Consider the following 57,671-nt stretch of genomic DNA (forward strand, 5'->3'; position numbering starts at 1 on the left):
CGGCCTCCCCGGGCGGACCGTGGCCGCCCGGGGGCTTCGCAACCGCCCGGGGCTCAGCGGCCGTCGAGGCCGGCGCCGCCGAGCCGGGTCAACAGCCCCGACAGCAGGGCGACGTCCTCGCCGCTCCATGCCCGGGCGCCGAAGACCTCGGCGGCGGTCTCCTCGGCCGTGGTACGCATCTCCGACAGCCGTCTGCGCCCCGTCGGGGTCAGCGACGCGTAGGCCACGCGCGCGTCGCGGGCGTCCGGCTCACGGGTCACCAGCCCGATGCGCTCCAGCGGGGCCAGCCCGCGCGTGACCCCGGAAGCGGTCAGGCCGAGGGCCTCGGCGAGATCGACCCGGCGCATGCGTCCGCCGGGCGCCTGTCCCAGCCGCAGCAACAGGGTGAAGTCGGCGAGGCTGACCCCGTGCAGCCCGCTCAGCCGGGAGTCGAAGCGCCGTACGAGCGCCGCCTGCGCCCTGACCAGGCGCAGGGTCGCGTCGAGGGTGTCACTCATCGCCGCCCCGCTCTCTCCGGAAGCCACTGCCGAGCTCTCCGGAATCCATTGCAGGATCCTTGAGTACTCAAGCTCATGCTCCGCCGTATCGCGCCGCGCGCCGCTGCCGCTTGCCCATCGGGGCCTGGGAGAGGTCCTCGGCGCTGGAGCGCAGGTTCTTGAAGCCGTAGCCGCGCTCGGTCAGCCAGTTCTGCGCCGCCTCCTCGGCCCGCTCGGTCGCCTCCAGGATGTCCTCCTCTTCCTCGCCGGTGCCGGAGAAGCGGAAGACGAAGGCGGGGCGGGCGGCGATGTCGTAGGTGAGACTGCCCTCGGGTGTGAACGCGGCGCGCAGCACATCGTGTGCGGCGGCGTCGGCCAGCAGGGCGGCCCGCTGAGCGTCGCTGAGGCCGTCGAAGGCACCGCGGACGGTGATCCGGAACGTACGTGTACTCATTCCGCGACCCTAGGCACAAGGCCCACGCCCCCTCCACCCGGTTTCCGCAGCGGCCGACCCGACCGCCGGCGCCACGCACCCGCAGGACCCGGAGAACCATCGGCCCGCTGGATCCCCGCACCCCGTCGGCCCGCCGATCCCCGTCACCCCGAGCAGCGCCTACCCTTGACCCATGACCAGCAGCAGCGACCGGAGCCGGGCAGTGGACGTGCAGGGACCCAAGACCTACGAAGTGCGTACCTACGGGTGCCAGATGAACGTCCACGATTCCGAGCGATTGTCCGGGCTGCTGGAGGAGGCCGGGTACGTGCGGGCGCCGGAGGGCTCGGACGGCGATGCCGACGTCGTGGTCTTCAACACGTGCGCCGTCCGCGAGAACGCCGACAACCGGCTGTACGGCAACCTCGGCCGGCTCGCGCCGCGCAAGGCCTCGCGGCCCGGCATGCAGATCGCGGTCGGCGGCTGCCTCGCGCAGAAGGACCAGGACACCATCGTGCAGAAGGCACCCTGGGTGGACGTCGTCTTCGGCACGCACAACATCGGCAAGCTCCCGGTCCTGCTGGAACGCGCGCGCGTGCAGCAGGAGGCGCAGGTCGAGATCGCCGAGTCGCTGGAGGCGTTCCCCTCCACCCTGCCGACCCGGCGCGAGAGCGCGTACGCGGCCTGGGTGTCGATCTCCGTCGGCTGCAACAACACCTGCACCTTCTGTATCGTCCCGGCCCTGCGCGGCAAGGAGAAGGACCGCCGTACCGGCGACATCCTCGCCGAGATCGAGGCCTTGGTCGCCGAGGGCGTCTCGGAGATCACGCTGCTCGGCCAGAACGTCAACGCGTACGGGTCCGACATCGGCGACCGCGAGGCCTTCAGCAAACTGCTGCGCGCCTGCGGCACGATCGAGGGCCTGGAGCGCGTCCGGTTCACGTCGCCGCATCCGCGCGACTTCACCGACGACGTGATCGCGGCCATGGCCGAGACCCCGAACGTGATGCCGCAGCTGCACATGCCGCTCCAGTCCGGCTCGGACACGGTCCTCAAGGCGATGCGCCGGTCGTACCGCCAGGAGCGCTACCTCGGGATCATCGAGAAGGTGCGGGCCGCCATTCCGCACGCGGCGATCACGACCGACATCATCGTGGGCTTCCCCGGCGAGACCGAGGAGGACTTCGAGGAGACCATGCGCGTCGTGCGCGAGGCCCGGTTCGCGCAGGCCTTCACCTTCCAGTACTCCAAGCGGCCCGGCACCCCCGCCGCGACCATGGACGGCCAGATCCCCAAGGAGGTCGTCCAGGCGCGCTACGAGCGGCTCGTCGCCCTCCAGGAGGAGATCTCCTGGGACGAGAACAAGAAGCAGGTCGGCCGCACGCTGGAGCTGATGGTCGCCGAGGGCGAAGGCCGCAAGGACGGCGCCACGCACCGCCTGTCCGGCCGCGCCCCCGACAACCGGCTGGTCCACTTCACCAAGCCGGACCAGGAGGTCCGCCCCGGCGACGTCGTCACGGTCGAGATCACCTACGCCGCCCCGCACCACCTCCTCGCCGAGGGCCCCGTCCTCTCCGTGCGCCGCACGCGCGCGGGTGACGCCTGGGAGAAGCGCAACGCCGCCGAGGCCGCCAAGCCCGCGGGCGTCATGCTGGGCCTGCCGAAGATCGGCGTCCCGGAGCCGCTGCCGGCCGCGGCGGGAAGCGGCTGCGGCTGCGACTGAGGGCCTGCCGCGAAGAGGGGCGGTACGGGGCCGGGGCGTCCGCGTGGTCAGGTCGATGCCCGTCGCGGACTGACACGGCCGTCGGCGGTCGTGCGGCGTACGCTGCCGGTCATGCTTGTAGCCGCCGCAGCCTGTCCCTGCCCACCGCTGCTCGTACCCGAGGTCGCCGCGGGCGCCGCGCCCGAGCTGGACGCCGCCCGTGCGGCCTGCGCCGACGCGCTGGGCGTGCTCGTCGCCGCCCGCCCGGACCTCCTGGTGGTCGTCGGACCCGCCGAGCGGAGCGGGCGCGGACCGTTCGCGCAGGGCACCCCGGGCTCCTTCCGCGGCTTCGGGGTCGACGCCGCCGTACGCCTGGGCCGGGCCACGGACGCCGTCCCCGGGCGGGAGCTGCCGCCGTCGCTCGCCGTCGGAGCCTGGCTGCTGGAGCGGACCGGCTGGGCGGACGCCCCGATCGCGGGACTCGGCGTGGGGGAGCCGCTGGCCCCCGAACGGTGTCTCGCGACCGGGCGGGAGATCGGCGCCCGGGCCGGGCGGGTGGCGCTGCTGGTGATGGGAGACGCCAGCGCCTGCCGCACGCTGAAGGCGCCGGGATACCTGGACGAGCGGGCGGCCCCGTTCGACGCCGGGGTCGCGCGGGCGCTGGGCACGGCGGACCTGGCGGCCGTCCGGGCACTGGACCCCGAGCTGGCCCACGAGCTGAAGGCCTCCGGCCGGGCCCCCTGGCAGGTCCTGGCCGGTGCCGCCGAGGGCGCGGACCTGGCCGGCGCGCTGCTGTACGAGGACGCGCCGTACGGCGTCGGATACGTCGTCGCCACCTGGTCCTAGGGCATCCGATGCGGTCCCGGGACCGCCCGCCCCGTCCCCGGAGAAGCCTGCCGCACCCATGAGGCCGCGCCCATGAGACGGCGGACGGCCGGGAGCTGCTGGCGCTGCTCCGCGACCGTCCGCCGATACCCGTGCCCCGTGCCGCAAGGGCGCCGTCCGAGGCTCAGGAAGCCGTGGGCGGCTCCTGCGGCCGGGTGGGCGCCGCCGGGTCGGTCCCGTCCGTCTCGGGGCCGGTGCCCTCCTTGTGCGCGAGGCGGTCGACCGCCTCCTTGGCCTTGCCCGTGCCCGCGTGGATCTTGTCGCTGTACTTGCCCTTGGTCCGCTCGTCGACGGCCTTCGCGGCCTTGTCGATGCCGTGCGTGACCTTGTCCCCGTGCTGTCGCGCGAGGTCCGACACCTTGTCCCTGGCCGGGCCGAGCTTGGCCTTCATGTTGTCCAACAGACCCATGGTCCACCTTCCCTCGCGGGACAGTTACCTGCGGGCGCCCTCGCTGGTCGCGCTGTCGGCGGCCTCCTCGGCGGACTGCTGCTTGGGGATACCGGAGCCGTCGGACGTCTCGTCCGCACCGGTGCCGACACCGGACTGCGCCGTGGCGTCCTCACGCCCGTCGCACTCGTCCTCGGTCGTACCCTTCGCCTCCGCCGAAGCAGTCTCCTCCACAGCTGCCGACTCCACCTCCTCCGCCTCGGCTCCGTCCGGCTCCACACCGGTCTGCGCCACGGCGTCCGGCGTCTCCGGAGTCGCCTTCGACTTGCCGAAGAACCGAGCAAACACGCCCATATTCACTCCATACGGTACTCGTGCGGGCGAATTCCCGCGTCACCCGGTGCGTACGGTTGCGCCGCCGGGGTCACCGCCTCCCTGATTCGGAGGCGGTATCTCGCCACGGGCAACGACGCAAAAGCCCATGCGTCACGTAACTCGTTCGAGAGCCCACCCGGAGGTTTGCGAAACTGGTGCGGTGAGCAGTGCACCCCCCACCCCCCGCGTCATCGCCGTCGTCGGACCCACCGCGGCCGGAAAGTCCGATCTCGGCGTCTTTCTGGCCCAGCAGCTCGGCGGCGAGGTCGTCAACGCCGACTCCATGCAGCTGTACCGGGGGATGGACATCGGTACCGCCAAACTGACGCCCGAAGAGCGCGGCGGCATACCGCACCACCTGCTCGACATCTGGGACGTGACGGTCACCGCCTCCGTCGCCGAGTACCAGAAGCTCGCCCGCGCCCGGATCGATGCCCTGCTCGCCGAGGGCCGCTGGCCGATCCTCGTCGGCGGCTCCGGCCTGTACGTCCGCGGGGCCGTGGACAACCTGGAGTTCCCCGGCACCGACCCCGAGGTCCGCGCCCGGCTGGAGGAGGAGCTGGTGCTGCGCGGCCCGGGCGCCCTGCACGCCCGGCTGGCCGCCGCCGACCCGGAGGCGGCCCGCGCGATCCTGCCCAGCAACGGCCGCAGGATCGTCCGGGCGCTGGAGGTGATCGAGATCACCGGCCGGCCCTTCACCGCGAACCTGCCCGGACACGACTCGGTCTACGACACCGTTCAGATCGGTGTCGACGTCGAGCGTCCGGAGCTGGACGAGCGCATCGCGCGCCGCGTCGACCTGATGTGGGAGGCCGGTCTGGTGGACGAGGTGCGCGCGCTGGAGGCGCAGGGCCTGCGCGAGGGGCGCACGGCGTCGCGCGCGCTCGGCTACCAGCAGGTGCTCGCGGCGCTCGCCGGGGAATGCACCGACGCGGAGGCCAGGGCCGAGACCGTGCGTGCGACCAAGCGCTTCGCGCGCCGGCAGGATTCGTGGTTCAGGCGCGACCCGAGGGTGCACTGGTTGAGTGGGGCCGCGGCCGCCCGGGAGGAACTTCCGCACCGGGCCCTCGCGTTGGTCGAACGACCGGTTACAGCCTGATCACGTGATGGCATCGGGATGCGCCGCCGGTCATCGGGGCCTTCGGCGCCGTGCCATCATCGAGCTTCGATCGACCAAGTGGAACCTAGTGGGGAGGGCGCGTGGCGATGGAGGCCGGCCCTCGCGACACCGCACCAGGTGCCGAGCACGTCACCACGGCGGGTGACGAACCGGACCCGGCCGGGGCGGCCCGTGCGACGGAGTGCGGACCGGCCGGGCACCGTGCGGCCGGCGACCCGACGGCCGGGGACCGCCTGGACGGCGACCGCCTGGGCGACGAGCAGCTCACCCGCGACCTGCCCGGCGACGGGCTGGACGAGCACCGGCCGGCCGAGGAGCGCCTCCTCGGTGACCCGCTGTCCGACGACGGCCCCGACGAGTCCCCGGACGGCGTGACCGCCGACGGGCCGGCGCCCGAGGAGATGTACGAGAGCGGGCCCGAGGTCGAGGTCGAGCTGCGCCCGCAGCGCCGGCTGCGCATCTGGCAGCTCGCGCCCATCGTGGGGCTGTCCGCCGTCGGCTCGCTGATGTTCGCCTTCCCGCTCGCCTTCGACTTCGGTGACAGCGGTGCCGTCATCGCGATGCTCGGCCTGCTGATCTGCTGCTGTGCCGCGGGCTGGGGCATGACGGCCGCCCGGCGCGTGGGCTACACCTGGCCCGGCCTGCCCCCGCGCGGCTCCGGCCGCCGGGTCGACTGGCGGGTCGTCCTCGCGTACATGCTGCTGGTCGCCGTGGTGGCCGTCCTCGCGGTGTGGCGCGTGGCCCGCCTGCGCGGCTAGCTCGCCGCGCCGCGGAGTGTCGTACCCACCCCGTACGATCGAGGCATGAGCACGCGCACGCGCATCCCCTTCCTCAAGGGCCACGGCACCGAGAACGACTTCGTGATCGTCCCGGACCCCGAGAACGCCCTCGACCTGACCCCGGCCGCCGTCGCCGCCCTGTGCGACCGCCGGGCCGGTCTCGGCGGTGACGGGGTGCTGCATGTCGTGCGGTCCGCCGCGCACCCGGAGGCGAAGGCGATGGCGGACGAGGCCGAGTGGTTCATGGACTACCGCAACGCCGACGGCTCGGTGGCCGAGATGTGCGGCAACGGCGTCCGTGTGTTCGCCCGCTATCTCCACGACGCCGGACATGTGGCCGAAGGTGACTTCACGATCGCCACGCGCGCGGGCGTGCGCTCCGTCCACCTCGCGAAGGACGGGGACGTCACCGTGGGCATGGGCCGGGCCCGCCTCCCCGAGGGCGAGGTCACGGTGACCGTAGGCGAGCGCAGCTGGCCCGCGCGGAACGTGAACATGGGCAACCCGCACGCGGTCGCCTTCGTCGACGACCTCGCGCACGCGGGCCGGCTGCTCGACGCGCCCCCGGTCAGCCCGGCGCAGGCCTACCCGGACGGGGTCAACGTCGAGTTCGTGGTCGACCGCGGCCCCCGCCACGTCGCCATGCGCGTGCACGAGCGCGGCTCCGGCGAGACCCGTTCCTGCGGCACGGGCACGTGTGCCGTCGCCGTGGCCGCCGCGCGGCGCGACGGCGTCGACCCGGCCGTCACCGGCACCCCGGCGACGTACACCGTGGACGTGCCCGGTGGGCGCCTGGTCATCACCGAGCGGCCCGACGGCGAGATCGAGATGACCGGACCGGCCGTGATCGTCGCCGAAGGCGAGATCGACGGCGAATGGCTGGAAAACGCCGTCCGCTGACCGGGCGTCACCACGACGGCAGCCGCCCCGGCCGCCAGGAACAGCGGTTTCCGGTGCCCTGAGGGGAGCGCGCCCCGGGTGAACCGCGGGCGCGCCGTGAGCGCGTGGCGCAAAACCTAAACCTTCTTCTCATCGCTCGAATGGGTGATCCGTTTCACGCTCGGCCAGAGGCGGTCAGGAGCACGTGGTGGGCTCGATAGCATCAAGCACCGGCACGGACGGGGGAGAACGTCGCCATCCCTGAGCCGCGTGCGCCCTGGAGCCCCGTCCGCCGGTCCACGAGCCGGAGGTGCCCATGAGTGCGGAGGCCACGAACCCTGCGACCCCTGGCCCGGTAGCGCCCACAGCGACCGCGGCGGCCACCACCCCCGCGGTGCCCCGGGCGGACCGCAGGAAGTCCCGGCCCCGGATCGACCTGCGCAGGCTCGGCCGGGCCGCGCTGCTCGGCCCGGCCGTCCGCGGCAAACTCCCCGACGCCATCAGCCATGTCGTGGAGGCGCACCGCGCCCATCACCCCGACGCGGACCTCGACCCGCTGCGCCGCGCCTACGTCCTCGCCGAGTCCTCGCACCGCGGCCAGATGCGCAAGAGCGGCGAGCCGTACATCACACACCCCCTCGCCGTGACCCTGATCCTCGCCGAACTCGGCGCCGAGACCACGACGTTGACCGCCTCCCTGCTCCACGACACCGTCGAGGACACCGATGTGACCCTCGATCAGGTCCGGGAACAGTTCGGCGAGGAGGTTCGTTATCTGGTCGACGGCGTCACGAAACTGGAGAAGGTCGACTACGGAGCCGCCGCCGAGCCGGAGACCTTCCGCAAGATGCTCGTCGCCACCGGCAGCGACGTGCGCGTGATGTCGATCAAACTCGCCGACCGGCTGCACAACATGCGCACGCTCGGCGTGATGCGCCCCGAGAAGCAGGCGCGGATCGCCAAGGTCACCCGTGACGTACTCATCCCGCTCGCCGAACGCCTCGGCGTGCAGGCCCTGAAGACCGAGCTGGAGGACCTGGTCTTCGCCATCCTCCACCCCGACGAGTACGAGCACACCCGCGAACTCATCGCCGGCAACGCGGCCCGCCGCGGCGACCCGCTCGCAGAGGTCTCCGACGAGGTCCGCGGTGTGCTGCGCGAGGCCGACATCCAGGCCGAAGTCCTCATCCGCCCCCGCCACTTCGTCTCCGTCCACCGCGTGGCCCGCAAACGCGGCCGGCTGCGCGGCGCCGACTTCGGCCGGCTGCTCGTGCTCGTACAGGAGGACGCCGACTGTTACGGCGTCCTCGGTGAACTGCACACCTGTCTGACACCGGTCGTCTCGGAGTTCAAGGACTTCATCGCGGTACCGAAGTTCAACCTGTACCAGTCGTTGCACACCGCCGTCGCCCGGCCCGACGGCCAGGTCGTCGAAGTCCTCATCCGCACCCACCAGATGCACAAGGTCGCCGAGGCCGGCGTCGTCGCGCTCGGCAACCCGTACGCCCCCGCCTCCGACGCCTCCGCCTCCGACAGCCCCGCCACCGACGCCCCCGCCGACGGTGAGCGCGCCGACCCCACCCGGCCCGGCTGGCTCTCCCGGCTCCTCGACTGGCAGCGGGCCGCCCCCGACCCCGACACCTTCTGGTCCACCCTGCGCGAGGACCTCGCCCAGGACCGCGAGATCACCGTCTTCCGCCCCGACGGCGGCACCCTCGGCCTGCCTGAGGGCGCCTCGTGCGTCGACGCGGCCTACGCGCAGTACGGGGACGACGCCCACGCCTGTCTCGGCGCCCGTGTCAACGGCCGCCTGGCCACGCTCAGTACGGTCCTGAGGGACGGCGACACCGTCCAGCTCCTCATGGGCCAGGACCCGGCCTCCGAGCCCTCCCGCGAATGGCTGGAGCACGCCCACACCCCGGCCGCCCGCATCGCCATCCAGCGCTGGCTCGCGGCGCACCCCGACGGCGGCACCGGCTCCGGAACCGACGAGGCGACCGCTGCGCGCCCCGACCCGGCCGACGGCACCGCCACCGCCGGGAGAACAGCGCCGGAGAGCACAGCGCCGGAGGGGGCGACGGCGAAGAGTACGGCGGCGGAGGGCACGGCCCGGGAGAGCGCCGCCCGTCCCCGGAGCGCGGACGTCCTCTCCGACCGGCCCGGAGCCACCGTTCGGCTCGCCGGCTGCTGCACACCCGTACCGCCCGACGAGATCACCGGCTTCGCCGTACGCGGGGGAGTGCTGACCGTCCACCGCCTGGAATGCGCCACGGTGGTGCAGATGAAGAGCCGGGGGCGCGCGGAGATCGGTGTGCGCTGGGGCGACACGACCGAGATCCGGGTCACGCTGGTCGCTGAATCGTTCGGCCGCCCGCATCTGCTCGCCGACCTCACCGAGGCGATCTCCGCGACCGGCGCCGACATCGTCTCGGCGACCGTCGAACCCCCCACGCAGCAACGGGTCCGGCACACCTACACGCTCCAACTCCCCGACGCGGCCCGCCTCCCGGCCCTGATGCGCGCCATGCGGGACGTGCCGGGCGTGTACGACGTGGCCCGCGCCCAACACCCGGGCCCGGCCTCCTGATCGGCACCGGGCGCACTCGCTCACGACGCGTCGGATCCCGGTCGGAAGGACCTGTCAGAGGGACCTGGGCGGAACCCGTTCGGGTGGGCCGGGCGCGCGTCGTCGTCGCGAGGCGGTGGCGCACTGGTAGCGGTGGTCCATGCTGCTCACCCCCCGCTCCCGGCATACGCCCCCGAACTCCCGGCACCGCACGGCGGCCCTGCTCGCCTCCGCCGTCTCCGTCTGCCTCCTGGCCGCCGCGGCCCCGCCCGAGCCCCTGGGCATCGGCGACCGGCTCTTCCCGTACCTGGGCAACCCGGGCTACTACGTGACGTCGTACGACCTCTCCTTCAGCTACTCCGGCAGAAACGACAAGCCGCTCGAAGCCGTCACCACCATCGACGCACGGACCACCGCCGACCTGGAGCGCCTCAACCTCGACTTCACGCACGGCACCGTCCGCTCCGTGGAGGTCGACGGGCGCCGCGCGGACTTCGCCAAGGCCGGTGAGGACCTGGTCGTCACCCCGGACCATCCCCTGTCGCGGGGCAGTTGGACCCGCATCACGGTGCGGCACACCAGCGACCCCGTGGCGGCCAAGGACCAGGACGGCGGCTGGGTGCGCACCGTCGACGGCCTCGCCATGGCGAACCAGGCCGACGCCGCCCACCTGGTCTTCCCGTGCAACGATCACCCGTCCGACAAGGCGATGTTCACCTTCCACGTGACCGCCCCGAACGGCTATGCCGTCGTCGCCAACGGTCTGCCCGACGGCGTGGACCGGGGCGGGAAGACGACCACGTGGACCTACCGCACCCAGCACCCCATGGCCACCGAGCTCGCCCAGGTGTCCATCGGCCGCTCCGCCGTCGTCCGCCGCGAGGGACCGGACGGACTGCCGATGCGCGACGTCGTGCCCGCCGCCGATCGCAAGGCCCTCGAACCCTGGCTCGCGAAGACGCCGGACCAGATCGCCTGGATGGAGAGCAAGGTCGGCCGGTTCCCGTTCGAGACCTACGGCGTGCTGCTGGCGCAGGCCTCCACCGGCTTCGAGCTGGAGACACAGACCCTCTCGCTCTTCGAGAAGAACCTGTTCACCGACCCCGCCTACCCCAAGTGGTACGTCGAGTCGATCATGGTGCACGAGCTGTCCCACCAGTGGTTCGGCGACAGCGTCAGCCCGCGCACCTGGTCCGACGTATGGCTGAACGAGGGGCACGCCACCTGGTACGAGACCCTGTACGCCGACGAGACCGCGCACAAGCCGATGGACCAGCGGATGAAGGCCGCCTACAGTGCCTCCGACCGCTGGCGGGAGGCCGGCGGTCCGCCCGCCCGGCCCAAGGCGCCCGCGCCCGGCCAGAAGATCAGCATCTTCCGGCCCAACATCTACGACGGCGCCGCGCTCGTGCTCTACGCCCTGCGTCAGGAGATCGGCCGCCCCGCCTTCGAACGGCTGGAGCGGGTCTGGGTGCGCGCGCACCGGGACTCCACCGCCGGCACCGCCGACTTCGTCCAGCTGGCCTCGACGATCTCCGGCCGTGACCTGAGCGGCTTCTTCCAGGCCTGGCTGTACGGTGCGAAGACCCCGCCGATGCCCGGCCACCCGGACTGGAAACAGCAGGCTCCCGCCAAGAAGCCCTCGGCCTCCGCCGGAAAGCCCTCCGTCTCCGCCGGGAAGCCGTCGGCTCCCGCTGGAAAGCCGTCGGCCCAGGCCGGAAGGGCGTCGGATCCGGCCAGGGCCGCCAGGGCCGCCGGGGCCGCTGGATCGCGGAGCGCGGGATAACACGGTGACGAGACGCGTCGCCCCGTGCGACCATCTTCGAGTCGGCGCGAGGCGGGACGGGAATCTCCCGGGGCGCTCGTACGTTGACACGACGAGCGGTCCCGCAGGACCGCCACGGAGACGCCGCACCGGCCATCCCATCGACGTAAGGATCCAATGACCTCCTCTTCTTCCCCTTCCCAGGACACCAAGCGCCTCGCGCACGACTACCCCGAGGGCCTTCGGGCCGATGCCCTGATGGAAGAGGACGTCGCCTGGAGCCACGAGATCGACGGCGAGCGGGACGGCGACCAGTTCGACCGCTCCGAGCGTGCGGCCCTGCGGCGCGTCGCCGGCCTCTCCACGGAGCTGGAGGACGTCACCGAGGTCGAGTACCGACAGCTCCGCCTGGAGCGCGTCGTGCTCGTCGGGGTGTGGACCACCGGCACCGCCCAGGACGCCGACAACTCCCTCGCGGAGCTGGCGGCCCTCGCCGAGACGGCGGGCGCCCTCGTGCTCGACGGCGTCATCCAGCGCCGCGACAAGCCCGACGCGGCCACCTACATCGGCTCCGGCAAGGCCCTGGAGCTGCGCGACATCGTCCTTGAGACGGGCGCGGACACGGTCATCTGCGACGGTGAGCTGAGCCCCGGCCAGCTGATCCAGCTGGAGGACGTCGTCAAGGTCAAGGTCATCGACCGTACGGCCCTGATCCTGGACATCTTCGCCCAGCACGCCAAGTCCCGAGAGGGCAAGGCGCAGGTCTCGCTCGCGCAGATGCAGTACATGCTGCCGAGGCTGCGCGGCTGGGGCCAGTCGCTGTCCCGCCAGATGGGTGGCGGCAAGGGCGGCGGCCTCGCCACGCGTGGTCCCGGTGAGACCAAGATCGAGACGGACCGGCGACGGATCCGCGAGAAGATGGCGAAGATGCGCCGGGAGATCGCGGACATGAAGACCGGCCGCGAGATCAAGCGCCAGGAGCGCCGGCGCAACAAGGTGCCGTCCGTCGCCATCGCGGGCTACACCAACGCCGGCAAGTCCTCCCTGCTCAACCGCCTCACGGGCGCCGGCGTCCTGGTCGAGAACGCCCTGTTCGCGACCCTGGACCCGACCGTACGGCGCGCGGAGACCCCGAGCGGCCGCCTGTACACCCTGGCGGACACGGTCGGCTTTGTGCGCCACCTGCCGCACCACCTGGTCGAGGCGTTCCGCTCCACCATGGAGGAGGTCGGCGACTCCGACCTGATCCTGCACGTGGTGGACGGCTCGCATCCGGTGCCGGAGGAGCAGCTCGCCGCCGTGCGCGAGGTCATCCGGGACGTCGGCGCCACCCGCGTGCCCGAGATCGTCGTGATCAACAAGGCGGACGCGGCCGACCCGCTGGTCCTCCAGCGGCTGCTGCGCACCGAGAAGCACTCGATCGCCGTCTCGGCCCGCACCGGCCAGGGCATCGAGCAGTTGCTCGCCCTGATCGACGAAGAGCTGCCCCGCCCCTCGGCCGAGGTCGAGGCGCTCGTGCCGTACACCCACGGCAAGCTCGTCGCCCGCGCCCACACCGAGGGCGAGGTGATCTCCGAGGAGCACACCGCGGAGGGCACCCTGATCAAGGTCCGGGTCCACGAGGAACTGGCGGCGGACCTGGCGCCGTACACACCGGTGCCGACGGCCTGACCTACGACTGTGCGAAAGGCCCGCCCCCTGACCAGGGGGCGGGCCTTTCCTTTCAGGGGCGCCGGGAAACGCCGCCCCTACCGCTCACCGCCTACTGCCCGGCGAACTTCTTGCTGACCGACTCGTACACACCCTTGGCCACCGGACCGAAGCGCGGCCCGGCCAGCCACCCCGACGTCACCGGGCCGATCGACGTGTTGGACACGAGCGCCGGCTTGCCGTCGGTGCCGGTCTCCACCCAGCCGCCACCGGAGGAACCCGCGGTCATCGTGCAGCCGATCCGGTACATCGTCGGGTCCGACTTGCCGATGGACAGCCGGCCCGGCCTGTCCGCGCACTGGTACATCAGCTGACCGTCGAACGGCGCCGCCTCCGGGTAGCCCTTCGCGGTGATGCTGCTGACCTTCGACACCGCCGGGGCGTTGAAGTTCACCGGCAGCGCCCCGCCGACCGTCTCCTCCAGCGACTTACCGCCGCTGCCCTGCTCCGGCGTCACATGGATCACTGCGTAGTCGTACGAGGCACCGGTGCCGCCGGTCTCGCCGCCCCCGTCGATCCACTGCTGCGAGGTCTGCGCCGCGTCGGCCCACCAGACACCGTACGGCGCGATCGTGGAACGGCTGGCGTTCTGCAACTGGCCCACCGACTTGCCGGAGTTGTTGTACGACGGCACGAAGGCCATGTTGCGGTACCAGCCGCCGTTCTTGCCGGCGTGCACGCAGTGGCCCGCCGTCCAGACCAGGTTGGACTTGCCCGGGTGCGCCGGGTCCTCCACGACCGTGCCCGAGCACACCATGTGGCCCTCGGGGGAGTCGAAGAACACCTTGCCCGAGGTGGCCGCGTTGACGTGGTACGGCGTCGCCACCGCCTGTGCCTTCACCGGCTGCGGAGTCGGGTCGGTCACGCCCTGGTCACCGGAGATGTCGTTGTCGTTCACGCCCTTGTTGGGGTCGTTGGCGTGCCGCATCCGGTTCGGGTCCCACAGGCCCTTGATGATCGGGTTGATGAAGTCGTTGGCCTCGCGCAGCCACTCCTTCTTGTCCCAGTTCTTCCAGGCGCCGTTCTTCCACTTGTCGATGTCGATCCCGTGCTCCTTCAGCTTCTGCTTCAGGTCGTCCGGGATCTTGATCGCGCCGTCACCGGCCGCGGCGGCGGAGGCGGTCGGCTTGCTGTCGGCGTTGTCGTCGCCGTTGCAGGCGGTGGCGGTCATCGCCAGCGCCGAGACGAGGGCGACCGCCGCGAGCGAGGTGGAGGTGCGACGGGTGCCCCTCCCCCGCCGAACGGTGAACGACGGCCGTATGGATCGCATGCTCTTGACTCCCCGTGTGCTGAAGGAACTCCGCGCTGTCGCCGTGCCGCCGGCGTCGAACTCATGAGGAGTTCACGCCGGTCTCACGACGTTCTTGGAACGGCGACCTACACTATGCGGTCGCTGTGGGGGAGTTCCGACGGAACGGCAACGGTTCGGCTACAAGCCGTCTGACCTCGCCGATCCGCCAGGGGCGCACCGATGTGACATCCGCTCACCCCGCGCGCCTCCCGCACCGCCCGTCGTTCCGCGCTCACTTGGCAATGTTCTTCCCGTAACCCGTAACCCGCCGACCGGTCCGGGGTTGTAGCGGTGGGGGGCCAGCTGCCCGTGCCCGGTCCCCGCGGAACAACTCGCCTCTGAACAGCGGGGAGGACAGCCAGTCGTGGCCGTTACGGAGTCGGTGGCTTCAGGTGCGCACGAGGAAGCGCGTGGTGTGCACGAGGGCATCCTCAGACGCCAGTCGGCACGCGAGTCCTCGGCGCGCACGTATGCCCGCGCCCTGCCCATCGTGCCCGTCCGGGCACGCGGGCTCACCATCGAGGGCGCCGACGGCCGCCGCTACCTGGACTGCCTCTCCGGCGCCGGCACCCTCGCCCTCGGCCACAACCACCCGGTCGTGCTGGAGGCGATCCGCAAGGTCCTCGACTCCGGTGCCCCCCTGTCCGTCCTCGACCTCGCGACGCCCGTCAAGGACGCCTTCATCACCGAGCTGTTCCGCACCCTCCCGCCCGGCCTCGCCGACCGGGCCCGCGTGCAGTTCTGCGGACCGGCCGGCACCGACGCCGTCGAGGCCGCGCTGAAACTGGTCCGGGCCGCCACCGGCCGTACGGGCATCCTCGCCTTCGCCGGCGCCTATCACGGCATGACCGCCGGCGCCCTGGCCGCCTCCGGCGGCGCCCCCGACGTCCAGGTCGCCCGTCTGCCCTACCCGCAGGACTACCGCTGCCCCTTCGGCATCGGTGGCCCGCCCGGCGCCGAACTCGCCGCCCGCTGGACCGAGTCCCTCCTCGACGACCCCAAGTCCGGCGTACCGCTGCCCGCCGGCATGATCCTCGAACCCGTCCAGGGCGAGGGCGGGGTGATCCCCGGGCCGGACGCCTGGCTGCGCCGCATGCGGCAGATCACGGCGGACCGCTCCGTCCCGCTGGTCGCGGACGAGATCCAGACCGGCGTCGGCCGCACGGGCGCCTTCTGGGCCGTCGGCCACAGCGGCATCACCCCCGACGTCATGGTCCTGTCCAAGGCCATCGGCGGCAGCCTCCCGCTGGCCGTGATCGTCTACCGCGACGACCTCGACGTCTGGGAGCCCGGCGCCCACGCGGGCACCTTCCGCGGCAACCAGCTCGCCATGGCCGCGGGCACCGCCACCCTCGCCCACGTCCGCGAGAACGGCCTCGCCGCGCGAGCCGCCGATCTCGGCTCCCGCATGCTGGCCCAACTCGCGCAACTCTCCCGGCAGTTCACCTGCGTCGCAGAGGTGCGCGGACGCGGACTGATGATCGGGGTCGAGCTGGTCCACCCGGACGGTGCCGCCCCCACGCACCCCGGCCATGCCCTCGCGCCCGGCGCCCACGCCCCCACACCGGGCGACGACGCCCTGACACCCGGCGGCGCCGCCCCCACGCCGGGCGGTCCCGAGTCCGTGCCCGGCGACCCGGCACCGGTCGGTCTGGGACCGGCCCGCGTCCCCTGTCCCGCGGCCCCCGAACTCGCCGCGGCCGTGCAACGCGAGTGCCTCCAGCGCGGGCTGATCGTCGAACTCGGCGGCCGGCACTCGGCGGTGGTCCGGCTGCTGCCTCCGCTGACGATCAGCGACGAGCAGGCGGCGGCCGTACTGGACCGCCTGGCCGACGCCGTCGCCGCAGTGGCCCGCCAACACGAGGAGTACGGCCTCCACAGACCCTCCCGGCACGGCCGGCCCCCAGGCCCTGCCCGGCGTGTCGGCTGACCCCGCACCCGCACCGCCCGGCCGCTCCTCTCCCGGCGCCGCGAGTCCACGGCGCCACGAGCCCCACGCGCCTCCGAGGCGGCCGCGGGCCACCGGAGAACGGCGACCGAGCGCCCACACGAGCCCCGCACCCCGCCAGCCGGCCCCGAGGAGCCGTCATGAACGCCACCCCCACTCCCGACGGCAGCTCCGGCTCTCCCGACGACCAGGGCGACTCGGGCGGCACGCCCTCGCCCGTCCCGCTCGCCGAGTCGGTCCCGCAGCAGAAGCGGCGTATCGCGGATCTCACCCGCGTGACAGAGCCCGGCGCCGACCTGCTGGAGGATCCCGACCCGTGCACCGCGGCCCAGTGCGCCGCCACGGAGAACCTCCTGCGCTGCTGGGTGCGCGAAACCGACGTCGCGGCGCCCACCAGCGGCACCCTCCGCCTTCCACTGCCCGCCAGCGGCACCTCCCTTCTCGTACCGGTCCGCTACTGGTCCCCGACGGGCTGGCACCGTTTCGGCCCGCCCCGCTTCCTTCACGCACCCGAGTCCGCCCCTCCGGTCGACGCCGTCACCCTGGCCGCGCTGCTCACCCGGGAGACACCGACCACCCCGTCCGCGACGCCGGGTGCCCCGCGCCCCAGGACCGGCGCCCCGGTGCCCGGCGCCCCTGCTTCCATCGCGGACCGCCGGTGCGACGACGGCGACCTCGTGGCCCGAGTCGCCGACTCCCTCCGCTGCACGGCGACCTTCATCCGTGACCGACGCAAGCACCTCGCCGAGGTCCCCGACCTCTTCCTCGATGCCGAGCAGACCCTTCTCCTCGGCCACCCGATGCACCCGACCCCGAAGAGCCGGGAGGGCCTGACCGAGGCCGAAGTCCGTCTGTATTCACCGGAGTTGCACGGCTCCTTCCCGCTGCACTGGCTGGCTGTCGCCCCCTGTCTCCTCGCCACCGACTCGGCCTGGACCGAGCGCGGCCGCCCCGTCCCCGCCGGCCGCCTCACCCACCGCCTCGCCGGACCCGGACTCCCCCTGCCCGACGGGTACACCGCCCTGCCGCTGCACCCGTGGCAGGCTCGCGGGCTGCGCCACCGCGCGCCCGTCGCCGCCCTGCTCGACTCCGGACTCCTGCACGACCTCGGCCTCTTCGGCCCTTCCTGGCACCCCACCTCCTCCGTGCGCACCGTCCACCGACCCGGTGCCCCGGCAATGCTCAAGCTGTCGCTGGGCCTGCGCATCACCAACTCCCGCCGCGAGAACCTGCGCAAGGAACTCCACCGCGGAGTCGAGGTGCACCGGCTGCTGCGCACCGGCCTGGCCCTGCAGTGGCAGGCGGTCCACCCCCGCTTCGACATCGTCCGAGACCCGGCCTGGCTGGGCGTCGACGATCCGGACGGACGTCCCGTGCCCGGACTCGACGTGATGATCCGGCACAACCCGTTCGCCCCGGCCGACGACGTCGGCTGCGTCGCCGGGCTCGTCTCGCCCCGCCCCGTCGCCGAGCCCGGGGCCACCGCCCTCGCGCCGGGCACCGCCGGGCCGATGCGGTCCCGGCTGGCCCAGCTCGTGGCACGGCTCGCCGCGCGTACCGGCCGCCCCGTCGGAACCGTCGCCGCGGAGTGGTTCCTGCGGTACCTGGAGCAGGTCGTACGGCCCGTGCTCTGGCTGGACGGCGAGGCCGGCATCGCCCTTGAGGCCCACCAGCAGAACACCGTGCTCCTGCTCGACGATGACGGCTGGCCGGCCGGCGGCCGCTACCGCGACAACCAGGGCTACTACTTCCGCGAGTCCCGGCGGGCCGAACTGGAAGCCCGGCTGCCCGGTATCGGCACGCGCAGCGACACCTTCGTCGCCGACGAGGTCGTCGACGAACGCTTCGTGTACTACCTCGCCGTCAACAACGTGCTCGGTCTGATCGGGGCGTTCGGCTCCCAGCGCCTCGCCGACGAGCGCCTGCTCCTCGCCGCCTTCCGCCGTTTCCTCACCGACCTCGCCTCCGGTCCCGCCGCCGTGCGCACCTCCCTGCCCCGGCGCCTGCTCGACTCGCCCGTCCTGCGCTGCAAGGCCAACCTGCTGACCCGGCTGCACGGCCTGGACGAACTCGTCGGCCCGGTCGACACCCAGTCCGTCTACGTCACCCTGACCAACCCCCTTCGCTCCTGAGCCGGCCCGACCCGCCGACCGCGGGCGCACCGCACCGCCCGACCGCACTTCCGAGGAACATGACCCACCCCGTCTCCTGAGAGGAGCGCACCGTGCCTCCCACCGACGCGAACGCCGGCAGCAGCCCCGCCCCGGTCCATCGGGGAGCCCCCGTCCACCGGGGCCCCGACGGCCCCCGGGCGAACGGCGCGGGCGACCGGGGCGCACCGTTCGCCGGGTTCACCGTCCAGGCCGACGACGAGGACGGCGAGGACACGCTGGACCTGCAGCTGCCCGCCGACTTCCTCGCCCGCTTCGTCGGAGGGGCGGCCTGTCTTCTCGACCGACTCCCCGCGTGGGGGCCGGTCGTCACGCCCGTCGGCGCCTTCCGTCTCGTGCCCGTCCGGGTCGAGGACGACCTGCCGCTCGTGCACCGCTGGATGAACGACCCCGACATCGCCCGGTTCTGGGAGCTGGCCGGGCCTCCGAGCCGGACCGAGGAACACCTGCGAGCCCAGCTCGACGGCGACGGACGGAGCGTGCCCTGTCTCGGCGTGCTGGACGGCACGCCGATGAGCTACTGGGAGATCTACCGGGCGGACCTGGATCGACTGGCCCGCCACTACCCGGCCCGCCCGCACGACACCGGGATCCATCTCCTCGTGGGCGGGGCCGCGGATCGGGGGAAGGGGCTGGGCTCCACGCTGCTGCGCGCCGTGGCGGACCTCGTCCTCGACCGGCGCCCGGCGTGTGCCCGGGTCGTAGCGGAACCCGATCTTCACAACGCCCCCTCCGTCGCAGCGTTCCTGAGCGCCGGATTCCGGTTCGCGGCCGAGGCCGACCTGCCCGGCAAGCGGGCCGCCCTCATGATCCGGGACCGGGTCCTGCGCGATGTTCTGTAGCACTGAGTGATTGCCTGGTCACAGATGGAACGTCCGTCGGGGCCGGCGGGGTTCCCGCTCGGCCGGAGGAATTTCGAGAAAGCCGTGAAGCCCGGAAGCTCGTCGGGCCGAGCAGCCCGTCAGGCCGTGGAATCCCGGGACCCTTGTCCGATCGCCGCACCCCACCGCACCCAGGAGCCCGTCCGTGTCCCCGTCCCCCGTTCCCGCTGTGATCGCCCGTTTGTCAGTGCCGGGCCGTAGGGTGGTCGGGCTATGACGAAGCCCTCCCTCCCCGAACTCCTGCATGCCGCTGTCACCGCCGTCGGCGGCACGGAGCGCCCCGGCCAGGTGACCATGGCCGAATCGGTCGCCGAGGCGATCGACGACGGATCCCACCTGCTGGTCCAGGCCGGCACCGGCACCGGAAAGTCGCTGGGCTATCTCGTGCCCGCGCTCGCGCACGGGGATCGGGTGGTCGTCGCGACGGCCACGCTGGCGCTTCAGCGGCAGCTCGTGGAGCGCGACCTGCCGCGCACGGTCGACGCCCTGCACCCGCTGCTGCGCCGCCGCCCGGAGTTCGCGATGCTGAAGGGCCGGTCCAACTACCTGTGCCTGCACCGGCTGCACGAGGGCATGCCGCAGGACGAGGAGGACGGTCTCTTCGACCAGTTCGAGGCCGCCGCGCCCACCAGCAAGCTGGGCCAGGACCTGCTGCGGCTGCGCGACTGGGCCGACGAGACCGAGAACGGCGACCGGGACGATCTCACCCCGGGTGTCTCGGACCGCGCCTGGGCACAGGTGTCGGTGTCGTCCCGGGAGTGCCTTGGCGCCACGAAGTGCGCCTACGGCGCCGAGTGCTTCGCGGAGACGGCCCGCGAGCGCGCCAAGCTCGCCGAGGTCGTGGTCACGAACCACGCGCTGCTCGCCATCGACGCCATCGAGGGCGCCCCGGTGCTGCCCCAGCACGAGGTGCTGATCGTGGACGAGGCTCATGAACTCGTCTCCCGAGTCACCGGCGTCGCCACGGGCGAGCTCACCGCCGGCCAGGTCAACCGCGCGGTGCGCCGCGCCGCCAAGCTCGTCGACGAGAAGGCCGCAGACCAGCTCCAGACCGCCGCCGAGGGCTTCGAGCGGCTGATGGAGCTGGCCCTGCCGGGCCGCCTGGAGGAGATCCCCGAGGATCTCGGCTACGCCCTGATGGCGCTGCGGGACGCCGCCCGCACGGTCGTCTCCGCGATCGGCGCGACGCGCGACAAGTCGGTCCAGGACGAGGACGCGGTCCGAAAGCAGGCACTGGCCTCGGTGGAGACGGTGCACGACGTGGCGGAGCGCGTGCTGAACGGCTCGGAGTGGGACGTCGTCTGGTACGAGCGGCACGACCGCTTCGGCGCATCCCTGCGGATCGCCCCCATGTCCGTCTCGGGCCTGCTCCGGGAGAAGCTCTTCGCGGACCGCTCCGTCGTCCTCACCTCGGCGACCCTCAAGCTGGGCGGGGACTTCAACGGCGTCGGCGCCTCCCTGGGCCTCGGCCCCGAGGGCACGGAGGGCGAAGACCTGCCGAAGTGGAAGGGCGTCGACGTCGGCTCCCCCTTCGACTACCCCAAGCAGGGCATCCTCTACGTCGCCAAGCATCTGTCGCGCCCGGCGCGCGACGGCGAGCGCTCCGACATGCTCGACGAGCTGACCGAACTCATCCAGGCGGCCGGCGGCCGCACCCTCGGCCTGTTCTCGTCCATGCGAGCCGCCCAGCTCGCCGCCGAGGAGCTGCGCTCGCGGATTCCGGAGTTCCCGATTCTGCTCCAGGGCGAGGAGACCCTCGGCGAGCTGATCAAGAACTTCGCGGCCGACCCGAAGACATGCCTCTTCGGCACGCTGTCGCTCTGGCAGGGCGTCGATGTCCCGGGCCCCAGCTGCCAGCTGGTCGTCATGGACAAGATCCCCTTCCCCCGCCCGGACGACCCTCTGATGAGCGCCCGGCAGAAGGCGGTCGAGGACGCGGGCGGCAACGGCTTCATGGCGGTGGCCGCCACTCACGCGGCCCTGCTCATGGCCCAGGGAGCGGGCCGGCTCGTCCGCGCCTCGGGGGACCGGGGCGTGGTGGCCGTGCTGGACCAGCGACTGGCCACCGCGCGCTACGGCGGCTATATCAAGGCGTCGCTGCCGGACTTCTGGTACACCACGGACCGGAACCAGGCGCGCAAGTCCCTCGCAGCGATCGACGCGGCGGCGAACCGGATGGAGACGGCGCAGGCGGAGTCGGCCGAGGCGTCGTAGGAGCCGTGAGAGGGGAGTGCGTCGCGGGGGTGGGCTGACCGGCGCCGGTCAGCCCACCCCCGCGACGCCGTGGCGCCGGAGTCGTCCTCCGGGGTCACGCGGACACAGCGGGGCCCCGGAACCGGCGCAGGGGTTCCGGGGCCCGGTCAGGGAGCGAACCGGCCGAGCGGCCTGTCCGCCGCAGACGTCACACGCGCCGCAGCACCGCGACGACCTTGCCCAGGATGGTCGCGTCGTCGCCGGGGATCGGCTCGTAGGCCGCGTTGTGCGGGAGGAGCCAGACGTGGCCGTCCTCGCGCTTGAAGCGCTTGACGGTGGCCTCGCCGTCGAGCATGGCCGCCACGATGTCGCCGTTCTCGGCGACGGGCTGGCGGCGCACCGTGACCCAGTCGCCGTCACAGATCGCGGCCTCGATCATGGAGTCGCCGACGACCTTGAGGACGAACAGCTCACCGTCACCGACGAGCTGGCGGGGGAGAGGGAAGACGTCCTCGACGGACTCCTCCGCGAGGATGGGGCCACCGGCGGCGATACGGCCGACCAGCGGGACGTACGACGCGGCGGGCTTGCCGGCGGTGTCCGTGGGCTGCACGGTCATGGCCTGGTCGGAGCCGCGGACCTCGTACGCGCGCGGACGGTGGGGGTCGCGGCGCAGGAAGCCCTTGCGCTCGAGCGCCATCAGCTGATGGGCGACGGACGAGGTGCTGGAGAGGCCGACGGCCTGACCGATCTCGCGCATGGACGGCGGGTAGCCGCGGCGCTGCACGGAATCCCGGATGACTTCGATCACGCGGCGTTGCCGGTCGGTGAGCCCGGAACTGTCCGCCCGGATGCCTGGAGGTCGGCCTGGCAGGGAGCGCTTGTGCTCGGGATTCGTGGCTTCGTTCATGGCGTGTACTGGCTCGACTCGGCCCTGGGAGCGGTCCTGGGCGGTGATGATGGCGCTGTCTGCGGTGGTGGTCACGGCGGCCCCTCTCGATGGTCTCCCTGCTGGACAACGGTAGTTGCTTTCGAAAGGTTGCGCCAAACACACGTTCGAGTGAAAAAGTGCGATTCGCCTGACGTGATCATGTGTCTGGGTGTATCGCTGACGCGCCACCTGTCGGGCAAAAGCGCCCATTGTTGTACTCTTCACCGCCGGGGCCGCCGACCTCGTGGATCGTGTCCTCAGTCTGCCATCCGGAACTCGGCCGCCCGGGTTCCGGGCCCCTTCTGCTCCGGAGTCCCACGCGTCCTCCGTGCGGCGCCCACGGTATCTCCGTAAGTGCCACGACGGGGGTGGTTGCGCGTGCGCGTGTCCCCGGGCGTGCCGCCGATGCCGGTGTGACCGGCCGTTGCGCCGCGACACGCGTATCTGCCTCGATGAATGAGCCGATCCCCACATCTAGTGGTTGGATGGCTACAGCAGCCCACAAGTTGTGGTCCCCCGGGTCCGGGACAGTTCTGCGATCGCCTATGCTTAGGGCTGCTTCGCGGGGCCCATGAGGTTCGGCGAGGTTGTTGAGTCTGCTGTGAGGAGGGTTGGAGATCATGCACTGCCCCTTCTGCAGGCACCCCGACAGCCGTGTGGTCGACAGTCGTACGACCGACGACGGCACGTCGATCCGCAGGCGCCGCCAGTGCCCCGACTGCTCCCGTCGTTTCACGACCGTGGAGACGTGCTCGCTCATGGTGGTCAAGCGGTCCGGAGTCACCGAGCCTTTCAGTCGTACCAAGGTCATCAACGGTGTGCGCAAGGCATGCCAGGGACGGCCTGTCACCGAGGACGCGCTCGCCCAGCTCGGCCAACGGGTCGAGGAAGCGGTGCGGGCGACCGGAAGCGCCGAGCTGACCACCCATGACGTGGGTCTGGCCATACTCGGCCCGTTGCAGGAGCTCGACCTCGTCGCCTATCTGCGATTCGCCTCCGTCTACCGGGCGTTCGACTCGCTCGAGGACTTCGAGGCCGCCATCGCGGAGCTGAGGGAGGTGCCGCGAGGCGCTGCCGTGGGCGACGGCGACGCGGGAGCGGGGAGCCAGGAAGACGAATGCGGGCCCGGCGGGACCACTCGGGTCCCCGAGCCCGCCCACGTCGCCGACTGACCGGCGGGCCGGAAACCGGGAGGAGACCCGGATTCCGGCCGGGAGGCGGCGATCCAAGACCTGTTGCGGGTGGCAGCTGAGGGTGCCCGCAACACAAGACAGAACACCGTGCCACGGGAACAAACGGGGCACTTCAGGGCGTTTTTGCCCGTACAGGGAGGCGGCATGACAGAGACGGCGAGCGGTCCGGCACGAGGTTCCCGAGCCAAGGGCGGCAAGGCGGGAGCCAAGGGACTGCACATCGAGCGCATCCACACCACCCCCGGAGTGCACCCGTACGACGAGGTGGAGTGGGTGAGCCGTGACGTCGTCATGACCAACTGGCGCGACGGCTCGGTCAATTTCGAGCAGCGTGGCGTCGAGTTCCCCGACTTCTGGTCGGTGAACGCGGTCAACATCGTCACCAGCAAGTACTTCCGCGGTGCCGTCGGCACCCCGCAGCGCGAGGTCAGCCTGAAGCAGCTGATCGACCGCATCGTGAAGACGTACCGGAAGGCCGGCGAGGACCACAAGTACTTCGCCTCGCCCGCCGACGCCGAGATCTTCGAGCACGAGCTGGCGTACGCCCTCCTGCACCAGATCTTCAGCTTCAACAGCCCCGTCTGGTTCAACGTGGGCACCCCGCAGCCCCAGCAGGTCTCCGCCTGCTTCATCCTGTCCGTCGACGACTCCATGGAGTCGATCCTCGACTGGTACAAGGAAGAGGGCATGATCTTCAAGGGCGGCTCCGGCGCCGGCCTGAACCTCTCCCGCATCCGCTCCTCCAAGGAGCTGCTCTCCTCCGGCGGCAACGCCTCCGGTCCGGTCTCCTTCATGCGCGGCGCCGACGCCTCCGCCGGCACCATCAAGTCCGGTGGCGCCACCCGTCGCGCCGCCAAGATGGTCGTGCTCGACGTCGACCACCCCGACATCGAGGACTTCATCGAGACCAAGGTCAAGGAAGAGGAGAAGATCCGCGTCCTGCGCGACGCGGGCTTCGACATGGACCTGGGCGGCGACGACATCGCCTCCGTCCAGTACCAGAACGCCAACAACTCGGTCCGTGTGAACGACGAGTTCATGCAGGCGGTCGAGGGCGGCGGGAACTTCGGCCTGCGCGCCCGGATGACCGGCGAGGTGATCGAGGAGGTCGACGCCAAGGCGCTCTTCCGCAAGATCGCCGAGGCCGCCTGGGCCTGCGCCGACCCCGGCATCCAGTACGACGACACCATCAACACCTGGCACACCTGCCCCGAGTCCGGCCGGATCACCGCGTCGAACCCGTGCAGCGAGTACATGCACCTGGACAACACGTCCTGCAACCTCGCCTCGCTGAACCTGATGAAGTTCCTGAAGGACGACGGCAAGGGCGCGCAGTCCTTCGACGTCGAGCGCTTCGCCAAGGTCGTCGAGCTGGTCATCACCGCGATGGACATCTCGATCTGCTTCGCGGACTTCCCGACCCAGAAGATCGGCGAGAACACGCGCGCGTTCCGCCAGCTGGGCATCGGCTACGCCAACCTCGGCGCCCTGCTGATGGCCACCGGCCACGCCTACGACTCCGACGGCGGCCGCGCCCTGGCCGGCGCGATCACCTCGCTGATGACGGGTACGGCCTACCGCCGCTCCGCCGAGCTGGCCGCGGTCGTGGGTCCGTACGACGGCTACGCCCGCAACGCCGACGCCCACAAGCGCGTCATGGCGCAGCACGCCGACGCCAACACCAAGGCCGTCCGGATGGACGACCTGGACACCCCGGTGTGGGCCGCGGCCACGGAGGCGTGGCAGGACGTGGTGCGTCTCGGCGAGAAGAACGGTTTCCGTAACTCCCAGGCGTCCGTGCTCGCCCCGACCGGCACCATCGGTCTCGCGATGTCCTGCGACACCACCGGCGTCGAGCCCGACCTCGCCCTGGTCAAGTTCAAGAAGCTCGTCGGCGGCGGCTCGATGCAGATCGTCAACGGCACCGTCCCGCAGGCCCTGCGCCGCCTGGGCTACCAGGAGGAGCAGATCGAGGCGATCGTCGCCCACATCGCCGAGAACGGCAACGTGATCGACGCTCCCGGTCTGAAGCAGCAGCACTACGAGGTCTTCGACTGCGCCATGGGCGAGCGCGCCATCTCCCCGATGGGCCACGTCCGCATGATGGCCGCGATCCAGCCGTGGATCTCCGGTGCCATCTCCAAGACGGTCAACATGCCGGAGACGGCGACCGTCGAAGAGGTCGAGGAGATCTACTACGAGGCCTGGAAGCTGGGGGTCAAGGCGCTCGCGATCTACCGCGACAACTGCAAGGTCGGCCAGCCGCTCTCCGCCAAGACGAAGGACGTCAAGGACGCCGAGAAGGCGGAGATCACCGAGAAGGCCGAGGACACGATCCGTGCCGCGGTCGAGAAGGTGGTCGAGTACCGCCCGGTCCGCAAGCGCCTCCCCAAGGGCCGTCCCGGCATCACCACGTCCTTCACCGTCGGCGGTGCCGAGGGCTACATGACCGCCAACTCCTACCCGGACGACGGTCTCGGCGAGGTCTTCCTGAAGATGTCGAAGCAGGGCTCGACCCTCGCGGGCATGATGGACGCCTTCTCCATCGCGGTCTCCGTCGGCCTCCAGTACGGCGTGCCGCTGGAGACGTACGTCTCGAAGTTCACCAACATGCGCTTCGAGCCGGCCGGCATGACCGACGACCCGGACGTGCGGATGGCGCAGTCGATCGTCGACTACATCTTCCGCCGCCTGGCGCTCGACTTCCTGCCCTTCGAGACCCGCTCCGCGCTCGGCATCCACTCCGCCGAGGAGCGCCAGCGGCACCTGGAGACCGGTTCCTACGAGCAGTCCATCGAGGACGACGAGGTCGACGTCGAGGGCCTGGCCCAGTCGGCGCCGCGCGCCCAGGAGCTGAAGGCCGTGGCCGCGCCGCGTGCCGAGGTCGAGGCGGCCGAGCCCGCCCCGAAGCAGGCGCACACCAGCGCCGAGCTGGTGGAGATGCAGCTGGGCATCCAGGCCGACGCCCCGCTCTGCTTCTCCTGCGGCACGAAGATGCAGCGGGCCGGCTCCTGCTACATCTGCGAGGGCTGCGGCTCGACCAGCGGCTGCAGCTGACGCCATGCGGTAAGTGAGTAAGGGGCGCGGTCCATGGGACGGCGCCCCTTACCCGTGGCGGTGCGTCAGGGCTGGTGCGCCCTGCCCATGACGCGGGTGAACGTCGCCGGGTCCTCCTCGAATCCGTGCACGCCGGGGCGGAAGGTCCAGTCCCCGGAGCCGTCCCGCACGAACTCCGCGACCGTGGCCGCCGTGGCCCCGAGGACCGCGCCGAAGCCGTCCTGGGCGAGCACGGTGTAGCCCTCCCGTACGCGCATGGCCGGATTGAGCACGTCGACGAACGTCTTGCGCCCCGGCCGCTGTTGGATGACCACGCCGACCACCACGCGCGCGTACCGGTCCGCCAGCCGGTCCAGTTCGAGCGTCATGACCTCGTCCCAGCCGAAGCCCTTGCCGTCGGTGCTGTCCCGGTTGAGGAAGATCGTGCCGTCCGGTGAACGGCTGTCGAAGTGCACCAGATAGGCCGGTTCGCCGTACGCGGCGTCCGCGGTGAACGTCGCGGCGACGATGTCGAGATCAGTGGGCGGCTGACCCGCCGGACTCGGGTCCCACTGGAGCGCGACCTCGACCTTGCGGATTCCCTTGCTGAAGCCGGACAACAGGCTTCCCCTTCCCCCGGTGACTGCTCCGGTCCCCAACTCACCAGGAGCCAGGGCTCTTTGCCCATCGTGCCACGCGCGCGGAGCATATGCGCGAGCGATCTGCGCCGGAGCGTGACCGGCGCCACGTCCGCTGGCCTTACGATGGCGCGGTGCTGGTCAAGTGGATTCGCTGCACCGTGGTGGACCGCCGCGGGTTCGAGCGGGGGCAGCGGAAATGGGCGGGGCTTCCGGGGGAGCCGGGATTTCGGGGACAGGGCGGCGGCTGGAGCCGGCACCGGCCGGGTGTGGCGCACCTCTTCGCCTTCTGGGAGAGCCGCGCCTTCTACGACTCCTTCATGGCCCGCTCGCACGACCGCCTGGCCTCCGCCCAGGCCGGCACGTTCAAGGACGCCCAGGTCAAGCTCTTCGAGTACCGCTTCGACGTGAAGACGGGCTTCGAGCCGCGTTTCACCGACGCCGATCTGATCCGGGTGGCCCTGTGCCAGGTCCACGAGGAGCGGGTGGAGCACTTCACCCTCATGCAGGAGAAGGTCTGGAACCCCGCCATGGCCGGTTCGCCCGGCATGATCCGCGGCATGTTCGGCGCGGCGCCCGAGCAGGAATTCCTGGTCCTGTCGATGTGGCGGTCCGCGGCCGAGCACGGCAAGTACCGCACCGAGCGCGTCGAGCGCCTCGCCCTGCGTGCCCAGACCGAGGCGGACATCGCGGCGCTCTCCGGCGACATCGTGGAGCTGGAACCGAGCTGGACCGTTTGAATATCAAACTCTCGATTCGTGTGACCTACGCCGTATGGAGCCCGTCCGAGTCCTCGACTCGCGCTCACTCGATCTAGGGTTTCGGCATGGTACGACCACGGCGCATCGTCCTTGTCCGGCACGGCGAGTCAACGGGCAACGTCGACGACTCCGTGTACGAGCGTGAGCCCGACCACGCGCTCGCTCTGACCGAGCGCGGCGAGCGACAGGCCGAGAAGACCGGAGAGGAGCTGCGGGAGCTCTTCGGCCGGGAACGCGTGAGCGTGTACGTCTCGCCGTACCGCCGCACGCACGAGACGCTCCGCGCCTTCCACCTCGACCCGGACCTCATACGCGTGCGGGAGGAGCCGCGGTTGCGCGAACAAGACTGGGGCAACTGGCAGGACCGCGACGACGTACGCCTCCAGAAGGCCTACCGGGACGCCTACGGCCACTTCTTCTTCCGGTTCCCGCAGGGGGAGTCCGGCGCCGACGTGTACGACCGGGTCGGCGGTTTCCTGGAGAGCCTGTACCGCAGCTTCGAGGACCCCGACCATCCGCCGAACGTGCTCCTCGTGACGCACGGGCTCGCGATGAGGCTCTTCTGTATGCGCTGGTTCCACTGGACCGTGGCGGAATTCGAGTCGCTGTCGAACCCCGGGAACGCGGAGGTGCGGATGCTCGTTCTGGGAGACGACGGCAAGTACGCGCTCGACCGGCCCTTCGAGCGCTGGCGCAAGCCGCTGCCGTACTGGGTGAACGGATAGAGTGGCAGAGCGATGACCGCTGACTCCTCTTCCTCCGGGCGACTGGAGCGCGCCCTGGCGAGCCTGCGCGGACTGGCCGTGGGAGACGCCCTGGGCTCCCAGTTCTTCGTCCCCGCGCACTATCCGCTGCTGAAGCGGCGCGAGCTGCCGCCCGGTCGCTGGCAGTGGACCGACGACACCGAGATGGCCTGCTCCGTGGTCGCCGTCCTCGGCGCCCACCGGCGCATCGACCAGGACGCGCTGGCCCGCTCCTTCGCCGAGCACCACGACTTCGACCGGGGCTACGGCCCCGCGGTCAACCGGCTGCTGCGCCTCGTCCGGGAGGGCGGGGACTGGCGTGAACTGGCGGCCGGGCTCTTCGACGGACGGGGCTCCTGGGGCAACGGCGCCGCGATGCGGATCGCCCCGCTGGGCGCCTGGTACGCGGACGACCCGGAGCAGGCGACCCACCAGGCGGAGATCTCCGCCTACCCCACCCACCAGCACCGCGAGGCCGTGGTCGGCGCCATGGCCGTGGCCGCCGCGGCCGCGCTGGCCGGCTCGCCGGACGGCCCCCCGAGCCCCGAGGCGCTGCTCGACGGCGTCGTCGCCCTGGTGCCGAAGAGCGCCGTCGGCCAGGGCCTGCGGCGCGCCCGGGACATGCTCGACTACGCCGACGCGGGCACCGTCGCGGCCGTGCTGGGCTGCGGACGCCGTACGTCGGCCCACGACACCGTCCCCTTCGCGCTCTGGTCCGCGGCGCGCTGCCTCGGGGACTACGGGACGGCCTTCTGGACGACCGCCCAGGCCGGCGGCGACGTGGACACGACCTGCGCGATCGTGGGCGGCGTGCTCGCCTCCGGCACGGCGGGGACACCGCCGGCCGCGTGGGCGGAGCGGGTCGAGGCGCTGCCGGACTGGGTGCCGACGGGGCTCTGACGGTCGCGAGGGCCGCCGCCCCGAAGGGGGCCCGCGCACGCGCGCGCAGGCCACGGAATGAGGTTCCGCCGGGCCACGGTGGGACCCGGCTGCTGCACCTGGAAGTACGCCCGCGACAGTACGCGCTGCCGCACCGTACGGTTGCGGTCCATCACCTGGTACAGCGACCGCCGGAACACACCCCCGAGCCGCCCGTACAGCGCGAACAGGCGCTCCTGGCGCAGCTGGAGGGCACGGGAACGGCGTACCGACTCCTCGCGCTGTCCCTGGAACGCCTCCCCGGCCCGCTGCAGCCGCTCCGGGCCGCCCCCGGCGGCCGGCGCCTCGTCCACCAGCGGCGCCAGGGTGACCGCGTCGATGATCGCGTGGCTGACGCCCTGACCGAGGATCGGAGTCAGCGTGTGCGCGGCGTCCCCCGTGAGGATCAGACCGGGTGTCGACCAGCGCGGCACCGGCGTGGTGAAGATGTCCAGCATCGAGGTGTCCGGCCAGGCGCGCACGGTGTCGCGCACCGCGTCCGACAGTTCGGGTGCGAGCCGGTCCAGCCGCTCGTGGAGCGCGCTCAGCCCCTGCGCCCGCAGCGCCTTCAACCCGCCCTTGGGGATGTCGAGGCCCGCCCGGACACTGTCCGGACGGGTGGGGATGAACAGCCCGTGCTCGCCGGCCCGGATGCGGATGCGGCAGGTGTGGCCGTCCCACTGCCCGGGGAACGGCAGCCGCGGCCAGATGACGTCCCGGTCCAACGGCAGCTTCTCGTAAGGCAGTCCGGACAGCTCCCGCACCTTGCTGAACCGGCCGTCGGCCGCCACCGTCACCGGGCGGCCCGTACGGTGACCTCACCGTCGGGGGGCGGACGCGCACCCCGGTCACCGGGCCGTCCTCGCCCCGCGAGCACAGCAGGCCCACGGCGGTGGCGGGCTGGACGAGCGTGAAACCGGGGTGTTCCCGCCCCGCGTCGGCGAGGGCGGACAGCAGGGCAGGCTGGAGGAGTCCGACGGGGTAGGGGCGCGGATAGGGGAACTCGGAAAGGTCGGCACGCAGTACGACGCCGCAACCGCCGACGATCTCCATGGGGCGCATCTGGACGTACGTCCCCTCAAGCCGGTCCAGCAGCCCGAGCCGGTCCAGCATCCACACCGAGTCCGTAGACACCGACTCGCCCCGGAACGAACGGTTGAAGTGCCCGCTCTGCTCCAGGACCACCACCGAAACGGAACGCTTGGCGAGCTCCACGGCGAGCGTGAGCCCGGCGGGCCCCCTCCCACCACGCACACCTGTGCGGCCAGCTCTGCTGTCATCGTCATGCTGCCTCTCCAGCGGAGTCATGGTCGGTCGATCGTGTGACCGCGCCCTAAAGCTCCTCATACAGCCGACGCGCCCCGGACGCCGTACGCCCGCCCCGATGTTCAGTCCCGCGGCCGCACCGGGACGGAGGCCGACTCGACCCGCTCCCGCAGGGCGTCGGTCAGTGCCTGGAACCCCTTCTCCGAGGGGGTGATGACCGCACCGGAGAACGGCACCAGCAGACCGCTGAAGCGCTCGCTCTGCAGCACGTGCGTGCCGCCGTCCCGGGGCGTGGGCTCGAAGCCGTGCACCCCGTCGAAGACGCCGGGCACGCCGAAATGGCCCCGCCAGCGCAGGCGCCGGGCGGGCTCGCTCTCCAGCGCCGTGGGCGTGAAGACCATCTACCGGCCGCCGCCGGGCAGCCGGAACCGCAGGGTCAGCCGGGTGCCCGGCACGGCCTGCCCGGCGGCCTCGACGAGGAAGGGGTTCCACTCGTGGTACCGCGCGAAGTCGGTCAGGACCGCCCACACCTGCTCGGCGGACGCGGAGATGTGCACTGCGGACGAGATCCGACGCATACGAGGTCCTTCCAGAGGCCCGGCGGGACCGAGGTGAGACGTCCGCGCGGGCGGGGCGGGATGTGCCGTGCTCCGGCGAGCGCTGTCCGACGCATCGCGCTACTGAACCGCACCGTACGACCGCACCCGCCGGACCGGCCCGCACAAGCGGCGCCGTAGCGCCCCGCGCGGCAGCGCCGTCCGGGGTCGGGAGGGGAGGGCGTGCTCGACCCCCGTTTGTTCCCCGCGGGCGGTGGCGAGGATGAGGTCCTGATGCTGCGGTGCGGTGCCCCCTCCCCTGAACCCCCGCTTCCCCCTCGGACGTTGGAGAGACACAGATGGTCACCTCGCGCTGGACGGCCGATCCGGCCCGGACGGCTTCCCCCCGGCGGCGCGGCGTGGTGCTGGAGCGCGCGATCATGGATGCCGCTCTGGAACAGCTCGGCACGGTCGGCTGGAAGGGTCTGACCATGGAGGGCGTCGCGGCCGGAGCCCGGACCGGCAAGGCCGCCGTGTACCGCCGCTGGCCCTCCAAGGAGGACCTCGTCGCGGACGCACTGGTGGCCGGACTGCCCCGGGTGGAGACCGCGCCGGACCTCGGGAGCGTGCGCGAGGACCTTCTTGCCCTGTGCCGGGAGGTGCGGGAGATCATGTACTCGCCCCCTGGTGTGGCCCTGCGTGCGGTGATTCACGAGTGCGACGATGTCCGGGCGGAGCGCTTCCAGGACGTGATCGTCGGCGGGGTCATCGGGCCGACTGTCACCTTGCTCCGTGAAGTCGTCACCCGTGGAATAGAGCGGGGAGAAGTCCGCTCAGATGCGGCCAACAGTCATGTCCTCGACGTCATCCCGGCCATGATGATGTACCGGTCGAAGGTGTGCGGAAGCGAATGGAGCGACCAGGATCTCAAGGAGATGATCGACCGGCTGATGCTCCCGCTGCTGCGGCCGCACCGGGTCTGACCCCGCGCCCCGGTGAGCTTTGCGGCGCTCGGGCGACCAGGGTGTCGCACGACGATCGGGTCGGCGTAGGCTAGGGCCGCCATGCCGTACGAACCACCCACTCACACTGTCGAGCGCTCCCTGCGCGCCACGACCGGAGCGAAGGTCATCGCCGGCGTCGACGAGGTGGGGCGCGGAGCCTGGGCCGGACCGGTCACCGTCTGCGCGGCGGTCACCGGACTGCGTCGCCCGCCCGAGGGCCTGACCGACTCCAAGCTGCTGAGCGTCAAGCGCCGTACGGAATTGGCCGAGGTCTTGCGGACATGGGTGACGGCCTATGCCCTGGGGCATGCTTCCCCCGAGGAGATCGACGCCCTGGGGATGACGGCCGCGCTGCGGCTCGCCGCGGTCCGCGCCCTGGACGCTCTGCCGGTCCACCCCGACGCCGTCATCCTCGACGGGAAGCACGACTACCTCGGCGCCCCGTGGCAGGTGCGTACGGTGATCAAGGGCGATCGCTCGTGCGTGGCCGTCGCCGCGGCGTCGGTGATCGCCAAGGTTCAGCGCGACAAAATGATGGCCGAACTGGGCATCGACCATGCAGACTTCGGATTTGCGGACAACGCCGGGTATCCGTCGCCCGTGCACAAGGCCGCACTGGAGGAGCGGGGGCCCACCCCGCACCACCGCTTGTCGTGGGCGTATCTTGATGCGTTGCCTCAGTGGCGGCACCTCAAGAAGGTCCGCAGCTGGGCGGACGGAAGCGTTCCGGAAATCGAGGGTCAGCTCGGCTTCGATTTCTGACGGTTCCGATCGCACTGATGTGCCACCCGGTCACCCGCACCGCACCAACGTTTGATAAATATCAGCTCATGCCTCTCATTCCCGAGGAGCCTCAGATTCACGAGAGTGCCCAGGGTCCCCGCGCTACTCCGGCCAGCGGCCGTACCGCGCCGACCCCTCGCCCCGTACCCGGCCCCCGTCCCGCGGCTCCGTCCCGCCCCGGTCGTCCCGGCCCTCCGCGGCCCGCGCCGCCGGTGCAGCGCACGCCGCGTGATGTGGCTCCGGCCAAGCCGAGCCCGTCCGGCCCGGCCGCTCCCGCCGCTTCGGCGGCCACCCCGCAGATCCAGCTGATCCCGGCCTCGGTCGAGGGCGCGCTCGACGCCGCCGACGAGGCGGTGGACCTGCTCCTGGACTCGGGCCGTGCCCCCGGCGACGTGCTCGTGATCACCACCGGTGCCCAGCACCCGTGGGCGGAGCACGAGCTGTCCTTCGGCGAAGCCGCCTACTGGGCGCAGCACGACGCCGGTGACGACGTCTTCTACACGGACGTCACCATCGCCGACCGTGCCGCGTCCCGCCCCGTGGTGGTCGTGGCCGTCAACGGAGGTCCCGCCTCCGCCGCGGCCTCCGTCCTTCCGCTGGCCCACGCGCGGGCCGGTGCCCTGCTGATCGTCTGCGGCGACCCGCAGCAGATCAACGCGGTGCTGGGCGCCGGCGTCTGAGCCACGCCCGGCGCCTCGGGGCACCGGAGCGACGCTGGAGCCGCTCCGGCGGAGTCCGCACGGAGTGGCTTTTGGCATGCCCGCACGCCGGGCGGCCACCGCGCCCGCGAGCAAGGCCTCCCGGCCGGACCCCGGCGGCGGAGCGGTGACCGCCGGGCGCCGTTGGGGTGCGCGGCCGCCGAGCCGTCGGTTCCCGCAGGTCTTCCGCACCCCGGGTACACCGGGACGCCGTACCGCCGCCGGGTTCGTCCCGGACGGCACAGGGCGGCCATCGCGTCGCATGGTGCGGTTTGTGGATGGCCTGTCCTCTGTGTCCCTTGTTGCTTGTGTGGCCCGGCTGTTGGCGGGGCGCTGCCCCGGGCTTGGCCTGCTGTCTCCGCGGTCCGGGCGTTCGGCGTGGGCGCGGGGCAGTCGGCTGGTGCATCCGGTCGGGGCGTGCGGCTCGCTGACGGTCCGGTGCTCGGACCGTCAGCGGGCGGCTGCGCGGCGCAGGACCTCGGAGACCGGACCGCCGGTGCGCGGCGCGAGCGGCGGGGCCTCCGACAGGGCGAAGGGCTCCGGCGCCGAGTCGGCGTTGGGTCGGCGACCGCCACGCCCCTCGCCGAGCACCTGCCAGCCGTCGTGGGTCAGCGTGATGTACGCCCCACAGCGCAGGCCGTGCAGTGTGCAGGCGTCGCGCAGGCCCCACATCCAGGCGCCGTCCTCCTCCGTCCAGCGCGCGTCTCCCTCACGGCAGTAGAGCAGTACGGCCGTGCGCACCGGGGTGCGGCGTCTCAGGTCGTGCGGAATGACCCGGCGCAACTGGGCGAGCAGCGCGTTGCGGAACATCCAGCCGTCGGCCGGGGCCGGACGGCGCGTGAACGATGCGCTGGCGCACAGCCGCTCCTCCGGATCCAGCACCGCCACGACCGCCATGGACGGTGTCGGGCGGTGGCGGGCATGCAGCCCGCTGACGACCTCACGGGGGTCGCGCAGCAGAGGAATTCCGGCGGAAGCCCATTCGGCCGGTTCGAGCAGGCGACTGGCGGAAGCGGCGGACGCGGACGTCGACAACGAGGCCGCCGAGGACGAGGCGAATCCGAAGGTCACGTTCTTCCCTTCGGCTACGCGCCCATACTGCGGGCGAGGTCGGATTCGGGAGCGCGCACCGCAGCAGGGCCCAACCGGAACACGGGCGAACCGTGCGGGGAGCGGACCTCAATTCTTCCTGTCGAACTGGGATGCGGCAACGAGCAATTGGGGCCACCGACGCTTATCTGCGGGTGTGTGGCTTATATCCTTACCCAAAGGTCCGTCGGGGCACGCCTGAGGCGGCTGACCGGAGCACCGGCGGCCGCCACAGCCGGACGCGGGCTCAGCCCTGGACGGCCAGGACCAGCGGCAACACCCCCCGCGCACCGCACTGTCCGAGCAGTCGGGCCGCGACCGCCAGGGTCCATCCCGTCTCGGTGAAGTCGTCGACCAGCAGAACCGGACCACCGGCCCCGGCGAGCGCCGAAGCGAGAGCGGGCGGCACCGTCAGTGAGCCGTCGAGCGCCTTGAGCCGCTGCGCGCTGTTGCTGCGCGGCACCCGCGGCGCATCCTCGGCGTACTCCACGGAGCCGAGCAGGGGAAGCCGGCCGACCTCGGCGATCCGGGCGCCCAGGGAGTGGACCAGCCGGGGCCGGGTCCGCGAGGCCACGGTGACGACACCCACCGGCCTCGGCTGGGCGTCGGAGGCCGCGGAGGCCCAGCCGCCGGGGCCCTTCGCCCAGTCCGTCAGGACGTCCACCACGGCTCGCGCCACATCGTCCGGCACAGCGGCGTCCGGCGTCTGCGGAGCGAGCAGCGGCCGCAGTCGATTGCCCCAGCCGATGTCCGACAACCGGCCCAGCGCGCGTCCCGGTGAGGCCTGTTCAGCGGCCGGAATACGTCCCTTGAGCGCGATGCCGATGGCCGGCAGGCCGGTCGGCCACATACGACGAGGTTCCACCTCGACCCCGGCACGGCCGAGATCGCTCCGGGCGGCGTCCACCGCCGCGGTGGACGTGTCGGCGGTGAAGCGCGGCCCCGCGCAGTTGTCGCAGCGGTCGCAGGGCCTCGCGTCCGCGTCGTCCAGCTGGCGCTGCAAGAACTCCATCCGGCATGCGGTGGTGGACGCGTAGGCCCGCATCGCCTCCTGCTCGGCCGAGCGCTGCCGGGCCACCCAGGCGTACCGCTCGGTGTCGTACGACCAGGGCTGCCCGGTCGCGACCCAGCCGCCCTTGACGCGGTGGACCGCCCCGTCCACGTCGAGGACCTTCAGCATGGTCTCCAGCCGGGAGCGGCGCAGCTCCACCAGCGGTTCCAGGGCGGGCAGGGACAGCGGTCCGTCGGCCCGGGCGAGGACGTCCAGGGTGCGCCGGACCAGCTCCTCGGAAGGAAAGGCGAGCGAGGCGAAGTACTGCCAGATCGCCTCGTCCTCCTTGCCCGGCAGCAGCAGCACCTCGGCGTGCTCGACGCCACGGCCGGCCCGGCCGACCTGCTGGTAATAGGCGATGGGGGAGGAGGGGGAGCCGAGGTGGACCACGAAGCCGAGGTCCGGCTTGTCGAAGCCCATGCCGAGTGCGGAGGTCGCGACGAGCGCCTTGACCCGGTTGGCGAGCAGATCGTCCTCGGCCTGCTGCCGTTCGGCGTTCTCCGTCTTTCCCGTGTACGAGGCGACGGCGTGCCCGCGCTGGCGCAGGAAGGCGCTGACCTCCTCCGCCGCCGCGACCGTGAGCGTGTAGACGATGCCGGAGCCCGGCAGGTCGTCGAGATGGTCGGCGAGCCAGGCCATCCGGTGCGCGGCGTCCGGCAGCCGCAGCACTCCGAGGCTGAGACTCTCCCGGTCCAGCGGGCCGCGCAGCACCAGGGCGTCCGACGTGCCGCCCGTGCCGAGCTGGTCGGCGACATCCGCGGTCACCCGCGCGTTGGCCGTGGCGGTGGTGGCCAGCACGGGTACGCCGGGCGGCAGTTCGCCCAGCATGGTGCGCAGCCGACGGTAGTCGGGACGGAAGTCGTGACCCCAGTCGGAGATGCAGTGGGCCTCGTCCACGACCAGCAGGCCCGTCGCCGCGGACAGCTTGGGCAGGACCTGGTCACGGAAGTCCGGGTTGTTCAGCCGCTCCGGGCTGACGAGCAGGACATCTACCTCGCCGGCCGCGATCTCGGCCTGGACGGCGTCCCACTCCTCGGTGTTCGCGGAGTTGATGGTCCGGGCGTGGATACCGGCCCGGGCCGCGGCCTCCACCTGATTGCGCATGAGCGCGAGCAGGGGCGAGACGATCACCGTGGGCCCGCTGCCTCTGGCCCGCAGCAGCGAGGTCGCCACGAAATACACCGCGGACTTGCCCCATCCCGTGCGCTGCACGACCAGGGCCCGGCGCCGGTCGGCGACCAGCGCCTCGATCGCCCGCCACTGGTCCTCGCGCAGCCGTGCCCCGCCCGTGGCATCCCCGACGAGCCGGGCGAGGACGGCGTCCGCCTCTGCCCGGAGATCCGCGTTGCTCGTGTGCTCCATGGGCTCCATACAACAGGACGGGGCCGACAATCGGGCGGGCCCGGGGCGGGCCTGTGGACAACCGTCCCGAGCTTGTCGTGTCCCTGATTCGACTTATCCACAGGTGCGAGCGGGATCTCGGGATCCGCGAGATCGTCTCCGCATGACGAACCACGGCGAAACCACGGGACCGTTCGAAAACAATGACATCTCCGGACACGACCCGCTCTCCGGGCTGTCCGCGCCCGACACGCACATCACTCTGCGCACCCCCGCCGAGCTGGCCGACGCCCTGCCCTACCTGCTCGGATACCGCCCCGAGGACAGCATGGTGCTGGTCGCCCTACACGACCACGAAAGCGGCGGCCGGTTCGGCGGCCGGGCCCGGCTCGGCATTCCCGCGAACGAGGAGGACTGGGAGGCGGCCGCCCGGCAGCTGGCCCAGGGCCTGGTCAAGGGCAGCGAGCGGCGGGGCTCCCGCCCGGCTCAGATGGTGGCCTACGTCTGCCAGGAGCCGGCTCCGGGTGAGTCCGGCCGGGACGTCAGGCGCCGGCTCGAGCGGCTGGCCCAGTTGCTGCGCACCCAGTGCGGCGACCTGGACGTGCCGGTCGTCGAGGCCCTGTGCATCGCGGACGGCCGCTACTGGTCGTACTGCTGCCCGGTGGAGGGCTGCTGCCCCGAGGGCGGCTCGCCGATGGGCCTGCCCGGCACCTCGGTCCTGGCCGCTGCGGCCACCTATGCCGGCCTCCAAGTACGCGGCACCCTCAGGGAGTTGCGGGCCAGGCTCCAGCCCTGGGAGACCTCCGCGGTCCTGGAGCAGGAGGCCGCGCTGGACGCGGCGGGCATGGCCCTGGTGCCCCGCATTCTCGACGAGGCGTCCCGTCCGGAGGTGGCCGAGGAGACCCTCGCCCTGGCCGAGCGCATCATGCGCCGCTTCGCCGCGGCCGCGCCCGTGCCGGGCACACATCCGGCGGACGTCCGCGACGACGGCCTGCTCGCACATGACGAGGCGGCCACGGTCATCCTCGGACTCCAGGACCGCACGACCCGCGACCGTGCCGCCGCCTGGATGGAGGGTGCGGAGGCCGGACCCGCTCTCCGGCTCTGGCGCGCCCTGGCCCGCCGCTGCGTCGGCCCCTACGGTGAGCACGCCGCGGCCCCGCTGACCCTGGCCGGCTGGGTCGCCTGGTCGACGGGGGACGAACTGGAGGCCCGCGAGGCCCTGGCCATGGCCCTGGGCGCGGATCCCGACTACCTCTTCGCCCGCCTGCTGCACCAGGCCTGCAACGAAGGACTCGACCCCGAGGCGATCCGCCGCTGTCTGCGCACGGAGCGCCCGGGGCCTGCGCGGGCCGAGGCCGTGCAGCAGACGCCCGCGGCAGTGGATTCGGCACCCGGCGAGTTCCCGGCCGTCGACGGCGACACGTCCGGGGCACGTGCGCAGCCGGACGGTCAGGTGGCGGGTCCGGCGTCCGGGACGGGCACGCGCCGAAGGCGCCGTATGCGGTCCCTCGACGGAAGCGACAGCCGCCGAGCGGCCCGAGCGGCCCGGACGGCGGGCGGAGGACGACGCCCGACCGGCTCCCGCTCCGGGGCATCGGCAGCCGAGCCCACTCGCCCGGCCATGCGCGGTCCCGGCGCCACGCGCGAGCGTGCCTCGGACCAGGGCGCGACCAGCGCCACCCCGTCGGGAAGCGGCCTTCGCGAGCCCGAGGGGGATGGATGAACGCCTTGGCACCGGTCACGCAGACCCGCACGGCCACACCTCGCGGTGCACCGGCGGCCGCGGAGACCTGGGGCGTGCGCCCCCGGAACCCGCGCACGCCCCAGCCCCACGAGGGTCCGGCCGCGTCCCACCCGGCGACCCCGGGACGCCGCCGCGGCGCGGCATCCGTCCTGTGCCGCCCGGCCGTCCTGGTGCACCGCCCTCGTCCAGGTGCTCCAGGGGTTCCGGGGACTTCGGCGGCACGCACGGGCGTACCGCGCACCCGGTGGCGGCACCGGATCACGGCCGTGCCGAACGGCGCCGACGCCGTCGCGCAGCGCCGCGATCCGGCCGGGCTCCCCGGGGCGGGCCGTGACCCGGAAGCGGCGCCCTGCGTTCACCTGAGTGGCGGAGCGCCCGAACGCACTGCGCCGCACGACCGATGTCCCCCGGGGCGTCCCACCGGCCGCCCAGCGCGTCCCTGGCGCACCGAGAGCGGAAGAGGCCCTTCCATGCACCAGCAGCCGACTTCGTCCTTCGCCGCCGCCGAGCGACCGCCGAGGGACGGGCCTACGCGGTTCCGGCCGGACGGCGCCGTCATGACGGCGGTGGAGACCCTCGGCGTACGACCGCCGTCCCAGGACTCCCGGCCGACCTCTCCCGCTGCCGTGGGCGCACCCTCTGGCGCCCCCCACCCTGCCCGTCGGCCCGCCTCGCTCCCGTCGCCCCGCACGGCGGCGAGCAGCCGCCCGATATCGGAACTGCCGCCCACCCACGCCGCGTTGATCTGCGTCGCCCTGCCCGGCCTCGCGATCTCGGGCGAGCTGGGGCAGCTGACCGGCCGGGGGCTGGACGGGTTCTACCGCGGCGGGCGGCGGCTGCTCTCACGGTGCCAGGTCCGCGTGGCCGGACGTGAACCACTCGCCGTACAGGCCAGGATGACCGGCGCCGACAGCGCCCGCTTCGTCGCGACGCTCCGGGCTTCCCCAGCGACGGGCCCCGATCCGGATGTCGTGGTCGAACGAACACGCCGCGCCGAGGGAACCGAACGGATCACCGTCCGCAACGCCACCGTGCGACCGCTGAGGCTGCCCGTCGAGATCGCCCTCGGCACGGACCTCGCCGAACTCGGCGCCGTCGCCTCCGGCCGGACGGACCCCCAACTCCCGGCCACGGTCCGCGACTCGGGTCTGCGCTGGGCCACGGCCGATGCCGCCGCCAGTGTCACCGCCGACCCACCTCCCTGCGACGTCCTGGCGTCCGCCGGACTCCTGCGCTGGGAACTGCAACTGCCGCCGGGCGGGTCGGCGACCGTGGAACTCCGGGTACGGCTCGACGGCGCGGGCCCCTTGCGGGCCGCGGGACGGACCACGACCAGCCCGATCGCCGCCGCCCGGGCGACGGGCGACGATCCCCGGGTGGCCCCGCTGCTCGACACGGCCGTCGCCGACCTCCAGGCCCTCCTCCTGCGTGACGCCACCCACCCTTCCGACACCCATCTCGCGGCGGGCGCGCCCTGGCGCTGTGGGATGGCGCCCGCCGAGGCCCTCGCCGCCGCCCGTATGGCCCTGCCCCTCGGCACCCGGCTCGCCGCGGGCACCCTGCGGACCCTGGCCCGCACGCAACTCCCGGGCGACGACGCACGGGCCGGCATGATCCCCGGGCCGCGACGCGACGCCGGCCCTCTCCTCCCGCCGGGCTGCACGGGAACGGAGGCCACGCTGCTCTTCCCCGTACTGCTCGCCGAGGCCCGCCGCTGGGGACTGCCCGACACGGAGACCAGGGAACTGCTGCCCGCCGCCGAACGCTGTCTCACGTGGCTGCGGACCACCGCCGGCGACCAGTCCTACCTCCCCGATCCGCAGCCCGCGGGTCCGGTCCGCTGCGAAACGCAGGCCCACGCGTACCGCGCGGCCCTGCTCGGCGCCGACCTCCTCGACGCCTACGACCGGCCGGGCGCCGCCGAGTTGCGCCGGTGGGCGCAGGCCCTGCGCACAGCCTTCCGGACCCGCTTCTGGATCGAGGACCACGGCGGCGGGCGCCCGGCCGCCGCCCTGACTCCGGACGGCCGTCCCGTGCCGCACCTGGGCGCGGCCGCCGCCCACCTGCTCGACACCGGCCTGCTCGGTTCCGGCCGGCTCGCCCCGGGCCTCCTGGACCGGGTGCAGACCGAACAGCTCGCCCGGCTGCTCGGCACTCCCGCCATGGACGCGGGCTGGGGGCTGCGCGGTCTGGGCGCCAAGGAGACGGGACACAACCCGTTCGGCCATCGGAGTGGAGCCGTCCGGGTTCACGAGACCGCCGTCGCCGTCGCCGGACTGGCCGCCGCAGGCTACGAGAGGGAAGCCGCCGGTCTGCTGAGAGGTCTGCTGGAAGCGGCGGAACACTTCGGGTACCGGCTGCCGGAGATGTTCGGCGGCGAACAGCGCACCGCCGGGAGCGCTCCCCTCCCGCATCCTGCGGCCTGCCGGCCGGCGGCCACCGCCGCGGCATCCGCGATCATGGTGCTCACCGCTCTCGCGGGTGTCCGCCCCGACGCCCCGGCCCGTACGGTCACCCTGAGCCCCGTGCGCAGCGCACCGCTCGGCGAACTCGGTCTCACCGGGCTGCGCCTCGCCGGCGCTCCCTTCGCCGTACGGATCAGCCGGCTGGGCCTCGCCATGGTCGAGGAGGCGGCGGACGGCCTGCAACTGGGAGTGTGACCTCGTACGACGAGACCGAGCGAAGAAACGGAGCCGGCCCTGCGCCCCATAACGGAACGAAGCGGAACCACCATCGATGCGGCCGACGAAGGGAGTGTTTATCGTCAGGCAGACGACTATGATCGCCGCATGCCCTACGACCCGTCAGCCTTCCCGCCCTTCGCCGTCACCGTGGACCTGGTCGTGCTGACCGTGCGCCGTCATGCCCTGTGCGCGCTGGCGGTCCGCAGGGGCGAGCCCCCCTTCCAGGGGCGCTGGGCGCTGCCGGGCGGGTTCGTGCGGGCCGACGAGGACCTGTCCCAGGCGGCGGCGCGCGAACTGGCGGAGGAGACCGGGCTCACGGCGCACGATCCCGCGGCCCCGGCCCAGGACAACGGGGCCCATCTCGAGCAGCTCGCCACCTACGGCGACCCCAAGCGGGACCCGCGCATGCGGGTGGTCAGCGTCGCGCACCTCGCGCTCGCGCCGGACCTGCCGGCCCCGCGCGCGGGGGGCGACGCCAGCAACGCGCGCTGGGCGCCGGTCGAGGAACTGCTGCAGCGGGGTGGCTACGGACGTGACGGCGAGCCGGTGGCGCCGCTCGCCTTCGACCATGCGCAGATCCTGGCCGACGGGGTGGAGCGGGCCCGGTCCAAGATCGAGTACTCCTCACTGGCCACCGCGTTCTGCCCGCCGGAGTTCACCGTCGGTGAGTTGCGCCGGGTGTACGAGGCGGTGTGGGCGGTGGCTCTCGATCCCCGCAATTTCCACCGGAAGGTCACCGGCACGCCCGGATTCCTGGTTCCCACGGGAGGCACGACCACGCGCCAGGGCGGCCGGCCGGCGCAGCTCTTCCGGGCCGGCGGGGCCACTCTCCTCAACCCCCCGATGCTGCGCCCCGAGGTCTGAGGCGTACGGCGGGGCGGCCGAGCGGGGGAGGGGTTGACCGACGGTACCGGGGGCTCCGGTTGCGGCGAACGGCGGACGTCGGCCGGGTCCGGCGGCGCCATGTCTAGAACCAGATCGGGTGATACCAGAAAAATCGGACATCGCAAGCTATCTTGCTTCAGGTGATCCAGGCCTTCGGACTGACCAGCATTCCCCGCAAGGCGCAGCCGCCCGCCGTCGACGACGTCTCCTTCGAAGCGCGTGCCGGGAAGGTCACCGCGCTCCTCGGAGGCGCCGGCGCGGGCAAGACCACAGCGCTCAGACTGATGCTCGAACTCCAACAGGGTCGCGGCATCACCTACTTCAGAGGGCGGCCCCTGCACCGGATCGCCCATCCGTCCCGGGAGGTCGGCGTGCTCCTCGGCGATGTGCCGGGGCACCCTGCCCGCTCGGTCCGCGGTCATCTGCGTATGCTCTGCGCGGCCTCGGGCGTCCCCGCGCGGCGCGCCGACGAGATCCTCGAAGCCGTCGGCCTCGTCGGCCTCCGCGAAGAGTGTCTCGGCACGCTCTCGCGCGGCATGGACCGTCGGCTCGGCCTCGCCTGCGCCCTGCTGCCCGACCCGCACACGCTCGTCCTGGACGAGCCCGCCGACAGACTCTCCGCCCACGAGGCCCAGTGGTTGCACGACATGCTGCGCGCTCACGCACGGGAGGGCGGCACTGTGGTCTTCACCACGGCCGACCCCAAGGAGGCCGCACGCAGGGCCGACCGCGTCGTCACCCTCGACAGCGGCAGGCTCATGGCCGACCAGGACGCCGGAGACTTCGCCCGCACCCGGCTGCGCCCGCGTGTCGCGGTCCGCAGCCCCCAGGCGGGACGACTCGCGACCCTGCTCGCCAAGGAGGCCCGCGGCGCGCGCCGGTCCGTGGAGGTCGTGCGAGAGGACGGCAACCGCCTCTCGGTGTACGGCTCCACGACCGCCGACATCGGTGAGACGGCCTTCCGGAACGGCATTCTCGTCCACCAACTCGCGGACGAGGTCGGCGACATGGGTCCGGGTACCGGTGCAGAGCCTGGCGCCGGGCCGACGGAGGCGGGCGGCGTCGTGGCGAACGAGCCTCGGGCGCCGCGCGAACACGATGAGGCGGACGCCTCGGCGGTGGAGGCGCAGTCCGCGGCGCTCGGTCTGCCGACGGCGGAGCCGGGCCCCTCGGCGTCAGCCCCGCCCTCGCCCGGCCCGGGCTTCCCGGCGCCGGCCTTGCCCGCCGCGGGCAAGGCCGCGATGGTGTTCGGCTTCACGCCGCCGAAGCCGGGCGACACGGCGTCGGAGGTCCGGGCGGGCGAACGGGGTGCGGTGTCGCCGGGCTTCTCGGCGGAGGGGCGGGAGCGCGCGGAAGCGGATGCGCCGACGCCGCAGCCGCGCGGGGCCGGTCCCTCCTCGGGCGAGGAGGGGCGGAGTGTGTCCGCGCTCGCGTCGGCGGACGGGGCGAAGGCGCCCGACGGTGAGCGATCGTCCTACGGGAACGCGTCCGGCCTCCGCCCCGTGGCGGAGTACGCGGAGGCGGCGCGGGACGCCACGGCCGGGGGCGGGTCGCCGAGCGGTGCCCTCCCGGAAGCCGGCGGGACGGCGCATGGAGCTGTGGAGTCCGGTGATGAGGGCATGCGCGGCCGGGCGCAAGGGGTGGCCCCCGCGGAGGCACTCACTGGTGCCGACGGTGGCCGGAGGGCCGGCAGGCAGGGCGCGCACCCCGCGCAGGGCGCCCGCGCGGCACAAGGCCGGGCCGTGGCGGCCCAGGAAGCGAAGGCCGCCGGTACTAGCAGCCCCGCGGGGGGCATCTCCGCACTTCGCGCCCGTCTTCCCGGCGCCAGGACTTCGGGCACGCGTCAGACGTGGGCCGACCGCGCCGCCCGCCCTGACGGCGTCCGCACCCTCGACAACCTCTCCGCTCTCCCGCCTCCCATCTCCGTCCGTCCCGCCCCCACCCCACTCCGCCCCCTGCGCTACGAGATCCGGCGCACCATCGGAATCGGCGCCGGCTTCCTCACCTGCGCCGCCGTGCTGGCGCTGTCCGTTCTCACCGCCGTACTGCTGGCTCGGCTCGGCCACACTCCGCAGGCACGGCTGTTCGCCGCATGGCCGCGGGAGCTGCCGCTGCCGCCCGCGGCGCTCGCGGCAGGACTGCTCGGCGCGTCGGCCTTCGGGGACGAGTTCCGCCACCCCGCCCTCGCGGCGGACCGCGGCACCGTGCCCCGCCGGCTGGGGCTGCTGGCCGCCAAACTTCTCGTCTCCGGAGTCACCGCGGCGCTGCTCGCCTTCCTCGCCGTGGGCTGCGACGCCGAGGCGCTTTACATCGTCTACGGACGGGAGCTGGCACAAGTTCCCGCGGACTGGCTTTCGCTGGGCGTGAGTTGGTTCGGTCTCGTCGTGGGGTGCGCCTGGGCCGGAGTCCTCGCGGCCGGTGTCTTCCGGTCCACCACGGGTGGCCTCGCCGCCGTACTCGCCGTGCCCGTCCTCGTCGTTCCCGTCCTGCACGCGGCGACGCAGGGACCCGCCCTGCGTATGGCGGCCGGATTTCCGGGACGGATGCGGGAGGTGTTCCTGCTGCAGTGGCCCTTCGGAGGGGAGAGGTATGCCCTCGGGCTGGCACGCGTGCTGGCCCAACCGGTGGGCGGAGCACTGGTGTTGTCGCTGGCGGCGCTCGTGTGCGCGTACCTGTTCACGACGCTGCGCACCGGATTCCGATGACGGGCGCGCGTCCGCTTTCGATCTCGCCGTGCGCACAACTCCCCTCAGAAAGCCCATTTCTTTCCGATAAGGCGTCAATTGCGACGGCGTGAGCGATCACCCTTTCGTGTGCTTTTCACCAAAGACCTCAAGGGAGTTGGAAACGGCGCCGACAAAGGTTCCGTGAGTACCCTTGCGCACACCATGATGACCGCCGCCCGCTCCACCGACTCCGGTCTGGCCGGCCCGGGCGAACTCGACCGCTACCCCTACGCCGAGGCCCCCGTGCCCGATCGCGTGGGAACGCCCTCCTGGGAGGGGGCGGAACCGGAGCTGGGCCGCGTAGGCAGGCGTGCCGCGGGCAGCCGCGGACGCGGCCTGCACGGCCAACTCGTCCAACAACTGGGGCAGATGATCGTCTCGGGCGACCTGGGCGCGGACCGTCCGCTGGTGCCCGAGGAGATCGGCCAGCGCTTCGAGGTGTCCCGCACCGTCGTCCGCGAGTCCCTCCGCGTTCTCGAGGCCAAGGGCCTGGTCAGCGCCCGCCCGAACGTCGGCACGCGCGTGCGTCCCGTCAGCGACTGGAACCTGCTCGATCCGGACATCATCGAATGGCGGGCCTTCGGGCCGCAGCGCGACGACCAGCGCCGGGAGCTGAGCGAACTGCGCTGGACCATCGAGCCGCTCGCCGCCCGCCTCGCCGCCGGGCACGGCCGGGAGGAGGTGCAGCAGCGTCTGTGCGACATGGTGGAGATCATGAGCCATGCCATGGCGCAGGGCGACGCGCTGACCTATTCGCGCGCCGACAACGAGTTCCACGGCCTGCTCATCCAGATCGCCGGCAACCGCATGCTGGAGCACCTGTCCGGGATCGTGTCCGCCGCCCTCCAGGTGTCGGGTGGCCCGGTGACGGCCTGCGACCGGCCGAACGAGGCGTCCCTCGCGCAGCACGCGCGCATCGTCGACGCTCTCGGCACGGGCGACGGCGCTGCGGCGGAGACGGCCATGCGTCAACTGCTCACGGTCCACCCCGAGGTCGAACGCGTGGTGCCCGCCCCGCGCGAGCACTGACGCAGGCGCTGATCCGCGCGATGAAGGCGGTGTGACAGCCCGTGTGCGGTGTCAGCGTGCTTCTCGTGGGTCTCGTGTCGATGCCGGGCTCGGGTACCGGCCGCTGCCGGACCCCGCCGGATCCAGTGCGGATCGGCGGGGTCCGGCGGTGCGACGGGCGGCCGTGGTCGCGGGTGTGACCGGACGCGAGGCCGATAGCGATCTCCTCTGTCCGTGTCTGACCGTTTTTGGTTGCTTACGGGGTGTGACTCGGGCCACGCAGATTGGGCGTAACGCTCGTGGGAACAGCGCGATGACCTAAGAGGTGACAGCCGCGGAGGGAATACGGACGCCATGACAGGCGCTGTGCATCTCCCCGGCTCCCGCCCGCGCCGTCGGCCCATCCCCAGGCCGGTGGTCGGCTCCTGTCCGCAGTGGACGGTGCCGGAAGCCGTTTTCCAACGTTCCGAGAGGTTGTTCGTGTCGGCCAGCACATCCCGTACGCTCCCGCCGGAGATCGCCGAGTCCGTCTCTGTCATGGCTCTCATTGAGCGGGGAAAGGCTGATGGGCAGATCGCCGGCGACGATGTGCGTCGGGCCTTCGAAGCTGACCAGATTCCGGCCACTCAGTGGAAGAACGTACTGCGCAGCCTCAACCAGATCCTTGAGGAAGAGGGTGTGACGCTGATGGTCAGTGCCGCAGAGCCCAAGCGCACCCGCAAGAGCGTCGCAGCGAAGAGTCCGGCCAAGCGCACCGCCACCAAGACGGTCGCGGCGAAGACGGTGACGACGAGGAAGGCCACCGCCACCACGGCCGCCCCCGCGGTGCCCGCCGCTCCGGTCGCAGCCGATTCCGCCGAGGAAGCCGTACCCGCCAAGAAGGCCGCGGCCAAGAAGGCGACCGCCAAGAAGGTGGCCGCCAAGAAGACCGTAGCGAAGAAGACGGCCGCCAAGAAGACCGCGGCCAAGAAGGACGACGCCGAGATTCTCGAGGACGAGGTTCTCGAGGACACCAAGGTGGCCGACGAGCCCGAGGGCGCCGAGAGCGCCGGCTTCGTCCTGTCCGACGAGGACGAGGACGACGCGCCCGCGCAGCAGGTCGCCGCGGCCGGCGCCACCGCCGACCCCGTCAAGGACTACCTGAAGCAGATCGGCAAGGTCCCCCTGCTCAACGCCGAGCAGGAGGTCGAGCTGGCCAAGCGCATCGAGGCGGGCCTGTTCGCCGAGGACAAGCTGGCCAACGCCGACAAGCTGGCGCCGAAGCTCAAGCGCGAGCTGGAGATCATCGCCGAGGACGGCCGGCGCGCCAAGAACCACCTCCTGGAGGCCAACCTCCGTCTGGTGGTCTCCCTGGCCAAGCGCTACACCGGCCGCGGCATGCTCTTCCTGGACCTCATCCAGGAGGGCAACCTCGGTCTGATCCGCGCGGTCGAGAAGTTCGACTACACCAAGGGCTACAAGTTCTCCACGTACGCCACCTGGTGGATCCGGCAGGCGATCACCCGCGCCATGGCCGACCAGGCCCGCACCATCCGTATCCCGGTGCACATGGTCGAGGTCATCAACAAGCTCGCGCGCGTGCAGCGTCAGATGCTCCAGGACCTGGGCCGCGAGCCCACCCCGGAGGAGCTGGCCAAGGAACTCGACATGACCCCGGAGAAGGTCATCGAGGTCCAGAAGTACGGCCGCGAGCCCATCTCGCTGCACACCCCGCTGGGCGAGGACGGCGACAGCGAGTTCGGTGACCTCATCGAGGACTCCGAGGCCGTCGTCCCGGCCGATGCCGTCAGCTTCACGCTCCTCCAGGAGCAGCTGCACTCGGTGCTGGACACCCTGTCCGAGCGCGAGGCCGGCGTCGTCTCCATGCGGTTCGGTCTCACCGACGGTCAGCCGAAGACCCTCGACGAGATCGGCAAGGTCTACGGCGTGACGCGTGAGCGCATCCGTCAGATCGAGTCCAAGACCATGTCGAAGCTGCGCCACCCGTCGCGTTCCCAGGTGCTGCGCGACTACCTCGACTAGGTCGCGTCCGTACGACACCGAAGGCCCGGTTCCCCACGCGGGAGCCGGGCCTTCGTGCTGCGCGCATCGGAGCTGTGGATCACTCTGGGTGTTCCGACACCACCCGAGAGCGAGGTTCCCTCATGCGTCGTTCCGTTGCCCGGGCCCTGGTCCGGCCGCTGGCCCTGGCGGCCGCCTCAGCCGTCATACCCCTGGTCGGCGCGGCCCCCGTGGCCGCCGACAGCGTCGTCGTCGGGGGGTTTCCGATCGACGTCTCACAGGCCCCGTGGACGGTCGCGCTGTCCAGCCGTGACCGGTTCGGAGGTACGCGGGCGGGTCAGTTCTGCGGCGGCGTGGCGGTCGCACCGACCACCGTGCTCACAGCGGCCCACTGCCTCGGCGAGGACGTGCTCGGGGGCCCGCCGAACGCGGCGCGTGACCTCAAGGTCATCGCGGGCCGTACGGACCTGCTGTCCGGCAAGGGCCAGGAGATCGCGGTACGAGACGCCCGGATCAACCCGGGGTACGACGCCACGACGAACGCCGGCGACTTCGCCGTCCTCACACTCGCCACGCCGCTGCCGCGCAGTGCGGTGGTCGCCATGGCCGGTGCGGGAGACCCGGCCTACACGCCCGGCACCGAGGCCCTCGTCTCCGGATGGGGCGACACGAGCGGCGGGGGCGCCTACGCGCGCAGGCTCCACGCGGCACGCGTACACGTGCTGCCCGACGACACCTGCGCTCGCGCCTACCCGGGCGGCCCTGAGGGCGTCTACCGGGCGGGCAGCATGCTCTGTGGCGGAGAGGCCAAGGGCGGCCCGGACGCCTGTCAGGGCGACAGCGGAGGCCCTCTGGTGGCCTCTGGGCGGCTGATCGGGCTGGTGTCCTGGGGGAGCGGCTGCGGCAGACCGGGCAACCCCGGGGTCTACACGCGCGTTTCCGCGGTCGCACGAGTGCTGGACGCGTCCTCGGGCGGCCGCGCAGGCTCCGGCGAGCTCTCTTGAGAGGCGCGCGGGTACGAGAACGGGCGGCGGCTCCCGGTCGGGAGCCGCCGCCCGTTTCCACCGGCCTGTGCCGGCGCTGGCTCGTCGTGTGTGCGAGATTCAGCGCTCTTCGTCGGAAGCGGTGTTCGGAGCGGTCGTCAGCCGCTCCGTCTCGTCCTGTATCTCAGCGGCGATCTTCTTGAGTTCCGGCTCGAACTTGCGACCGTGGTGGGCGCAGAAGAGCAGTTCTCCGCCGCTCAGCAGGACGACGCGCAGGTATGCCTGGGCGCCGCAGCGGTCGCAGCGATCGGCGGCCGTCAGCGGGCTCGCGGGGGTCAGAACAGTAGTCACGTCGCCTCTTCTCTAGCTCGACGAGCTGTCGTACCAGGGTCAACATCCAACCAGCCCGAAAACGTTCCCGCTCGTGGCTTTTCCTCGAAAAAATCTTCCGGGCGGCTGTCTGCTGCCGGTTGGCGGCGAATGTGCCGTAGTGCGTCTCTTGCGTGCTTACGGTTTCGCGCAGTGTTGTGTCTCGGTCCTCCCGGCCGGGTTGCCGGTTGTTCATGAGGACGTGCCCGGAGCCTAAATGGTTCATGCCTCCAAGGGAACGTGATGTGTGCTTCACTCCAACGAGGGATCGAACATGCATGCGACTCTGGACTAGTCTGAGTTTTCGACGAGGGTGGCGTTACACCGGCTCTACCAGGCCTCGGTACCCTCTGAGCGGCAACCGAAGCCGCCCCCTTACCCAACAAGGGGTCAACTGAAATTCAGCGAGGAGCGAACCGCGTGACCGCCGATACGTCCGTGCCGTCCACAGCGCTGCTGGCAGGAGCAGACCGGGACGGTTCCAACTACACCGCGCGGCACCTGCTCGTCCTCGAGGGCCTCGAAGCCGTGCGCAAGCGTCCGGGCATGTACATCGGCTCGACCGACAGTCGCGGCCTGATGCACTGTCTGTGGGAGATCATCGACAACTCCGTGGACGAGGCCCTCGCGGGTGTCTGTGACCACATCGAGGTGGTCCTCCACGACGACGGCTCCGTGGAGGTGCGCGACAACGGCCGGGGTATCCCCGTGGACGTCGAGCCGAGGACCGGCCTGTCCGGCGTCGAAGTCGTCATGACCAAGCTGCACGCGGGCGGCAAGTTCGGCGGTGGCTCGTACGCCGCCTCCGGCGGTCTGCACGGCGTCGGTGCCTCCGTGGTCAACGCCCTCTCCGCCCGTCTCGACGTCGAGGTGGACCGGGGTGGCCACACGCACGCGATCAGTTTCCGGCGAGGAGTGCCGGGCGCCTTCGCCGCCGACGGTGCCGAGGCGAAGTTCGAGGCCAAGAGCGGCCTGCGCAAGACGAAGAAGGTCCCGAAGACCCGCAGCGGCACGCGCGTGCGGTACTGGGCCGACCGGCAGATCTTCCTCAAGGACGCCAAGCTCTCCCTGGAGACCCTGCACCAGCGCGCCCGGCAGACCGCCTTCCTGGTGCCGGGCCTGACGATCGTCGTACGCGACGAGGTCGGACTGGGCGAGGGCGGAAGCAAGGGCGAGGAGTCCTTCCGCTTCGACGGCGGGATCAGCGAGTTCTGCGAGTACCTGGCGAACGACAAGCCGGTCTGCGACGTCCTCCGCTTCTCGGGGCAGGGCACCTTCAAGGAGACCGTCCCGGTCCTGGACGAGCACGGCCAGATGACGCCCACCGAGGTCACCCGCGAACTGGGCGTGGACGTCGCGCTGCGCTGGGGCACGGGCTATGACGCGAAGGTCAGGTCCTTTGTCAACATCATCGCCACCCCCAAGGGCGGCACCCACGTGGCCGGCTTCGAGCAGGCCCTCACACAGACGATGAACGATGTGCTGCGCGCCAAGAAGATGCTGCGCGTGGCCGAGGACAACATCGTCAAGGACGACGCGCTGGAGGGCCTCACCGCCGTCGTCACCGTGCGCCTGGCCGAGCCGCAGTTCGAGGGCCAGACCAAGGAGGTCCTCGGTACCTCGGCGGCCCGCCGCATCGTGAACAACGTGGTCACGAAGGAACTGAAGGCGTTCCTGACCGCCACCAAGCGCGACGCCGCGGCGCAGGCCCGGGTCGTCATGGAGAAGGTCGTGGCGGCCGCCCGCACGCGCGTCGCGGCCCGCCAGCACAAGGACGCCCAGCGGCGGAAGACGGCCCTGGAGTCCTCGTCCCTGCCGGCGAAGCTCGCCGACTGCCGCAGCGACGACGTCGACCGCAGCGAACTGTTCATCGTCGAGGGCGACTCCGCGCTCGGTACGGCGAAGCTGGCGCGGAACTCCGAGTTCCAGGCCCTGCTGCCGATCCGGGGCAAGATCCTCAACGTCCAGCGGTCGTCGGTGACCGACATGCTGAAGAACGCCGAGTGCGGCGCCATCATCCAGGTCATAGGAGCGGGCTCGGGCCGCACCTTCGACATCGACCAGGCCCGCTACGGCAAGATCATCATGATGACCGATGCCGATGTGGACGGCTCCCACATCCGCTGCCTGCTGCTCACGCTCTTCCAGCGCTACATGCGGCCCATGGTCGAGGCCGGCCGGGTCTTCGCCGCGGTGCCGCCGCTGCACCGGATCGAGATCGTCCAGCCCAAGAAGGGCCAGGACAAGTACGTCTACACGTACTCCGACCGCGAGCTGCGGGACAAGCTCATGGAGTTCCAGAGCAAGGGCATCCGGTACAAGGAGTCCATCCAGCGCTACAAGGGTCTGGGCGAGATGGACGCCGACCAGCTGGCCGAGACCACGATGGACCCGCGCCATCGCACCCTGCGCCGGATCAACCTGGCCGACCTGGAAGCCGCGGAACAGGTCTTCGACCTGCTGATGGGCAACGACGTGGCACCCCGCAAGGAGTTCATCTCCAGTTCGGCGGCGACGCTGGACCGTTCGCGTATCGACGCGTAGCCACTGCGCCGGACTCCGGCCGACCGGGGAGTGCCCGGGAGGCCGGAGCGAGGCGGACCCGGCGGATCGTGCGGGCATGGCAGGACAGGACAGGGGATACGGGGCCCTGGCCCCGGGCCGGCGAGCGGTGGCGGTTCGGTGCGTGTCCGAGTCGCGGTGGCGGTGGCGGTGGGACGCCTGTCCGGACTGCCTCCTGTAGTGGTCCGGTGCGCGGCCGGACCGGCAGGGCGGACCGGGTCCGGCCGGAGGCAGGTCTCGGGCCGTTCCGGCAGGCCCGGGCCGCCGCCACGTCGCGCCCGTAAATCGCGCCCGCCGGCCGTCGTGGTGTCCGTCGGCTCGGCCGGGTCACCGTCGCTCTCTCCCCGCCGGCTGATCGGGATCGGCCGTCGTACGACACCTCCTCCCAGGACACCTCGCCCCAGGCCCTCCCCCTCCCGTCGCCCTGAGCTGTCCCCCCGGACTCGGAGTCTCCGGCGCCCTGCCGATCTCCCGCTGCGACCCGGCCCGCGGCGCGCCTCTGCCCGGTGCAGCACCGCTCCCGCGGCATCCCGATCCCTGCCCCGGCACCTCCAGCTTCGTCCCGTCCCTGAGTCTCTTTCGCCCGGCGTCTACACCCGTGGGTGGAGAAGAGCCGCCCGAGGTTTCCACCCGTGATCCACCTCCGCTCCGATCTGCGGGCCTGGGCATTTCCGTAGCGTCGTCGGTGTCGGCAGCACCCGCTCCGGCACTACCTTCTCGCTCACGGAGGCTCTGATGTCCGGGCTCGTCAACGCGCTGGTGATCGTGGCCGTGGTCGCCCTGGTGATCGCGCGGCAGTTCCGTGCCCGCGCGATCAACACGGACCGGCGCTGGTGGCTGGTCCCCGTGATCCTCGCCGTCGTCGCGCTGCGCGAGCCCGGCATCCTCGACGCACATCACCGTGCGGAGTCCGCCGCGTTGCTCGCCGTGGAGGTGCTCATAGGCCTGGCCATGGGCGCCGGCTGGGCCTGGACGACCCGCATCTGGGCCGCTCCGGACGGCGTCGTGTGGACCAAGAGCACCAAGGCGAGCGGCGCCGTGTGGGCCGTGGGCATCGCCCTGCGGATCGGTATCTACGCCCTCGGCACCGCGCTGGGCCTGCACCAGGACAGCTCGGCCCTGATGCTCGGTCTCGCCGGCACCCTGCTGGTCCGCGGCGGCGTCCTGGTCTGGCGGGCCCAGTCCCTCGGCACCGCCACCCGTCCCTCTCCGGCGTACGGTGACGACATGTGGACGGCCCGGAAGGAGAGCGTGTGACGGAGAACCTCTGGACCCGCTGGCCGTCGCGCGAGGCGCTCGGCCGCGCGGGAATCAGCCGGCCCCGGCGCATGCTCGCCTGGGCCGTGCGGCTCCTCGTGCTCGCGCTGCTCCTGTGGGGCGCGTTCAACCAGAAGCACGTCGGCCTCGCAGAAGGGTTCGCGGCAGCGGCCGGGGTCCTCCTCGCCGCCGTCGTCTCCTGGGCCTTGTTCCGGACCACCTACCAGCACCGGCTGGTGCCCTCCCTCGCGCTCATGAGTGTGCTCCTGGCCATCGCGGTCGCCGCCGAGGCCACGGGGTTCAGAGGACCGGCCCTGGTGCTCTGGTGCGGATGCGGGATCAGCGCCCTGGAGCGGCTGCCGCTCGCGGCGGCCGCGCCCGTGACCTCGGTGGCCCTGGCGTCGTACTCCGCGTTCAACAACGACGTCTGGCTGACCACGGCCGCCACGGTGGCCGGCATGGCCCTCGCCGGATACGTCCTGCGGCTGGACGCCGAAGCCCGCGGCAGCGCGCAGCGGCTGCTCGCCCAGGAGCGGGCCGCCCGGGCCGCCGAGGCCGAGTCCGCGGCACTGGCCGAGCGAACCAGGATCGCGCGCGAGATCCACGACGTGCTGGCCCACAGCCTCTCGGCCCAGCTCGTGCACCTGGAGGCCGCCCGGCTGCTGATCGAGAACGGCGCCGACCGTGAACGGATCCTGGAGCGGGTGGTGGCCGCGCGCGGCATGGCCCGCGACGGGCTCGCGGAGACCCGGCAGGCACTGTCGGCGCTGCGGGGCGAACTGACCCCGCTGGAAGACTTCCTGAGTGAACTCGTCACCGGAGCCGACGGCGCCGAGGTCACCGTCACGGGTGAGCGCAGACCGCTGTCGGCCGAGGCCTCCCAGGCCGTACGCCGGGTCGCGCAGGAGGCGCTCACCAACGTCCGCAAGCATGCCCAGGGCGCCAAGGTGCAGCTGCGACTCGACTACAGCGACCACGAAGTGACGCTGAACGTAAGGGACTCGGGCGGGCTCCCGGGCGAACTCACCGGATCCGGCGGCGGGTACGGTCTGCTGGGTATGCGCGAGCGTGCCGAGCTGCTGGGCGGCTCACTGGACGCGGGTGCGGACGAGGAGGGGTTCGTGGTGACGCTGAAGGTGCCGGTATGACCGAGACGGAGGGAGAGAAGAAGCCTGCGCGGGTGGTGGTCGCCGACGACCAGACCGTGGTCCGGGAAGGCATCGTGATGCTCCTCGGGCTGCTGCCCGGCGTGGAGGTCGTCGGTGCGGCGGGAGACGGCGAGGAGGCGGTGCAGCTGGTGGGCGAACTCGCGCCGGACGTCGTCCTGATGGACCTCAGGATGCCCCGCTGCGACGGTGTGGAGGCCACCCGGCGGATCCGGTCGCAGTACCCCGGGACCCAGGTCGTCGTGCTCACCACGTACGCGGACGACGAGTCGCTGTTCCCCGCGCTGCGCGCAGGTGCCCGCGGCTATCTGACCAAGGACGCCGGCGGTGACGAGATCGTACGGGCCGTGGAGAGCGTGCTGTCGGGGGACGCGGGGCTGTCGCCCAGCGTGCAGCGCAGGCTGCTGGAGCGGCTGTCGCAGCCCGGGCACCCGCCCGAGCCGGCGCCGGCCGATGCCGCGCCCGACGGGCTGACCGCACGCGAGACCGAGGTCCTGGTGCTGATCGCCGACGGACTCAGCAACCAGGAGATCGCCCGCAGACTGCATGTGTCGACAGCGACGGTGAAGACGCACATCAACAACCTCTTCGCCAAGACGGGCCTCAAGGACCGGGCGCAGGCGGTGCGTTACGCCTACGGCAAGGGGCTCGTGAGGCCGCCCACGCAGTGAATCACCTGATGGGGTGAAGAGCTGAGGGAAGAAGAGTCAGGGATCTTCCCGATCTGTCCATCCTTGGGCATGCAGTCAAGCAACGACCGTGCCCGCGGATGCGGGGACGGTCCCGAGAGTTCGGGCGGGAGCCAGGAAGAGCACGGCACGCCCTCGCACGACGCGATGTACGAGGACCCTTGGTACGACGCGCTGGCCTCCGGCTGGGGCGAGCTGGACGGCGCGGGCATGCCGGCGTCGGTGGTGCCGTCCGCTCGTGGGGAGCAGAGCGGACCGTCGCTTCGCGCGCGTGACGTGTACGTCGAGGTGCAGCGCAGCGCGGCCTTCCAGGAGGTGCGCAGCAGGTACCGGCGGTTCGTCGTGCCGGGAGTCGTCGCGTTCCTCGTCTGGTACGTGGGGTATGTGGTCGCCGCCACGGCCGCGCCCGGACTCATGGCCCGGCCCGTGGCGGGAGCGGTGAACGTGGGCATGCTGGCCGGGCTCGGACAGTTCCTCACCACGTTCCTGCTCACCTGGGCCTACGCCCGGCACGCGCGGCTGCGGCGGGACCGGGCGGCGCTGGAGCTGCGCTGGGACACCCAGGAACTGACCCGTGAGGCGCGGGGAGGTGCCGCGTGACCGGGGGCCATCAGACGCTGGCGCTGCTGCTGTTCAGCGCATTCGTGGCCGTCACTCTCGGGATCACGACGTGGGTGAGTCGGCGGCGGCGCGGTTCGGCGGAGGAGTTCTACGCGGGCGGACGGTTGTTCTCCCCGATGGAAAATGGTTTCGCCATCGCGGGCGACTACATGTCGGCGGCTTCCTTCCTCGGGGTCACCGGGCTGATCGCGCTCTATGGATACGACGGGCTGCTGTATGTCGTGGGCTTCCTGGTGGCCTGGCTGGTGGTGCTGTTCCTGGTGGCCGAACTGGTGCGTAACTGCGGGCGGTTCACCCTGGCGGACGTGGTGGCCGCGCGCATGAGCGAGCGGCCGGTGCGGATCGCCGCGGGAACGTCCTCGGTGACGGTGTCCGTCGTGTATCTGGTGGCGCAGATGGTGGGCGCGGGCAGCCTGGTGGCGCTGCTGCTGGGGCGCACGGGCGGGGCGGCCCGGGCCTGGACGGTCATCGGGGTCGGCGCGCTCATGGTGGTCTATGTGTCGCTGGGCGGGATGCGGGCCACCACCTGGATCCAGATCGTGAAGGCGGTGCTGCTGCTGAGCGGGACGGTCGTGCTGACCGTGCTCGTCCTGCTGCGCTTCCACGGCGACTTCGACCGGCTGCTGCTCACGGCGGCGGACCGCAGCGGTCACGGCAGGGCGTTCCTGGCCCCGGGCCTGAAGTACGGCGGGAGCTGGACCGCCCGCCTCGACTTCATCAGCCTCGGGCTCGCCCTGGTGCTGGGCACGGCGGGACTCCCGCACATCCTGTCCCGCTTCTACACCGTGCCCACCGCACGGGCTGCGCGCCGTTCCGCCGTGTGGTCCATCGGGCTGATCGGTGGCTTCTACCTGATGACGATCGTCCTCGGCCTGGGCGCCGCCGCGGTGGTCGGGCCGGATGCCGTGCGGGGTTCGAACGCGGCCGGGAACACGGCGGTGCCGCTCCTCGCCCTCGACCTGGGCGGCGGCGCCGGCTCCACCGGTGGAACGGTTCTGTTCGCGGTCGTCGCCGCCGTCGCCTTCGCCACGATCCTCGCCGTGGTCGCCGGCCTCACGCTCGCCTCGTCGGCCTCGGTGGCGCACGACCTGTACGCGTCCCTGCGGCGGTCGTCCGGCACGCCGCGCGGCGAGGTCGTGGTGGCACGGTTCGCGGCGCTCGGCATCGGCGTCGTGGCGATCGCGCTCGGCCTGCTGGCCCGTGATCTCAACGTCGCCTACCTCGTGGGCCTGGCGTTCGCGGTCGCGGCGTCGGCGAACCTGCCCGTGCTGCTGTACTCGCTGTTCTGGCGCGGCTTCACCACCCGTGGCGCTGTGTGGGCCGTGTACGGCGGACTGATCCCGGCACTGGGGCTCGTCCTGCTGTCCCCGGTGGTCTCCGGCAGCCCGGACTCGCTGTTCCCGGGCGTCGACTTCCAGTACTT

45 protein-coding genes and 2 pseudogenes (1 of these 47 only partly in view) are annotated in these 57,671 nt (G+C 72.0%); 33 read left to right on the top strand and 14 right to left on the bottom strand.

The features are described 5' to 3' along the window. Positions 1-53: 53 nt before the first annotated feature. Positions 54-497: a MarR family winged helix-turn-helix transcriptional regulator gene (locus BIV25_RS16525; RefSeq protein ID WP_071373098.1), complete on the bottom strand. Its 444-nt coding sequence runs from the start codon at positions 495-497 to the stop codon at positions 54-56. A 73-nt stretch (positions 498-570) separates the two neighbouring features. After that, entirely contained in the window at positions 571-930 is a 360-nt protein-coding gene (locus tag BIV25_RS16530) for a DUF6204 family protein (RefSeq protein WP_071373099.1), read from the bottom strand. Between the two features lie 172 nt (positions 931-1,102). Here BIV25_RS16530 and miaB point away from each other — a divergent pair, with 172 nt between their 5' ends. After that, on the top strand, positions 1,103-2,632 hold the full coding sequence (gene miaB / locus BIV25_RS16535) for a tRNA (N6-isopentenyl adenosine(37)-C2)-methylthiotransferase MiaB (RefSeq protein WP_107486154.1): 1,530 nt from the start codon (positions 1,103-1,105) through the stop codon (positions 2,630-2,632). Positions 2,633-2,743: 111 nt separating this feature from the next. Next, entirely contained in the window at positions 2,744-3,457 is a 714-nt protein-coding gene (locus BIV25_RS16540; protein WP_071373167.1) for a class III extradiol dioxygenase subunit B-like domain-containing protein, read from the top strand. A gap of 163 nt (positions 3,458-3,620) precedes the next feature. Here the strand turns inward: BIV25_RS16540 and BIV25_RS16545 are convergent, their stop codons facing one another. Both BIV25_RS16545 and BIV25_RS16550 read right to left on the bottom strand, forming a co-directional pair. After that, positions 3,621-3,905 carry an antitoxin gene (locus BIV25_RS16545; protein ID WP_071373101.1) on the bottom strand — a complete coding sequence of 95 codons (285 nt, stop codon included), beginning with the start codon at positions 3,903-3,905 and terminating at the stop codon, positions 3,621-3,623. A 24-nt stretch (positions 3,906-3,929) separates the two neighbouring features. Next, a complete protein-coding gene (locus BIV25_RS16550; protein WP_256255858.1) occupies positions 3,930-4,238 on the bottom strand; it encodes a hypothetical protein in 309 nt (102 codons plus the stop codon). A 181-nt stretch (positions 4,239-4,419) separates the two neighbouring features. On the opposite strand from BIV25_RS16550, the gene miaA reads away from it, so the two are divergent. The 6 genes from miaA to hflX all read left to right on the top strand — a co-directional run bounded on the left by miaA (position 4,420) and on the right by hflX (position 13,039). Then, positions 4,420-5,358, top strand: a complete 939-nt coding sequence (gene miaA, locus BIV25_RS16555; protein ID WP_071373102.1) for a tRNA (adenosine(37)-N6)-dimethylallyltransferase MiaA — start codon at positions 4,420-4,422, stop codon at positions 5,356-5,358. Between the two features lie 107 nt (positions 5,359-5,465). Beyond that, positions 5,466-6,137: a hypothetical protein gene (locus tag BIV25_RS16560; RefSeq protein ID WP_107486155.1), complete on the top strand. Its 672-nt coding sequence runs from the start codon at positions 5,466-5,468 to the stop codon at positions 6,135-6,137. A 45-nt stretch (positions 6,138-6,182) separates the two neighbouring features. Then, positions 6,183-7,058, top strand: a complete 876-nt coding sequence (dapF, locus tag BIV25_RS16565; protein ID WP_071373103.1) for a diaminopimelate epimerase — start codon at positions 6,183-6,185, stop codon at positions 7,056-7,058. A 295-nt stretch (positions 7,059-7,353) separates the two neighbouring features. Beyond that, the gene (locus BIV25_RS16570; protein WP_071373104.1) at positions 7,354-9,624 is read left to right on the top strand and encodes a bifunctional (p)ppGpp synthetase/guanosine-3',5'-bis(diphosphate) 3'-pyrophosphohydrolase; all 2,271 of its coding nucleotides are present in this window, start codon (positions 7,354-7,356) and stop codon (positions 9,622-9,624) included. Positions 9,625-9,763: 139 nt separating this feature from the next. Beyond that, positions 9,764-11,389, top strand: coding sequence for a M1 family metallopeptidase (locus BIV25_RS16575; RefSeq protein WP_079176679.1), 1,626 nt, complete (start codon positions 9,764-9,766; stop codon positions 11,387-11,389). A 156-nt stretch (positions 11,390-11,545) separates the two neighbouring features. Beyond that, positions 11,546-13,039 carry a GTPase HflX gene (hflX, locus tag BIV25_RS16580; RefSeq protein ID WP_071373105.1) on the top strand — a complete coding sequence of 498 codons (1,494 nt, stop codon included), beginning with the start codon at positions 11,546-11,548 and terminating at the stop codon, positions 13,037-13,039. A gap of 91 nt (positions 13,040-13,130) precedes the next feature. On the opposite strand, the gene BIV25_RS16585 is transcribed toward hflX, so the two are convergent. Further along, positions 13,131-14,348, bottom strand: coding sequence for a serine protease (locus BIV25_RS16585; RefSeq protein ID WP_177235306.1), 1,218 nt, complete (start codon positions 14,346-14,348; stop codon positions 13,131-13,133). A gap of 385 nt (positions 14,349-14,733) precedes the next feature. Here BIV25_RS16585 and BIV25_RS16590 point away from each other — a divergent pair, with 385 nt between their 5' ends. The 4 genes from BIV25_RS16590 to BIV25_RS16605 all read left to right on the top strand — a co-directional run bounded on the left by BIV25_RS16590 (position 14,734) and on the right by BIV25_RS16605 (position 21,583). After that, positions 14,734-16,299 carry a diaminobutyrate--2-oxoglutarate transaminase family protein gene (locus BIV25_RS16590; protein ID WP_079176680.1) on the top strand — a complete coding sequence of 522 codons (1,566 nt, stop codon included), beginning with the start codon at positions 14,734-14,736 and terminating at the stop codon, positions 16,297-16,299. 158 nt (positions 16,300-16,457) lie between these two features. After that, entirely contained in the window at positions 16,458-18,449 is a 1,992-nt protein-coding gene (locus tag BIV25_RS16595) for an IucA/IucC family siderophore biosynthesis protein (protein ID WP_071373106.1), read from the top strand. 92 nt (positions 18,450-18,541) lie between these two features. Then, positions 18,542-19,330 (top strand): GNAT family N-acetyltransferase, encoded by a 789-nt coding sequence (locus BIV25_RS16600; RefSeq protein WP_071373107.1) that lies wholly within the window; start codon positions 18,542-18,544, stop codon positions 19,328-19,330. Between the two features lie 252 nt (positions 19,331-19,582). Continuing rightward, complete coding sequence (locus BIV25_RS16605; protein ID WP_071373108.1) at positions 19,583-21,583, top strand: ATP-dependent DNA helicase; 2,001 nt, start codon at positions 19,583-19,585, stop codon at positions 21,581-21,583. 187 nt (positions 21,584-21,770) lie between these two features. On the opposite strand, the gene lexA is transcribed toward BIV25_RS16605, so the two are convergent. Continuing rightward, complete coding sequence (gene lexA, locus BIV25_RS16610; RefSeq protein WP_071373109.1) at positions 21,771-22,547, bottom strand: transcriptional repressor LexA; 777 nt, start codon at positions 22,545-22,547, stop codon at positions 21,771-21,773. Positions 22,548-23,113: 566 nt separating this feature from the next. Here lexA and nrdR point away from each other — a divergent pair. Together nrdR and BIV25_RS16620 are read left to right on the top strand one after the other, a co-directional pair. Beyond that, positions 23,114-23,665, top strand: coding sequence for a transcriptional regulator NrdR (gene nrdR / locus BIV25_RS16615; RefSeq protein ID WP_071373172.1), 552 nt, complete (start codon positions 23,114-23,116; stop codon positions 23,663-23,665). Positions 23,666-23,830: 165 nt separating this feature from the next. Continuing rightward, on the top strand, positions 23,831-26,743 hold the full coding sequence (locus BIV25_RS16620) for a vitamin B12-dependent ribonucleotide reductase (protein ID WP_071373110.1): 2,913 nt from the start codon (positions 23,831-23,833) through the stop codon (positions 26,741-26,743). 65 nt (positions 26,744-26,808) lie between these two features. On the opposite strand, the gene BIV25_RS16625 is transcribed toward BIV25_RS16620, so the two are convergent. Further along, positions 26,809-27,342, bottom strand: coding sequence for a TerD family protein (locus BIV25_RS16625; RefSeq protein ID WP_071373111.1), 534 nt, complete (start codon positions 27,340-27,342; stop codon positions 26,809-26,811). Between the two features lie 152 nt (positions 27,343-27,494). On the opposite strand from BIV25_RS16625, the gene BIV25_RS16630 reads away from it, so the two are divergent. From BIV25_RS16630 to BIV25_RS16640, 3 genes are all read left to right on the top strand, one after another. Continuing rightward, the gene (locus BIV25_RS16630; RefSeq protein WP_071373112.1) at positions 27,495-28,100 is read left to right on the top strand and encodes a YdbC family protein; all 606 of its coding nucleotides are present in this window, start codon (positions 27,495-27,497) and stop codon (positions 28,098-28,100) included. Positions 28,101-28,186: 86 nt separating this feature from the next. After that, positions 28,187-28,846, top strand: a complete 660-nt coding sequence (locus tag BIV25_RS16635) for a histidine phosphatase family protein (protein ID WP_071373113.1) — start codon at positions 28,187-28,189, stop codon at positions 28,844-28,846. Positions 28,847-28,858: 12 nt separating this feature from the next. Further along, positions 28,859-29,764, top strand: coding sequence for an ADP-ribosylglycohydrolase family protein (locus BIV25_RS16640; protein WP_071373114.1), 906 nt, complete (start codon positions 28,859-28,861; stop codon positions 29,762-29,764). A gap of 395 nt (positions 29,765-30,159) precedes the next feature. Here BIV25_RS16640 and BIV25_RS52785 read toward each other — a convergent pair. From BIV25_RS52785 to BIV25_RS52800, 4 genes and pseudogenes are all read right to left on the bottom strand, one after another. Continuing rightward, positions 30,160-30,579: pseudogene (locus BIV25_RS52785) on the bottom strand (FAD-dependent oxidoreductase); the annotation flags it as partial. Between the two features lie 193 nt (positions 30,580-30,772). Further along, a pseudogene (locus BIV25_RS52790) lies at positions 30,773-31,129 on the bottom strand (FAD-dependent monooxygenase); the annotation flags it as partial. Positions 31,130-31,170: 41 nt separating this feature from the next. After that, complete coding sequence (locus BIV25_RS52795) at positions 31,171-31,449, bottom strand: hypothetical protein (RefSeq protein WP_256255860.1); 279 nt, start codon at positions 31,447-31,449, stop codon at positions 31,171-31,173. After that, the gene (locus BIV25_RS52800) at positions 31,450-31,626 is read right to left on the bottom strand and encodes an SRPBCC family protein (RefSeq protein ID WP_256255861.1); all 177 of its coding nucleotides are present in this window, start codon (positions 31,624-31,626) and stop codon (positions 31,450-31,452) included. Between the two features lie 317 nt (positions 31,627-31,943). On the opposite strand from BIV25_RS52800, the gene BIV25_RS16655 reads away from it, so the two are divergent. The 3 genes from BIV25_RS16655 to BIV25_RS16665 all read left to right on the top strand — a co-directional run bounded on the left by BIV25_RS16655 (position 31,944) and on the right by BIV25_RS16665 (position 34,051). After that, on the top strand, positions 31,944-32,567 hold the full coding sequence (locus tag BIV25_RS16655; RefSeq protein ID WP_071373116.1) for a TetR/AcrR family transcriptional regulator: 624 nt from the start codon (positions 31,944-31,946) through the stop codon (positions 32,565-32,567). A gap of 81 nt (positions 32,568-32,648) precedes the next feature. Further along, positions 32,649-33,350 carry a ribonuclease HII gene (locus tag BIV25_RS16660; protein WP_071373117.1) on the top strand — a complete coding sequence of 234 codons (702 nt, stop codon included), beginning with the start codon at positions 32,649-32,651 and terminating at the stop codon, positions 33,348-33,350. Between the two features lie 68 nt (positions 33,351-33,418). Further along, complete coding sequence (locus BIV25_RS16665) at positions 33,419-34,051, top strand: hypothetical protein (RefSeq protein ID WP_079176681.1); 633 nt, start codon at positions 33,419-33,421, stop codon at positions 34,049-34,051. 468 nt (positions 34,052-34,519) lie between these two features. Here BIV25_RS16665 and BIV25_RS16670 read toward each other — a convergent pair whose 3' ends face one another. After that, positions 34,520-35,140 carry a hypothetical protein gene (locus tag BIV25_RS16670; RefSeq protein WP_071373119.1) on the bottom strand — a complete coding sequence of 207 codons (621 nt, stop codon included), beginning with the start codon at positions 35,138-35,140 and terminating at the stop codon, positions 34,520-34,522. 265 nt (positions 35,141-35,405) lie between these two features. Next, the gene (locus BIV25_RS16675; RefSeq protein WP_071373120.1) at positions 35,406-37,571 is read right to left on the bottom strand and encodes an ATP-dependent DNA helicase RecQ; all 2,166 of its coding nucleotides are present in this window, start codon (positions 37,569-37,571) and stop codon (positions 35,406-35,408) included. Positions 37,572-37,713: 142 nt separating this feature from the next. Between BIV25_RS16675 and BIV25_RS16680 the strand changes: the two genes are divergently transcribed. The 7 genes from BIV25_RS16680 (at position 37,714) to BIV25_RS16710 (ending at position 49,605) form a co-directional block, all read left to right on the top strand. Beyond that, positions 37,714-39,276, top strand: a complete 1,563-nt coding sequence (locus tag BIV25_RS16680) for a DUF4192 domain-containing protein (RefSeq protein ID WP_071373121.1) — start codon at positions 37,714-37,716, stop codon at positions 39,274-39,276. Between the two features lie 491 nt (positions 39,277-39,767). Further along, entirely contained in the window at positions 39,768-41,957 is a 2,190-nt protein-coding gene (locus BIV25_RS16685; protein WP_256255862.1) for a glycogen debranching N-terminal domain-containing protein, read from the top strand. A 129-nt stretch (positions 41,958-42,086) separates the two neighbouring features. Beyond that, positions 42,087-42,845: an NUDIX domain-containing protein gene (locus tag BIV25_RS16690; protein ID WP_071373122.1), complete on the top strand. Its 759-nt coding sequence runs from the start codon at positions 42,087-42,089 to the stop codon at positions 42,843-42,845. Between the two features lie 161 nt (positions 42,846-43,006). After that, positions 43,007-45,571 (top strand): ATP-binding cassette domain-containing protein, encoded by a 2,565-nt coding sequence (locus BIV25_RS16695; RefSeq protein ID WP_071373123.1) that lies wholly within the window; start codon positions 43,007-43,009, stop codon positions 45,569-45,571. Positions 45,572-45,733: 162 nt separating this feature from the next. Continuing rightward, positions 45,734-46,621, top strand: a complete 888-nt coding sequence (locus tag BIV25_RS16700; RefSeq protein ID WP_071373124.1) for a FadR/GntR family transcriptional regulator — start codon at positions 45,734-45,736, stop codon at positions 46,619-46,621. Between the two features lie 459 nt (positions 46,622-47,080). Further along, complete coding sequence (locus tag BIV25_RS16705) at positions 47,081-48,622, top strand: RNA polymerase sigma factor (RefSeq protein ID WP_071373174.1); 1,542 nt, start codon at positions 47,081-47,083, stop codon at positions 48,620-48,622. Between the two features lie 122 nt (positions 48,623-48,744). Then, the gene (locus BIV25_RS16710) at positions 48,745-49,605 is read left to right on the top strand and encodes a serine protease (RefSeq protein ID WP_071373125.1); all 861 of its coding nucleotides are present in this window, start codon (positions 48,745-48,747) and stop codon (positions 49,603-49,605) included. 99 nt (positions 49,606-49,704) lie between these two features. Here BIV25_RS16710 and BIV25_RS16715 read toward each other — a convergent pair whose 3' ends face one another. Continuing rightward, the gene (locus tag BIV25_RS16715) at positions 49,705-49,935 is read right to left on the bottom strand and encodes a hypothetical protein (protein ID WP_071373126.1); all 231 of its coding nucleotides are present in this window, start codon (positions 49,933-49,935) and stop codon (positions 49,705-49,707) included. A gap of 438 nt (positions 49,936-50,373) precedes the next feature. On the opposite strand from BIV25_RS16715, the gene BIV25_RS16720 reads away from it, so the two are divergent. From BIV25_RS16720 to BIV25_RS16745, 6 genes are all read left to right on the top strand, one after another. Then, positions 50,374-52,497, top strand: a complete 2,124-nt coding sequence (locus tag BIV25_RS16720) for a type IIA DNA topoisomerase subunit B (protein WP_071373127.1) — start codon at positions 50,374-50,376, stop codon at positions 52,495-52,497. Positions 52,498-53,250: 753 nt separating this feature from the next. Continuing rightward, positions 53,251-53,772: a DUF1453 family protein gene (locus BIV25_RS16725; RefSeq protein ID WP_071373128.1), complete on the top strand. Its 522-nt coding sequence runs from the start codon at positions 53,251-53,253 to the stop codon at positions 53,770-53,772. Next, complete coding sequence (locus BIV25_RS16730; protein WP_071373129.1) at positions 53,769-54,920, top strand: sensor histidine kinase; 1,152 nt, start codon at positions 53,769-53,771, stop codon at positions 54,918-54,920. The genes BIV25_RS16725 and BIV25_RS16730 overlap by 4 nt, the downstream gene beginning before the upstream one ends. Next, on the top strand, positions 54,917-55,609 hold the full coding sequence (locus tag BIV25_RS16735; protein WP_071373130.1) for a response regulator transcription factor: 693 nt from the start codon (positions 54,917-54,919) through the stop codon (positions 55,607-55,609). Before BIV25_RS16730 ends, BIV25_RS16735 begins: the two co-directional genes overlap by 4 nt. A gap of 69 nt (positions 55,610-55,678) precedes the next feature. Beyond that, positions 55,679-56,227, top strand: coding sequence for a DUF485 domain-containing protein (locus tag BIV25_RS16740; protein ID WP_079176682.1), 549 nt, complete (start codon positions 55,679-55,681; stop codon positions 56,225-56,227). After that, positions 56,224-57,671, top strand: partial view of a cation acetate symporter gene (locus tag BIV25_RS16745; protein ID WP_071373132.1) — the 5' portion only. 145 nt of this gene lie beyond the right edge of the window; the window shows 1,448 of its 1,593 coding nt (coding positions 1-1,448); its start codon is at positions 56,224-56,226; the stop codon falls past the right edge of the window. Before BIV25_RS16740 ends, BIV25_RS16745 begins: the two co-directional genes overlap by 4 nt.

The sequence above is a fragment of the Streptomyces sp. MUSC 14 genome (genome assembly GCF_001866675.1).
Classification (GTDB): Bacteria; Actinomycetota; Actinomycetes; order Streptomycetales; family Streptomycetaceae; genus Streptomyces.

Excerpts from the sequence above, each read along its gene's own strand:
- BIV25_RS16560 (WP_107486155.1), top strand. The coding sequence starts at position 5,466 with ATGGAGGCCGGCCCTCGCGACACCGCACCAGGTGCCGAGCACGTCACC.
- BIV25_RS52795 (WP_256255860.1), bottom strand. The coding sequence starts at position 31,449 with ATGGTCTTCACGCCCACGGCGCTGGAGAGCGAGCCCGCCCGGCGCCTG.
- BIV25_RS16685 (WP_256255862.1), top strand. The coding sequence starts at position 39,768 with ATGCACCAGCAGCCGACTTCGTCCTTCGCCGCCGCCGAGCGACCGCCG.
- BIV25_RS16530 (WP_071373099.1), bottom strand. The coding sequence starts at position 930 with ATGAGTACACGTACGTTCCGGATCACCGTCCGCGGTGCCTTCGACGGC.
- BIV25_RS16710 (WP_071373125.1), top strand. The coding sequence starts at position 48,745 with ATGCGTCGTTCCGTTGCCCGGGCCCTGGTCCGGCCGCTGGCCCTGGCG.
- BIV25_RS52800 (WP_256255861.1), bottom strand. The coding sequence starts at position 31,626 with ATGCGTCGGATCTCGTCCGCAGTGCACATCTCCGCGTCCGCCGAGCAG.
- BIV25_RS16635 (WP_071373113.1), top strand. The coding sequence starts at position 28,187 with ATGGTACGACCACGGCGCATCGTCCTTGTCCGGCACGGCGAGTCAACG.
- hflX (WP_071373105.1), top strand. The coding sequence starts at position 11,546 with ATGACCTCCTCTTCTTCCCCTTCCCAGGACACCAAGCGCCTCGCGCAC.
- BIV25_RS16735 (WP_071373130.1), top strand. The coding sequence starts at position 54,917 with ATGACCGAGACGGAGGGAGAGAAGAAGCCTGCGCGGGTGGTGGTCGCC.
- dapF (WP_071373103.1), top strand. The coding sequence starts at position 6,183 with ATGAGCACGCGCACGCGCATCCCCTTCCTCAAGGGCCACGGCACCGAG.
- BIV25_RS16680 (WP_071373121.1), top strand. The coding sequence starts at position 37,714 with ATGACGAACCACGGCGAAACCACGGGACCGTTCGAAAACAATGACATC.
- BIV25_RS16690 (WP_071373122.1), top strand. The coding sequence starts at position 42,087 with ATGCCCTACGACCCGTCAGCCTTCCCGCCCTTCGCCGTCACCGTGGAC.
- BIV25_RS16655 (WP_071373116.1), top strand. The coding sequence starts at position 31,944 with ATGGTCACCTCGCGCTGGACGGCCGATCCGGCCCGGACGGCTTCCCCC.
- BIV25_RS16570 (WP_071373104.1), top strand. The coding sequence starts at position 7,354 with ATGAGTGCGGAGGCCACGAACCCTGCGACCCCTGGCCCGGTAGCGCCC.
- BIV25_RS16605 (WP_071373108.1), top strand. The coding sequence starts at position 19,583 with ATGACGAAGCCCTCCCTCCCCGAACTCCTGCATGCCGCTGTCACCGCC.
- BIV25_RS16740 (WP_079176682.1), top strand. The coding sequence starts at position 55,679 with ATGCAGTCAAGCAACGACCGTGCCCGCGGATGCGGGGACGGTCCCGAG.
- nrdR (WP_071373172.1), top strand. The coding sequence starts at position 23,114 with ATGCACTGCCCCTTCTGCAGGCACCCCGACAGCCGTGTGGTCGACAGT.
- BIV25_RS16665 (WP_079176681.1), top strand. The coding sequence starts at position 33,419 with ATGCCTCTCATTCCCGAGGAGCCTCAGATTCACGAGAGTGCCCAGGGT.
- BIV25_RS16585 (WP_177235306.1), bottom strand. The coding sequence starts at position 14,348 with ATGCGATCCATACGGCCGTCGTTCACCGTTCGGCGGGGGAGGGGCACC.
- BIV25_RS16620 (WP_071373110.1), top strand. The coding sequence starts at position 23,831 with ATGACAGAGACGGCGAGCGGTCCGGCACGAGGTTCCCGAGCCAAGGGC.
- BIV25_RS16525 (WP_071373098.1), bottom strand. The coding sequence starts at position 497 with ATGAGTGACACCCTCGACGCGACCCTGCGCCTGGTCAGGGCGCAGGCG.
- BIV25_RS16540 (WP_071373167.1), top strand. The coding sequence starts at position 2,744 with ATGCTTGTAGCCGCCGCAGCCTGTCCCTGCCCACCGCTGCTCGTACCC.
- miaB (WP_107486154.1), top strand. The coding sequence starts at position 1,103 with ATGACCAGCAGCAGCGACCGGAGCCGGGCAGTGGACGTGCAGGGACCC.
- BIV25_RS16660 (WP_071373117.1), top strand. The coding sequence starts at position 32,649 with ATGCCGTACGAACCACCCACTCACACTGTCGAGCGCTCCCTGCGCGCC.
- BIV25_RS16575 (WP_079176679.1), top strand. The coding sequence starts at position 9,764 with ATGCTGCTCACCCCCCGCTCCCGGCATACGCCCCCGAACTCCCGGCAC.
- BIV25_RS16595 (WP_071373106.1), top strand. The coding sequence starts at position 16,458 with ATGAACGCCACCCCCACTCCCGACGGCAGCTCCGGCTCTCCCGACGAC.
- BIV25_RS16675 (WP_071373120.1), bottom strand. The coding sequence starts at position 37,571 with ATGGAGCACACGAGCAACGCGGATCTCCGGGCAGAGGCGGACGCCGTC.
- BIV25_RS16725 (WP_071373128.1), top strand. The coding sequence starts at position 53,251 with ATGTCCGGGCTCGTCAACGCGCTGGTGATCGTGGCCGTGGTCGCCCTG.
- BIV25_RS16640 (WP_071373114.1), top strand. The coding sequence starts at position 28,859 with ATGACCGCTGACTCCTCTTCCTCCGGGCGACTGGAGCGCGCCCTGGCG.
- BIV25_RS16550 (WP_256255858.1), bottom strand. The coding sequence starts at position 4,238 with ATGGGCGTGTTTGCTCGGTTCTTCGGCAAGTCGAAGGCGACTCCGGAG.
- BIV25_RS16545 (WP_071373101.1), bottom strand. The coding sequence starts at position 3,905 with ATGGGTCTGTTGGACAACATGAAGGCCAAGCTCGGCCCGGCCAGGGAC.